The following is a 57,671-nucleotide window of genomic DNA, read 5'->3' on the forward strand; positions in this document are numbered from 1 at the left end:
GGCGACCGGAATCGATTCGCCTGTCAGCGGCAACGTATTTCCGGGCTCGGATATATCGATGGGACGTGCGATCAGCGTGATATTGGGCCGGCTTGGATCGAGCATCAGTTTGGAGGAGCGGAAAAAGTCCACTCGCACGAGACCCGGCGTTTCCGCCAGTGCTTTCATCTCATCCGGGGTGAGGCCCCGCGTATCTCCACTCGCTGCGGTTTCGACATACAGATCGGCAGGCAGGATGTGCCTCAACCAGTCATCGACCGATACGCGAAAACTTGCAACCATGATCGCCATGGCGACCATCAGGGTAAAGCTTGCCAGTATGCCCCCGAGGGCGATCGCGGCCTGATTGGGAGCATTGGCGAGCCGCGCCAATGCCGTGGTCAGCACCGGCCTGGCGTGGCTCGCATGTTGCACCATGCGGAATACGGCAGTGAAAATGAGTGCAGAAAGGGGCGGCATGAGAATAATGCCGCCCGTCAGCAGTTGCGCTACGGCAAGATAACCGAAAATCGGCAAATCGAAAATTGGCGGCAATCGGGTAAACAGGATGCCCGAAGCAAGGAAAAGCAACCCCGGCCACGGATTCTCCAGCTTGGCGAGCGCCGTATCTTCGCTTCCGGATTTCAGTGCGGGCGCTGGAAGAGCCCTGGCTGCTTCCCAGGCAGGAGCGGCACTGCCAAGCAAGGTAATGCCCACCCCCAGAATGAAAAAGACCATTGCAGCCACGGGGTCGAAATGCATGACAGGTTTTATTCCCGGGAAAAAACCACCTCCGAGGTCTCCGCCAAAATAATGCAGTGCGCTGGTGGCTGTGGCATAGCCGAGAGTAAGGCCGAGCAGCGACCCGACGCAGCCAAGAATGGCTCCCTCCCATAAGACCTGTCCCAGCATTTGTTTGCGCGTGAAGCCGAGCACCCGCAACAGGGCGAACTGATGTCTTCGCCGGACAATGGATAGCGCCTGGGTGGAGAATACCAGAAAGGTGCCGGTAAACAGCGCTACCATCGCAAGCACGTTCAGGTTCACCCGATAGGCACGCGACATGTTTGCCACGCGGGTTTCCCGGGTGGTGGGTTCGGCAACGAGGTATTGGTTTTGGGGCTCCAGTTCCTGCTCGAGTTGCGCCTTGAATGCAGCTTTATCAGTGCCGGGAAGCAGTTTCAACTCGACGCGCGATAACTGGCCGAGACGATGAAACCGCCATTGCGCCGTGGCAATATCCATTACGCCAATGCGCTGTCCCGCCCTCGCCCTGCGCAAGCCCCCGGCAACCCGCAGTGCAACTTTCCGGGTGCCTACACTCAGGTTCAGGGTGTCGCCTTGCTTTACCCCTAGCCATTCCATGGCGGCAGGAGAGAGGAAAATGGCGTCATCCGCAAGGACATCGAACAGCTTGTCTTCCGCCGGAATCCCGATCAGGTCGGGTGCCATGACCGAGGCGCGAAAAATATCCAGTCCGAGAATTTTCAGGGTGGCGTCTTTGCGTTCCTTCGAATGGTTGGGGAGGGCGACATCGAGTTCCAGTACGGGATTTGCCAGCTCGACATCCTCTTGCTCCGCCAGCAGTGGATAAATCGATTCGTCGATTGTGGCCTGCGGCCCACGCACTTCAAGGTCCGACTCGCCGGAAAGGCTGCGCGCGGCAGCGGAGAATTCGTTGAAGGCGGCTGTATTGATCAGGTGGATGGCAAACCCGAGTGCCACTCCGAGCGCGATTGCGATCACGGCGACGCCTGACTGAACCCTGTGAGCCTGCCATTCACCCGATAGCAGCCAACGAGCGAGCATGCTCTTATTGCGCCAGCTCATTTATTTTGCTTCGGCAAATCCACATCCCTTTCCGCTACAAAGGGATGCAGCCCATCCTTTGTCAGCACGAGAACGCGGTCTGCCGTTGCCGCGGCGGCATGCGAATGGGTGACAATAATGCCGGAAGCACTATTCGCCTTGATCTCCCGGCGCATGAGCATGAGGATATCATGCGCCGTATCTGGGTCTAGGTTGCCTGTGGGTTCATCAGCGAGAATCAATTTCGGCCGATGTACCAGGGCGCGGGCGATCGCGACGCGCTGTAATTCTCCCCCCGATAGGTGACGGGGAAAATGATGGCCCCGGCCAGTCAGGCCGACCGCATCCAGCATGTGTTCCGTACCTCCGGCAGGAATGTCATTCAGAAGCAGGGGCAGGGCTATGTTCTGGCTCAGGGTCAGGTGCGGCAGGACGTGAAATGCCTGGAAAATGAAGCCGAATTCCCTGCGCCGCAAGCGGGTGGCAGCGTCATCGTCCAGTGATGACAGAGTAATGCCGTCAATCAGTATCTCGCCTGTATCGGGCACATCCAGGCCGGCGATCAGATTCAGCAGCGTCGATTTTCCGACACCGGACTCACCCATGATCGCCACATATTCCCCCACCCTCAAGGTATAGGACAGATCCGTCAAGACCTGTCGTCCATCCCCAGCACTGGAGTAGGCTTTGCCGATATGACGTAACTCCAGTATCGCCGGTTCCAGATTAAGCGCGTCCTGTCGTCGTGTCGAAGATTTTTCCAAGAGCTGCTCCTTCACGCCGTGGGGCGGACGGCGCGTCCATGCTATTCAAGAACTGTTATTGTAATCTTTTGTTTGACCGAAAGAACCTCGGACCGAGAATATGGAGAACATGGACCGACCCGGATCTTTAATGGTGTCCGACCTGTTTGTAGCGGGTAGGGGGAGGGAACGTCTATTCGTAACGGATAAATTCTTCCGCCAGCGCATCAACGCCATGACGCCTGATCAGCGCATCGATCTCCGCAAGCAAGGTGTCGTCTTCATCATCCTCCAGAACACCGTCGCCAACCAGTTTTGCAGTCAGGCCACCGGTGATGGCGTCTCGCACTGTGCCGAGCGTAGGGGGATTTTCACGATTTTCGTCATCGACTACGGCTTCTATTGTCCGTGTAAGCGCCTCGCTCGCATCGCTTCTCACAAAATCAATGGCCAACGCATCTCCGCCATATTCCTCGATCAATACATCGAGTTCGTCAAGGAGTGAGGCATCCATGTCGAAATGGTGCAGTCGCTCAGCTTCATCCAATGCAGAGGGCAGCAGACCGGCGATGAAAGTCCGAACCGTGACAAGCGTAACAGGCTGCTCTGCATCCGGATCGTTGACCCGGCTGTCGATAAGCAGCGAGAGGTTGGGGCTGACCCGGGTGTCAACGTCTACTGGATAACGTATCATGGCCTTGTACTCTGAAAGTTTTGCTGGGGTTACGAATAGCTATAACTCGGTCTTTCCTTTCATTTGCCTTTCCTCTGCTGCCGCAAGCTGCAGGCAGGTGTATACGACAGCGATTCGATTATTGATGATTGTTTTTTCAGTTTAGGTTTCAGTATGAAAAAGTCAATTCGACCTTATTCTGGATTGCCTGTCGCCGTAATGAGGTGCTGCTGATCTTGGGCGGATGAAGCACCTGGCTGTCGGATTTATTGAGAAGGACGCTCTCGCCGGCTAGTTCGCTCGGGCTATTGTTGGTTTGACGGGCTATCCCTTTGCTCGCGTTAGGACAGCCCTTTTCTTCTTGAATGGAAAATATTGTCAAGAAAGAATCAGCAGGTCAAAGACTGGCCTCACGCTTGAGCAATTCTTCGATCTGGACTCCCACCTCCGGCTGGCCGTTAAAAACTGTGCCAAGCTTCTTCTTGTTCAGGTGGTCCAGGTTAGTGGTGTAAGCTTGAGCCGGCAGCGGAAAGTATTTGACTTCCTTTACCAGAGGCGATGCATTTTTCATATAGAATTCAAGAAATTCCCTAACCTCGGGTTTTTCCGTCGCCTTGATGCTGATGTAAATGAAAATCGGGCGAGACAATGGTTGGTAGCTTCCATCCTCCACCGTTTCAACCGATGGGATAATACCGCCTTTGCCTCCATCAACAGCGAGCGCCCTAAGCTTTTTCTGATTTTCGTTGTAGTAGGCGAAGCCAAAATACCCGAGTGCGTTTTTATCGCTCGCTACCCCCTGTACCAGCACGTTGTCGTCTTCGGAAGCGGTGAAATCCCCCCGGCTCGACTTGGCCTTTCCAACAATGGCTTCCGTAAAGTAATCAAAGGTGCCGGAATCTGCTCCCGGGCCGTAAAGTTTTATCGGTTCATCCGGCCATGCCGGGTTTACCTGCTTCCAACTGGTTATTCTCCCTTGGGCGTCGGGTTCCTAAATCTTCTTCAAATCTGCAACAGTAATGACTTTAACCCAATCATTTCTAGGATTTGCCACGACCGTCAATGCATCGTACGCCACTGGCATTTCAACGTATTGCACCCCGGCAGCTTTACATGCGTCCATTTCTTTTTTCAGGATAGGACGCGAAGCATTGGCGATGTCTATCTCACCGCGGCAAAATTTCTTGAAGCCTCCTCCCGTGCCTGAAATACCAACTGTGACTTTAGCGGCACCCTTCTTGGCTATTTGAAAATCTTCCGCCACCGCCTCGGTAATGGGAAAAACAGTGCTGGAACCGTCAATTTTTATAACCGGCTCAGCATACACAGGGCTGACAGCACCAAGCAGTGCGCCCAATACCACTACTACTATCTCAATACGCATCAATTTCAGCATCTTGTTCTCCTAAAGAGGCTTTATTATTTCCTTTTGCAGGCTTGTTATGACATGAATGGCTCGATCAAAACGGGAGGCGGAGCAAGCTTAAGAAGCTCCAAGCTTTCCTGAGTGTCATTTGGCCATTCTTTGCATTCTTTGTTAAGCCGCTGTCTGTATTTCACCCACTTCCTCAAGCGAACCGGAATCAGAAGGCTATTTGACTGCGGAACATGAAAGTGTTCAGGTCATCCGGCTTGCCCCCGCTTGCGGTTACGAGCGGTGAATCCTTGATTTCCAATATCCTGTCGTAATTGAACATGAAGCGAAGATTGTTGTTCACGTACCAGTTCAGGGCAGCAGTAAAGTTTTTCATCTCGCCCGCCCTGAAGGCGCCGTCGTTCAGGTCTACCCCAGCGACACGTGCTGCCAGTTCCCATGCGCCCCATCCGCCCTTGGAAAAGCTGAAGTTCCGGGTCGGTTCCACTCTGTGAAACTTTCCTTCTTTGTACTGGCGCGATTCTCCCGTGAGCGTCCACGCAGCTTCTCCGTACCATCCATGGAAGCTAAGTGAATGCAGGCCGTTTCTACGACCAATCCAGCTATGGGTATACTCACCTCCCGCGCTGAATGGTCCATAGACGCCGCTGGCCTCCAGCCCCAGCATCTTGACGTCCTCGACATTTCCCAAGGCACCCGAATCAATCGGAAAGAGGTTGGTTATATGCGAGGTTTCGTGCCTGAATCTCACGCCATTTGAGGGGCCAAATAGCTGGCCGCTGCCACTCGGTCTGCGATAATTTCCTGCCACACCCAAATGGACAATCCTTGTCTTTTCGTCAAGGGGTGCAAAAGTGATGCGCGAATTGGTTCCCCAACTTTCATCCAGACTGTCGTTATTAGCGTCGATTGACTCCCCAAAAAGACCGACCTGTCCAGTCCAGTTCTTACCTCTACTTGACAGATTTACACCGATAGCGCGGTCTACGAGCGGTGCGTTGAGCACATTCATTAACGATCTTTCCATAAACATGAGATCGTTGGAGCTTTCCTGTAACTCGCGGCTGAAAGCCTGTTTCTGATGGCCGACGTTGACCTTTGCGAAATCCAGCCCTCTATATGAGATAAACATGTCCTTGACGCCGACTTGGTTATCAGCGAAGTCGATCTGGCTCTTGAAATCCCAATCTTTAAAGAAAGTGCCTGCAAACTCCAGTCGCCCCCGGCGCAGCTCTGCGCCATCATTGGCTTGAACCGGGACCCCGCCTCTAAAAAAATGATCATTACTACTGTGCGTGTAATCCGTATGAATCCGGCCACCGATCTTGAACTTGAAGTTCTTGTCTGCTGTTTCAAATTGCAAGCCGTTTTTATCCAGCTTGAGTTGCTTTTCGCTTTCCTTGAAACGTTCCTCAAGGGACTCAACCTTGCCAACGAGCTGCGCACGTTCCGCTTTTTCTTTTATTCTCGCATTTCTGTCGCCGGGCGCTGGCTGATCAGCTCTCTCTACCTCCGGTGCGGGTAATGCGTTTATTGATGGAGTACCATGGACTTTTTCATAGGTACCCAGGGGTTCTCGGTCAGGTCCAGGCTCTGCAAATATATGCTTGGTTTTGGTATCAACATAAAGATCAATCGCAAAAGCCCCGGATGATGTGCCGGCTCCCATGACAGCGACCGCTGCTAACATAAGTTTCAAATATTTCAAAGCTGTGCTCCCAGTTTTAGTCCTTATTGCTCATGTTTACGAAAAACCGGGGCAAGAATAGGGGAGAGAAATGACTGACTTATTACCCTTTTATAACTGTTTTATGACAAAAGGCAGGGTTGAGCCATGATGACCGGTGTGAATGCCTGAATGTTTTCATTCATGATCGTGACGTAGGACGAGCGGCAAACGGGCTTTTACTTTTGCTGCGCGAGCGCAGTGCTACTTATACTTAGGGAGTTTCAAGAAAAGAACTGGAGGAGCAGCTTACTCCAGGGCCCTCCACCTTACTGGAGGCTGTCCGCCTCTTTCTCAAAGCGAGAATGAGGGTTAATGGGTGCTATGCCTAGGGTAGGCCCTATACTGTTTTTCCAGAGCACTACGGATTCAGGGAAACCGACAAGTTCTTCTTCGTGCACCTAGGGGGATAAAGGGCCTTTTTTTCGCGGATCGTAAGGCAAGTTCGAAATGATGTTATTCATGCGCTCGATATAGCCCTCTTTGGTCCTGATATACATGCGTATTCACACAGTTGACTCCACACTAATGAGATTCGGTTCGCACACCATACTGCCGGCCTGTTACAGCCTTTTTAAGGACTCTGACAAAAAACTCGTGGAAAATTAGATGTACACCCTGGCGCCCGGATATAACAAAACCGGCATCACCTTGTAGATGGATCGCAGATGGAGGAACAAGTCAGTGAAAGCGGGCCCGGGGCGCAGAATACTTGCCCGTTTACTTATTCCTGCGGAGGCTGCTGAAACCGCTTTCCCGTTACTGGCAGCTCGCGCATTGCGCGCTTTTGGCGATGGCTATGTTGCTGTGCTTTTGCCCGCTTATCTACTGGCGTTGGGATTTGATCAATTGGACGTAGGCTTTTTAACTACGGCAACGTTAGCCGGGTCAGCTTTGGCGATTCTGGGGATGGGTACAGTTGGCTACAGATGGACAGCTCGTCGACTGCTGCTATCCGCTGCCTTGTTGATGGCAGTTACCGGCCTTGGTCTTGCGAGCATCTCGTCGTTTTGGCCACTGTTTGTTGTCGCATTCGTAGGAACACTTAATCCTGGTTCGGGCGATGTAAGCGTGTTTTTGCCACTGGAGCATGCCCACCTGGCACAAGCAGCTCGCGGCAATGCACGGACCGCGCTGTTCGCCCGCTATTCGCTTATTGGTTCCCTGAGCGCCGCTGTTGGTGCTTTAGCTGCTGGCATCCCCTCCTGGCTTGTGCCATGGTCCGGTCTTTCATTAATTGATGGCCTGCGCATAATGTTCTTGCTGTATGGCCTGCTCGGCGGGGTAGTCTGGCTGCTGTATCGAACTCTGCCGGCGTTCGAGGTCGAGGCGGCTCCACTACCGCAGCCGTTGGGTCCCTCACGCGGCATTGTGTTCAAGCTTGCCATGTTATTCAGCATTGATGCGTTTGCCGGAGGGCTGCTGGGGAATTCACTGCTGACGCTCTGGCTCTTTGAGCGGTTTGGACTGTCGCTCGGACAGGCCGGAACATTCTTCTTCTGCACCGGACTCTTATCGGCCGGATCCCAGCTTGCTGCACCGGCCATCGCACGCAAGATCGGGCTGCTAAACACCATGGTCTTCACTCACATCCCTGCTAGCGTGTGTCTCATTTTTGCTGCAATCGCCCCAGATCTCGAGGCCGCGCTCGCCCTGCTGTTTGTACGCAGCGCATTATCGCAGATGGATGTGCCGACACGTACTGTCTACGTAATGGCTGTGGTCACCCCGGCAGAGCGCGTTGCCGCTGCAAGCTTCACCGCCGTATCCCGAAGCCTTGCTTCGATCGCAAGCCCAACCTTGACCGGTGCCTTGCTGGCCAGCGGACTGCTGAGCGCGCCGCTGATTGCTTGTGGAGCTTTGAAGATGGCCTATGATCTGGCTTTGCTAATATCCTTCAGGCGCTTGAATGTTCCGCTGGATTGAGAATTGAAATAAACGAAAAGTCTGCATTAATTCTTGAAAGTATGAGATACAAACGCACCAACCTTCGATGGGTGGCAAGCATTCGAAGCCGTCAAGGGTATATTGGTATTGATGGCAGCGAGCGCGGCGTTCGAATTTGCCCACATGATGGCCTCCAAGAGATGGAGATAGTCGATGGGCTTCAGCCATTTTCATCTCAATCCCGCTACTCGCTACCCGCGTATTTTCCTGGAAACTGCCAGTACCGGGAGAAGGGTCAGGCAGTTGCAAGGATGGCGATAACCTCTTCATCCGTTATCTGCGGAAAATCCATGTAAAACTGCGCTACTGCATAGAAGTTGATGGGACTGGAAAGACACACTACGCGGTCAGCATTGTTGCGCACTTTTTCCACCGTATCGGGCGGTGCCACAGGTACCGCGCAGATCAATTCCCCCGGTTTCTTCGCCCGGAGCGCATGCAATGCGGCTATCATGGTCGAACCGGTAGCCAGCCCATCATCGACTACGATCACTATTCGTCCGGCGGGATCGATCGGCGGCCGTACCGGGGTATATTGAGCGCGGCGCTGCCGTATCGTTTCCAGTTGTGTGGAAACTTCGTCTTTGATGTATTTCTCATCCGCGCCCACATCGCTGGCGTAACTCGTAAGATAAACCCATCCGGTTTCGTCGACGGAACCAATCGCGAATTCGGGATTGCCTGGCGCCCGTACTTTACGCACCAGCACCACGTCCAGTTCACCTTCCAGTTCATCGGCAATAATTTTGGCCATTGGCACCGCACCTCTGGGAATAGCCAGGACCAGCGGATTTTTACCGCGATATTCTGAAAGCGCTTCCGCAAGCTTCCTGGCTGCTGCCGCGCGATTTTCAAAATACATGTTGCCCCCGATCACGTGTTTATTTCAGTATAGGTGAATTTTTTACCTGACATTTTTACCTGATCGGATTTGACGCTTGGTTTGCCGTTTGTACGGACCATAGGTGTTGGAGCGCTGCATCGTGCGGGCAATGAGTACTCGTAATTCCTCGAGAGGGCGAGTGTTGAGCACATCCTGTTTTTCCAGCCAGCCCCGCCTTGCCTGACCGATACCAAAGCGCAGGTTCGCGAAATCAAAAGTGCTGTGGGCGTCGGAATTGATGCTGACCAGCACCCCTTCCTCCTTGGCCATCTGGCAGTAGATATCGAACAAATCCAACCGCTCGGGCTGGGCATTGAGTTCGAGGAAGCATCCGCGGCGTCCTGCTTCACGGATAATGCGGGGCATATCGATATCGTAAGGCGGGCGTTGCGGGATGAGGCGACCGTTGGGATGCGCAAGAATGGTGAAATGGGGATGTGCCATTGCGCGCAGTATCCGTTCGGTCTGCCTCGCCCGCGGGAGCTCAAATTTGCTGTGGATTGCCCCTACGACCAGATCGAGTTGCGCCAGAACGTGATCCGGCAGATCCAGGGTGCCATCCTCCAAGATGTCCACCTCGATTCCCTTGAGCAGGGTAATTCCTTCCAGTTCTTCATTCAGCGCATCGATCTCATCGCACTGGCGCTTCAGCCGTAGAGGATCGAGGCCGCGTGCGATCCTCAGTTCGCGTGAATGATCCGTGACGGCAATGTATTCCAGGCCATGCGATTTGCCGGCCAGCGCCATTTCGCGCAATGTGTTATGGCCGTCTGTAGCTTTTGTGTGAGTATGCAGATCCCCTCGCAAGTCGCATAGCTCGACCAGGTGCGGCAATTTCCGGGTTCGCGCTACGTCTATTTCACCCCTGTTCTCCCGCAACTCGGGTGGAATAAAGGATAACCCGGCGGCACGATAGACCGATTCCTCGGTCTCGCCCGCGATACGGTTTTTACCCCGGAACACGCCGTATTCGTTGACTTTCAATCCTTTTTTCTGGGCGATATACCGTACCGCAACATTATGGGCTTTTGATCCGGTAAAATAGTGCAGGGCAGCGCCGTAGCTTTCGTCTGGGACCACGCGCAGGTCCACCTGCAAGCCGCATTTCAGGACCACGCTGGCGCGAGTGTTTCCGGCAGCAAGTATTTCGGCGACCTCTTCGTACCCCATGAAGTGCTCCATGACAGTATTGCCCGGTGCGGCGGTGACAACGATGTCGAGATCGCCCACTGTTTCGCGCATGCGCCTGTAGCTGCCGGCGACAGTTGCTTCCTTGACTCGGGGAACGTCTGCCAGAAACGCGCGCAGCGGCTCCGCGTATTGTGCCGCCACCGCCAGCTTGAAACGCCCTTTCTGATCGGTATGCGCCTCGATCGCTTGGAGGATGTTGAGCTCGGTTTTCTCGCCAAAACCGGGTAGAGCACGAATGCGTCCCTCACGCGCCGCGCCGTAGAGCTGCTCGACAGTCTGGACATCCAGGTCGTGATAAAGATGCCGGACCCGCTTCGGCCCAAGGCCGGGTACTTTCAGAAGCTCTGTAACCGCGGGGGGAAGCTCGGTTTGCAGCCGGTCCAGCAAGGCGCAGTGGCCGGTGGCAACAATTTCTTCGATCTTGCCTGCGAGATCGCGCCCTATGCCGGGAAGCTCTGTCAGGTCTTCCTTGTTTTCGAGCAGTACGTACGCTTCGGTGGAAAGGGCGCCTATTGCCTGGGCTGCGTTACGGTAGGCGCGTATTCGAAAAGGGTTTGCGCCTTCGATCTCAAGCAGATTGGCAATCTCTTCGAAGACAGCGGCGATATCGGCATTATGGCTGGGCATGCGCATTCCCGTTTGCTTCCGTCGACAAGCACTTTGCTGATTTTACGGGGAAAGTTGCTGGTCGAGGATTCACAAGGTCAGTTTAGTATATTCATGGGGACGTGCAGGCTCAGCCGGGCAGCAAGGATTCAGGCGCATCCGATTACCCTTGACACCGCAAGGCGGTTCTCCTATAGCTTGTAGTGTGCACTCCGGTTTTTGTGCCGTTTTAGGGCGATAAAAAGCAAGTGGGAGAGCGCAGATAGGAGAGCCAATGGAAAAGCAAAGGGGAAATTCTGGAGAGGCCGCGTGGGTTAGACTGAGTGATGGATCAAAGGATAATTTGTGCGTGCCAGGCCAGACTTCATCCTACTTCGAGCATGATGCAGATATCGGCATTATCGGACGCGGCGATACGCTGGAGCAGGCATTCGAGACAGCCGCTCAAGCAGTGTTCGGCATAGTCACGCCTTTGGATAAGGTGCAGCCGCAGACTTCGGTCAAGATAGAGTTCGAAGAATCAGATCACGAACTGGCGCTGGTGACATGGCTGAATCTGTTGCTGGGGAAGGCGCGTGAACTCGGCATGGTTTTCAGTCGCTTCCATGTGCAGCGCCGGGAAAATCTGTGGTCCACCGAAGCTCTTGGTGAAAAATGGCGCGAAGTAATGGAGCGTGGAGTAGAAGTCAAAGGTGCGACGCTGACCATGCTTTCCGTCAAACAGACTGGAGCAATGTGGGAAGCGCGCTGCATAGTGGATGTGTGAGATCGGCCCCCGGATGAAACGATATAAATTGAACGTCAGCAACGGCAGGAGGTGACATGAATCTGGAGCGCCTACGTCAACTGCAACCTTGCCTGTGGACATTGCCGCGCACACTAGGCGAAGAACGCGGAGAGGTCCTCTTGTATGGCAGCGCGCCCTTGCTTGTCAGCATGGACGACAAGGTGCTCGAGCAGATCGCCAATGTTGCTTCCCTGCCGGGGCTGGTCGGGGCGGCAATGACCATGCCGGATGCGCATTGGGGATATGGTTTTCCCATAGGGGGCATTGCGGCTTTCGATGCTGAGCAGGGGGGCGTGATTTCCGCAGGCGGGGTCGGCTTCGATATTTCGTGCGGCATACGCTGTCTGCGCAGCAATCTGGATCTGGAGGATGCGGTAGAGTATTTTCCCCAACTCGGAAACGCCTTGTTCCGCGCCATCCCTGCCGGAGTGGGCGAGGAGGGCGAGATCAAGCTGAACCCGGAGCAACTCGACCAGGTGATGCACGGCGGTGCACACTGGGCGGTACAGCAAGGCTATGGCACCGCGGCAGATCTGGATTATGTTGAAGAACAGGGGCGGGTTGCAGGAGCGATCCCGGATAACGTATCCGAACTTGCCAAAAAGCGTCAGCGCGGCGAGATGGGCACGCTCGGCTCAGGCAATCATTACCTGGAAGTACAGGTGGTGGATCGCATCTTCGATCCTGCTGTCGCGCTGGCGTTTGGCCTGCATGAAGGACAAATCCTGATTTCGATACATTGCGGTTCGCGTGGGCTGGGGCACCAGATCGGTACCGATTATCTGGTGCTATTGGCAAAAGCAGCCAGCCGCTTGGGCATTCATTTACCCGATCGTGAACTCGCTTGTGCGCCTGTCAATTCCCCCGAAGGCCAGCAATATATGGGCGCGATGAATGCTGCGATCAATTGCGCGCTTGCCAACCGCCAAATCCTGACACATCTCGCGCGCTCCGTATTTACAGAGGTTTATCCCCAGGCCGAGCTTGAAACCTTGTTTGATGTCTCGCACAATACCTGCAAGGCCGAAACCCATCAGATCGACGGTGAATCAAGGTTGCTGTATGTGCACCGCAAGGGTGCCACACGCGCATTCGGGCCGGGCCACCCCATGCTGCCGGAACGCTACCGCCAGGTAGGACAACCCGTCGTTATCGGTGGAAGCATGGGGACAGGTTCCTACATTCTGGTTGGCGACAGCGAAAATCCCGCCTTTGCTTCTTCAAGCCACGGTGCAGGTCGGGCCATGAGCCGGCATCAGGCGCTCGCGCGGTGGAAAGGACGCGCGCTGGTGGACGAGTTGGCGCAACAAGGTATTCTGATCCATACCCGCTCCATGCGGGGTGTGGCGGAAGAAGCTCCGGGCGCCTATAAGGATGTCGATCTGGTGGCGGAAGCCACGGAAGAAGCCGGACTCGCCCGGCGCGTCGCATTTCTCCGGCCGAAAGTCTGCGTCAAGGGTTGAGGGTTAAGGAACGCTGACAAATTCCTCGCCGCCGCGATGGATTTGTCCGGCGATTCCTTGGCAATATAAAAACTTTTTTCAAGGAGTGACATGTATCAACGTATCCTGGTTCCAATAGATGGCAGCGCGACCTCCACTCTTGCACTCCAGGAAGTCTCGAAACTTGCAAAGCAGCACCGCACCCAGGTGGAACTGGTATATGTCATGGCTGATATTCATTTGATGGATGCCAACAGCTACATCAATTACGATGAAATGAAGGAATCCCTGGAGAGAACCGGCAGGAGGATATTGGCAGAGGCGCAAACATTGATGCAACAGGCAGGGGTTGCAGCCGAAGTGAAATTACTGGAAGCGGGTGGCGAGCGCATTGCCGGCGTAATACTCGAAGAAGCAAGGCGCTGGTCAGCCGAGTTGATCGTAATTGGCACGCATGGCCGTTCCGGTTTCAGTCGCGTCCTGTTCGGGAGCGTCGCGGAAGGGATGGTTCGTATGGCGGATATTCCCGTGCTGCTCATCCGCGGCGACAAAAGCCAGTTGCGTGAAATGGAGCGCGCGACATAGTCCTGGTGGTCCTGGCGGAGGCTCCAGTTTTTCAGGCGGCTTATCTTACGCCTGGTGCAATATGATTCTATCATCGAGAGGACATAAGTCATGAAATTGCAACTTCAAATCACTACACGCGATATTCCCCATTCTGAGGCACTGGAAAACCATATTCGGCAAAAAGCGGAAAAGCTCGAGACTTTTTATCCCCAGATCATGGGATGCAGGATAGTCGTCGAGGTTCCTCACAAACACAAACACCAGGGCAACCTGTTCAATGTGCGGCTGGACATTACAGTGCCGGGAAAGGAGCTTGTGGTGACCCGCGAACCGAACGAGGACGTGTATGTTGCGCTGCGCGATGCGTTCGACGCCGCAAAGCGCCAGCTCGAAGACTACGGGCGGCGCCAGCGCGGTGAAGTCAAGGCGCATGCTCCCGTCCTGCATGGAAAGGTGGTACGGCTGATGCCCGAGGAAGGCTATGGTTTCGTCGAAACTTCGGGTGGGCAGGAGTTGTACTTTCATCGCGAAAATCTTGCCAACAATAACTTTGAGCAATTGGAAGAAGGAAGCGAGGTGCAATTCCTCGAAGATATCGGCAGTGAAGGTTTTCAGGCAAAACGCGTCAGCACCGGCAAGCGCCAGATAGAAGAACCCGAAGAAGCAGAGCCACGCTTAACAGGTTCAGCGGATTAGGCTAAGTCCAGCCCACTCGACCGAAGAATGTAAAGTACAGAGAGCAAGCAGCAAAGGGGATAGGAGACTGCCATGAAAATGGACATAGGCACTGGTGATGGCCTTATCATAGTGGATGTGCAAAACGACTTTCTGCCCGGCGGAAGCCTTCCTGTACCGTCGGGAGATGAAGTCATCCCAAATCTTAACCGGTATATCGCAGCTTTTCTTTTTCGCGAATTACCTATTTTCGCTACCCGCGACTGGCATCCGCCTGATCACTGCTCCTTTCATCAGCAAGGAGGGCCTTGGCCTGCGCACTGTATTGCCGGCACGCAGGGCGCGGCATTTCCGGCGAATCTTGAAATCCCCTGTGACACGCATATCGCTTCCAAGGCCACCTCCAGGGAGAAAGATGCTTATTCCGGTTTTTCGGAGACAGAACTGGATGCCATGCTGAAATCTGCAGGAATTTCCCGCGTTTTCATCGGTGGCCTGGCTACGGATCATTGCGTCCTCAGTACCGTACGGGATGCCTTGAACCAAGGGTATGACATCTTTGTTCTCCAGGATGCAGTGCGGGGGATGGATGCCGACGCGAGCAGCGCCGCCCTGGAGGAAATGGCCCATCTGGGCGCAAAACTCATCGATTTCGAAACCATCGTCCCTGAGTGAACTCACTCTCCAGCCCGCTGCTGACCGACCATTACCAGTTGACCATGCTGGAGAGCTACCTTCAGCAGGGAATGCAGGAAACTGCGGTATTCGAGCTGTTTTTTCGCAAGCTTCCCCCGACCCGGAATTTCCTGGTGGCGGCGGGTCTGGAACAGGCGCTGGAATTCCTTGAGAACCTGCATTTTTCAGCCGGAGAGTTGGCATGGCTCAGGGCCCGGTTTGGACCCGCCCTTGTAAATTACCTTGAACAATTCCGCTTTACCGGCGATGTACATGCAATGCCGGAAGGGACTCTTTTTTTTCCGGATGAGCCCATCCTCCGGATCACGGCGCCACTGCCGCAAGCCCAGTTCGTTGAATCGCGCCTCATCAACCTGCTGCATTTCGAAACCCTGATCGCCTCAAAGGCAGCACGCTCAGTGCTGGTTGCGCCCGGCAAACTCCTGGTGGATTTCGGCATGCGCCGGGCACATGGAGCGGAAGCCGCGTTGCTTGCCGCCCGGGCAAGCTATCTTGCCGGTTTTTCCGGCACATCAACAGTACTTGCGGCGGCAATATATGGCATGCCTTCGTTCGGCACCGTTGCTCATTCCTACATTCAGGCCCATACAGACGAGACTGCCGCTTTCGAACATCTTGTACGCTGCCATCCGGAAAACTCGACGCTGCTGATCGATACCTACGACACTGAGGCGGCTGCCATCAAGGTCGTCACCTTGGCCCGCAAACTTGCGCAGGATGGCATCGAGGTGAGTGGCGTCCGGCTGGACAGCGGCGACCTGGGAATGCATGCACGTTGCGTGCGCCGGATACTCGACGAGGGGAGGCTTGAAAAAACCCGCATCTTTGCCAGCGGTAATCTGAACGAAAATCGGGTGCAGGAACTGATTTCGTCCGGCGCTCCCATCGACGGCTTTGGCGTGGGTACCGCATTAGACGTGTCGAGCGACGCGCCGGCGCTGGATTGCGCTTATAAGCTGCAGGAGTACGCCGGCAAGGCTCGCCGCAAACGCTCCGAGGGAAAAGCGACATGGCCGGGTCGCAAGCAGGTGTATCGCAAATATGACCCGGATGGTCGCGCGGTGCGCGATGTTGTTGCACTGGAAAAGGATGATCCGCATGAGGGCGAGCCTCTAATCGTCCCTATGATGCGGAATGGGCGGCGCATTGACGGGATCAACGGGAATAGGAAGCTGGAGGCCATTCGCCGGCAAACAGTGGCGAACTATGCCTGCCTGCCGGAACCCCTCAGATCGCTTGAAACGGCCTGCGCTTACCCGGTCGAAATCTCCCCCTCGCTGCAAGCACTGGCAAAAAAGGTGGATGACGAGTGCGGCCCCATTACCTCTACCCGGAACCTTCGCGTCTGAGCTGGTGTTGGCCTGACCTCCATATCCTGCTGTGCTCGAGGATACCTTCAGAGGAGTATGGGTCGACTCATGCAACTGTCTCGTTGAGTGTGCCAGCCAGCAGGCCGCGTAACGCATGCCATCGCCAGCCACCCTTGAGAATATGTTTCTGGTTGATCTCCAGTTCGATTCCGACGTAAGCGTTGGCAGGAAACCGGCGGCGCAGATAGGTGGGGAAACCATTTACCGCTCCGGTGTAGGGATAGTTGCGGCGTACCCTTAAATCGGGCACGTGCGCGGCAAGGCACGCGCGCCAGCGGGTGCACAGCTCTTGCTCAAGATGGCGTGAGGGATCATAAAGCAGTCCGATATCGGTATTGCGAACCTCCCCATTCAATTCGGGAGTGAAGCTGTGCGAGGAGATATGGATTACCCTCAGGCCGGAGCGAATGGCATCCGTGATGTTCGCTTCCACCCAAGTGCGATAGGGCAAGTAGTAGTTCTTCAGAATCTCCTGGCGGACAGCGGCGGGTGTGTTGCGCGTCGCTTCCGAATAAAGCCGAGGGTGACCGATCGAGCGGTTGAGGTCGATCAGCAGACGGCTTGTTGTGGCGGCAAACAATGGCGAGTGCAGTGCCATGGCAAGTTTTTTAGCCAAGCCCAAAGCGCCGCTGTCATAGCCCCGGTGGCTGTGCAACAAATGCTCGTAGCCTTCGAACAGCGGACGGTAGCGCGGTGGAATGCGGTTACCGCCATGTTCACAACTGATTAAAAAATGAATATTCGTCGGCATTTCGTTGAAGTCACGCGCAACTCATTCCAGAAACATGCGGTCTTCGTCCAGGCAATCGCACAGCTCGCGGTAGACCGTCTCCAGCCGCCTCCTGCTGAAGTTGGAACCGATCGCATTCAGGATGCGGCGCGCAAGCGGACCCTCTCTTAAAATGGTTTGCAGCGCTTCCCGGCAGCTTTTTCCTTGCCTGGGTTCGACCGGCATCTCAGACTCGATGAGATGCCGCCACAGAATGCCAGCCGTGCAATCCGTACCCGGAAAACCCATCAGGCGAAGGTATTCCGCATCATCGATTACGGCTTGTTCTGCGTCATGGATGCAGTCATGCATGATCCTGACCAATGCTTCCGTGGCGATGGATTGCTGCTCGGCCAGCGGCGTGTAAGCTTCGCTGTAGAGCGCATGCACGATATTGATCGCAGCAGCGGCGATGGCAAAGTCAGCACTCGAGCATTCCTGGGTATCGATTACGCGGATCTCGATAGCGTTACGGTCAAAGCGGGGAATTTCCCCATGCGCATTGAGCCACTCATGCTGTAGCATTTCTTCCGGATCGAGTGCTGCAATTTCGCGGTACATCGGTGCCAGAATTTTTGCTTCATAGGCGGCGGCACTGGAGACTGTTTCCGGGATTACCCGGCCGATTGTCGAGGGTACCTTCAGCTGGTGCTCGCAGTAATTAGCCATCCGGAAATCCAGGAAACCAGAGTACCCGCCTTCAGCGATTGGAGAGCTTGCCGCTATTGCCGGAAGAATGGGCAGCAACAGCCGCACCGCGGCGTGAAGCCGTGCAAATTCATCGTCGTTTGCGAAAGGCATGTTGAGGTGCATGCTTTGCAGGTTGGCCCAGCCGTGCCTTCTGCAGTCGAAGATATGGTCATAGGCCAGATAGATTTCCGCCTGCTCGTGCGGCCAGAGGCGGGTCTCCGTGCGGGGATTCATCCAGGGGTGCATGCCGGTCGGCATGAGCCGTGCGTTCATCGATTCGAGCACCTTGCTGATCCGCCGGATTTCGCCCTGAAACGCGACAGACAGGGAGGAGATGTCTGGCTGCGGGTCGATGTTCTTCAGTTCGAGCAGATGCAGCACCAGCTCGTTCGACCATCCCAACTGGCCGTTCCTGGCCTCGGATGCAAACACGCCGGTAAGCTTTCGCAGCAACTCGTCGGCAATGGGAACAACCGCCAGCGTCTTCTGGTCGACAATCATGTACTCCAGTTCGATGCCATAACCTGCAAAGGCCGGCAACGCCGCAGTCATGTTGCCTCACCCGGCCCGCCTCGTGTTCGGATGACGAGCAGATTGGCATCATGTGTCACGATGCCCAGCAGCACGGAGCACAATACGCGGTCGATGTTGCTCCAGTACTCCTGGGCCGGACCGTATGGATCGGCGACAAGAACGGTACGCTTCTCGCGGTCATAACCGGTGAGTACGACAAAATGCCCGGCCGGAAAGCCACGCACATCGTCCGGTATGTCATTTGGCCCGTATTCCCGCGGAGCGCGGTAAAGGAAGGTGGAGCTCAGGCCAGTCAGGATAGGCAGGCCGCGACGTAAAAGGCCGTGGATGAGGGATTGTGAGAGGTCTGTGAGACGTAATCGTCCGCCTAAACGCAGAAACTCCAGATAGCCCTCCGTGGCCCGTCGCAATCTCGAGTCCGACTTGATCTCGCGTTGCCGTTGCAATCGTTCCGCGATGTCCATGCCTGATGTGAACCAGGTTGGATCGAAAACCATCAGGTTGTACGTATAGATGGTGGCATGGAAACCGTTTCGCAACGCGTCGCAACCTAAAAAAACGGCAAAGGTTCCTCCGCCGTTTTCAAGCTTGTGGGTGCGGTCAATGATGGTGTCCAGCCGTTCCGTCTTGCCGAGATAGCTGTAGATGGCATGCAGGCACGTTGGACCACATGTCGTTTCATCGGGCTGCGCCAGTGTTTTGACGGGTAAGCGCAGTGTTGTTCTGAGCATGGCAAAATGGGCGGCAAAGGGCGCATGTCAAGACAGCATCGCTGTAGCGTAAAGAACATGGGGAACATAGAAGCATGGGGATGAGCCATGAGGCTGTTCCCCGGTCGGGCTTGTTCGAAGTCCCCCTATAAAGATTAGGTGATGCGCTGGAAGAAATCCAGTTCGTAGAGCATGCTCATCAGGCGCGCTCTCCGCTGGGGGAGAGGAATGGGGAGAGGGTGGCATTCGAAGAATCGAACGCTTTTCAGCACAGATTTGTCGAAACGTCGGTTTCTAGTTAGGGGACCCGCTCTGGCAGAAGGCACCGAGCTGGCGCCGATCTCGATCTCTCCGCGCCTGGCCTTTTAGGCAAGCCAGACGCCCAGCGAGACAACCCAGAACAGACGGCAGAGCCGATAATAAGAAGATGACCCTCAGTCATTTTGCCTTGCCACTTCTCCAGAGGACCTCATTTGCCTATCAGTTAGGCGGCTGCCGCCTGCTTCTGAACCCAGAACAGATACATGGTATTGAACGTGTCAGGGTTCTCGGTTTCGAATATGTGCCAGTGATCGAGATCAGTTTGAGGGACATCATCCGGAAAGCGTTGCCGATACTGGTTAGCCGTGCTTCGCCCAATCGAAAACCCGAGGAATATCAAACCAAGCTCCCGAAGATCTTCCTTGATGTGGGGAAGAGTATAACGATTCTCCTGGACATGGAATAGCATGTCGCGACACTCGCTCAAAGTATAGAAATCCCTTGCGGATAAAACTTGACGAAATGTGTCTGCATTTTCTAGCGACATCATCTCCTGACGGCACGTCCTGATGTCTTCGGCAGTAGGCTTATATCCTTTTTGAGCAATAAAACGTTGGGCAAAAGCCAGGTTCGACCGTGCGTACTCGCTATACAGACCGATGCGCATGAAGCCGCCGGGCCGGAGTAAGGAAAGCAGCTTACGCCACCCGAGGAGAGGGTCGGAAAGATGGTGTAGTACGCCAACTGCTTCGATCACGTCGAAGAGTTTGCTACCTCTCGCCGCTATGCTTTCAGAATCGAGGTTCAGGATGTCTGCCTGCGCGTATTCGATATTCCGTACGCACAACTCATCAGTCTTCCTTTTAGCATAACAGAGTGATCTTGAACTAAGATCGACAGCAAGAACATTTGCGTTCTTGAATCGCTGTGCGGCGGCAATGGCATGCCGGCCGGTTCCGCATCCCGCGACCAAAACCTTGATGGCGTCTTTGACCCTTTCATTCCGATGCTCAGGACTGGCAGCCGGTTCAAATCGGGCGTAAGGGAAGAGGTCACTCAGGTAGCGGTCCACTGATTCGCTACCGGCCCGTAACGGAAGTTTGATCCACCTCGGGTAAGGATTCTCTTCATACTGATTACGCACGCGGCATGAAGTATCGTCTACGATGGCTGTCAAGGAAGGAAGGTGGGACAGGCTTCGCTCTTCCTTCAGCGGCTCTTGTACCTGTTGCAAGAGCAATGCTGCTATCGAGTCAGGCCAGGAATGGTCGAGAAGTCGTTCAGCAAATGGTAACGAACGGAGCGGAAAATAAGCTGCCGCCCCTGCAAGCGATAGCGGATGGATGGTTCTGTTGGCTTGCCGTGCAGCAGCGACTTGTGCCTTCAACCTCTGCGCCTGCTCATATTCCTCTGCCGAATATGAGAAAACGTATTCATTGATGAAGCATTGCCGCGCCAGTGAGCACCAAAATAAGTCCTCTTCCTCCTGCCACTCCCGACCATCTCCTCGTACCTTGCCGGCCACATTTTCTTCGGCTATGGCTATTTGTAGCAGCCAATAGCGCAGCGACGTCAAAAACTGTTCAAGTTCAATATCGCAAACAGGAGTATTTTCCATCAAAGCCCGCAACAGCTCATTATTGAACACTGCAGCAAAGCCGGCTTTACTCGATTCAAATTTACCAAAAAGCTCCTGACACGACATCCCGACAGCATGCGCTGTCTTCATTCCGTCGAGATGCTCACGTATGGCACAGTCTCTCTTGATCAGCGAAACAGCGGGGTTTCCAAAATCGTCTGGCTGGCCCCATGTTTCAGATATAGCTCGAACAAGGAGAGCATGAAGGCGAGGTATGTCATGATCACAGTAAACATTCGCGATGCAATCTGTAAAACTCCTCTTTATATCGGAGTCATCGCAAAGTTCAAGAGCGTGCCAGTAATCGATTACGGCATCGTCAGCCTTATGTTGTTGCCACAGCACGTATGCACGATTGCTATAGGCCCGCGCATATCCAAGGTTCAGCTCAATAGCCCGGCTATAACCGGCTACTGCTTCATCCAATCTCCCCAGTTCACGCAGCACGTTTCCCAGATTGTTGTATGCCTCCGGAAACCGCGGTTTGTACAGGATGGCTTTTTCAAAACTTGATACTGCCTCTTCAAATTTACTTTGTTCCACGAGGACATTTCCCAGATTGTTGAATGCCTCTGCAGAATCTGGCTTCAACAGGAGTACCTTGCGGAAGCTTGATACGGCATCTTCGAGATTCCCCTGCTCTCTATGTACGATACCGATATTACAGTGAATCTCCGCAAGCTGAGGCTGGATACTGAGAGCCTTTCGATAATTGATCATCGCGTCATCCAGCCTACCCTGCTCCCTAAGAGCGTTTCCAAGATTGCCATAGGCCTCGGCAAAACGAGGCTCAAGTTTCACGGCAGTCCGGTAAGAGGCGATTGCATCATCCAATTTTCCTTGTTGCCGGAGCGTGTTACCGAGATTGTTATGCGCCTCAACATAGTTGGGCTCGAACTTCAAGGCTCTCCTGATGAGTTCGATGCCGATATCGATCCTGCCTGCATCCCGGGCCAGGAGCCCCAGGAAATGCAGTGCATCGGGCTGATTCGGATCAAGCTGAAGTATGGGTTGATAAATTGCTTCCGCTTGAGACAAATTTCCCCTCTTGTGATGCTCGACTGCGGCTTGAAGGTACTGCAGGATGGATTGTCGTGAAGACGTGCGGGCCAGTGAGTCTGCAGGGTCCGCTTCCGCGTTCCTTTCGCAGCAGTGCTTGTATTTCTTTCCACTCCCACACGGGCAGGGCTCATTCCGTCCAATCTTTTTCATGCTTTCAAGTTTTTAGCCAGTCAAGCTTTAGCATCCTGTCCCTGCCCCGAAGCGGGGCGAACAAGAGCAACGAGAGCTGTCTGGTTTGCTGAAACAGCAGTTGGGATCATCTTTCATCCAGCAACCGCTCCAGTTTCTTCCAGGCGTTATCCCCGCTGTCAAAGCCTTCTTTCTCATTGACGAACTCTACGGTGTAAGCCCGCTCCTGCGGCGCCAGCACTTCCTCTTTTTCCTGTAACAGTTTCAATACGCCCAGATCAGCTTCGGAGGCATCGCTTGATTCGCTTTGCCGTTTTACGATACGGCTTTGCATTGTCTCGGAGGACGCTTTCAGCGATGCAATCACAAACGGCACCGATAGTTCATTTGCCAGCATTCGGAAATGCTCGCGCTCTTCCCGTTTCAGAAAGGCGGCATCCACGATTACCGGAAAGCCCGCGGCCAGCAGTTCTCGCGCCAAATCATGCAGTCGCGCATACGTTCGCACCGTAGCCTCCGCATGATAAATGCCCTCTCTCTGCGAGCGGCTGTCTGCCAACGCCGCCAATCCGAATAAACGCTTGCGCTCCACATCCGATCGTATGCGTATGGCTTGCAGCCTTTCCAGTGCTGCCTGTGCAAAAGTCGTTTTGCCCGATCCCGGCAAACCGCGGGTAATCACTAGCGCGGGCTGCTGCCGGGCAAGGCATGCTGTAGCGAGATCAAGAAAACTGCTGCAGGATGCCAGGGCGGCTGCCTTGTCCCGTTTGGGAAGGTTGCCCTGGCCGGCGCGAACGGCGCTGACCATCGCACGCACTGCGGCACGATAGGCGAGATAGAAACGAAGCAAGGGCAGGCCCCCATAATCACCCGTAATTTCCAGATAGGCATTGAGGAAGCGATAGGCAAGTTCAGACTGCTGGCGATGCAGCAGGTCCATGACGGTAAAGGCGACTTCGTTCATTACATCGATCCAGCGTAGCGGGGGACTGAACTCGATACAATCGAAAGGAACAGGTCGTCCACGAATCAGCGCAATATTGCCCAGATGCAGGTCACCATGACATTCGCGCACAAAACCCCCGGCAAGCCGCCGTTCCAGATGCTCCTTGCGTACGCCATACTCAGTCTCGATCGCCCCGCGCAATCCGGCCACACGGGCTTCATTTTCAGTGCCAGCCAACGCTGCTTGTAATTGCTCGAGAGTCTGCAATACTGTCGCATGTGTCGCAGCGGCTGACCCAAGCCCGGCCGCAGGTTCAGCCGAGGGCAGAGCCTCATGAAAATGCGCGATCGTTGCCGCCAGGCTATCCATATGCTCCGGGAGAATCCTGCCGTGCTCGGCCAGCCTGTCCAGTTGTTGGGAAGCAGGGAAGCGGCGCATTTTCACTGCATATTCGATAGCCGGTTCAGCACTGATTTCCGGCATTTCAGCCGTACCGCCGAGGGGAATGACATCCAGATAGAGTTGGGGTGCAAGGCGCCGGTTGAGCCGCAACTCTTCCTCACAATAATGGCGGCGTGATGACAAATCCGTAAAGTCGAGGAAACCCAGATCGACCGATTTCTTTATTTTGTAGGCATAGCGTCCCGCCAGCAGTACCCAGGAAATATGCGTTTCCACTACCCGCACCCGTTTTACCGGGTGGGGATAGCGGCGAGGATCCAGCAAGGCAGTGATTAATCTGCCTTGAACATCTCCATCAGCCTGCGGGATATCGAGCGGCCTCTTCGCTTGGGTGATTGAATCTTTCATGACGATGATCGATAACCTGGCCGGCAGGTTTGAGGGTAATGCCCAATATTAACCAGGCGTATTAGCCAAACTGCTCTGCGAAGCGGGCAAGGAAGGTATCGAGCGCGCTTTCGGGCAAATTGTTGATACCGGCCGCTGCCTTGCGTCCTCCCCCTGTTTCAAACTTCATGCAGAGCATGTCGGCGCCCTGGGGGTTCGCCAATGGCGCTCGCACACTGATTTTATAGCCACCCGCCCGGTCGATCGTAATGACTGCATGTGCGCATGCCGGATTGTCGTTCGCAAGCTTGTTGGCAAAAACACCGCTTACCCGTCTTGCCCATGCCGCATCCGGAAGGAGATAGGCAGCGTGATGCGCATGCTGGAGCAGGGGGCGCAACGATGCGGTCATCCGGGTATCCTCCAGAAACCCCGCTGCAAGCTCCTTGAAGGCAGCCGATTCGGCGATAAAATCGAATGGATCGGGGTAGGGCGCCATTGCCTCATACAATGTAAGAGGATGAAAATGAAGGTCTTCCAGAGTCTCGCCGTAGCTGTTGTAATTAAGGCATTCTCCCAGGTGTGCGAGCTTCTCTATCTGCGGTTGGACGAGTCCATTTTGTAGTGCGAGTCTATTGGCGCCTTCGCTGATGTTATCCCCAAAGGCTGCGGCAATCGCCCAGAAACGGTATTTTCCTTCCAGATGCCGGTCGACCAGCAGGCTTGTGCATACACCGGCAGATGTATCGATGTGCGTGGTCAAATTGGGATGGAGGGGTATCTCCGCGGCATAATGATGGTCGAAATACTCGACAGCCGCACCGTCCTCCAATAGCTGCACGAGGGCAGCACGGTTGCTGTTCAGGGAAATGTCGAGCACCGTCACCCGTTCGCCTGCGTGGGCCTTGACCCGCTCGAGCAGGTGGATATCGCGCTTTAATCCTGTCACCAATTCTGTTCGAACAGGATTGTTCAGCAGAAGCTGATGGACGGCACAAAGACCGTCTGCATCTCCGTTAAAAACATGATAATTCATATTGAATTTTCAGATACCCTCGCCCTATGCTGCGTCAATGAACAGGCCTTCGCGCTGTATCTGTGGGATTCCATCGTTCGTTATTTTTCGATTTGGGTGGCCCGCAGGCCTCGACTATACTCACATCATCAATAAATTTAATCAACCCACCCGCACAATGAGCTCATCATGAAAAAAATCATCCCAGCTGCTGCATTGTTTTTCTTGAGTTCCCTGACCCAGGCTGCCATACAGGGAAAGGAAGTCACCTACACCGCCAATGGCACGACACTCAAAGGTTACCTTGCATATGATGATGCAATAACACATAACCACCCTGCGGTGCTGGTGGTGCATGAATGGTGGGGCCTCGACGATTACGCACGGAAACGCGCAAAGATGCTGGCGGAACTGGGCTACACCGCGCTGGCTATCGATATGTACGGCGAGGGCAGGCAGGCTCACCATCCGGATCAGGCCTCCAAATATTCGGGAGAACTGAAGAAAAATCTACCCTTGGCGAAAAAACGCTTTGAAGCCGCCCTGAGTTTCCTGCAGAAGCAGGAGAATGTCGATCCGAGGAACATCGCGGCGCTGGGTTATTGTTTCGGCGGCAGCGTCGCCCTGGAAATGGCTCGTCAGGGTGAAGATTTGAAAGGTGTAGCCAGCTTTCATGGCGGTTTGGCGACCGAGCACCCCGCTCAAAGGGGCAAGGTGAAGGCGCAGATTATCTCTTTTACCGGCATGGCTGATCCCATGATACCGGCCGAGCAGGTAGCGGCATTCAAGCAGGAAATGGAGAATGCCGGAGTAAACTACAAGGTGGTTACATTTCCGGGCGCCAAGCATAGTTTTACCAACCCCGAGGCCGATGACTACGGACGCAAATTCAATTTGCCGCTCGCTTATGACGCGCAAGCTGACAAGGCTTCGTGGAAGGAGACGGAACGTTTCTTGGCGGAGGTATTCAAGGCAAGATGATGCGCCCCGGAGTATGCTGGTTTTTGTAGTCTCGAATGAGAGAGGGCTGGAAACAGCCTGTACGACGTCTAGGAATTATTCGGCAATCAGGATATTTGCGTACTTCAGGTACAGGCAGGGCGACGCTGGGGCAGTCATTTATAAGTCCAGTCTTAATCGCTTGAAGGCCCAGGCGCTGATGAAGGAGTACAAAGACTTTGACTGCAGAACCTGCCCGGCCTCCTTCCCAGCATCCAGCGGTGAACGCGGGCGCGTTCACCGCTTTCTTTTTATTTTTTCACTTTCCCAGTTCAGCTTGGGAGTTTGACGCCAAGGATATCTACATGCTCGATTTGCGGTGGCTCAGCCAGCAAATCGGCTGCATTTGCCATCAGTGCGGCAGCGATGGGACCGGACAAATGCGCTGATCTTCCAGCCTCGTCCACAAATGCATCAAAAATACCAAAAGTCGATGGGCCGAGCCGCAGGGCAAACCAGATCGGTGTGGTAGTTTCCTGATTTGCCATTGAAAGCCCCTGCTTGAGAAAGCTTTCTACGTCCGCTTCCTTTCCCGGTTTAGCTTGTAACCGCACAAACAGCGCAACTGTTACCATCTTGATTTCCTTTCTCATGTTGAACAATAAGGCTGAGACTTTAAATATCGGGAGGATTTCTGCCAAGTGGCGATATTGACAATTTTGATATAATTTACGCCATGCGTATTCATATTCTTGCGCTCGACCAGGTTTTTGACACTGGATTATCAACGCTCCTGGACACACTGAGTATCGCAAACGATCTCGCGGTTTCTGCCAATGCATTGACGCGATTTGACCTGACTATCGTGGGTGTGCGCCGCAGTATTCATACCAGTCAGGGATTTTCTGTACCGGTAGTGTCAGTGCTGCGATGTGGCCCTCCGGATGTGGTATTGATTCCCGCGCTTGGGGCAAAAATGCCGGAAACGCTGCGATTGGCGCTTGAGCGGCCGGATGTGTGCGAAGCGGGCGATCTTTTGCGACAGTGGTCCAGAGAGGACGTTCTTATCGGCGCCGCCTGCACTGGAACCTTCGTTCTTGCCGATACTTTGCTTCTCAATGACCGAAGTGCTACCACATCATGGTGGCTTACTCCCTTGTTTCGTGAACGTTATCCCCGCGTGCGCCTGGAGGAATCGCGCATGGTGGTAAGCTCGCCCGGATTGGTTACTGCGGGTGCTGCCCTGGCACATATCGATCTGGCGCTTTGGCTCATACGCCAAAGCAGTCCCACGCTCGCAGAAATGACAGCGCGTTATCTGTTGATAGAACCACGAGCGTCACAGGCAGTTTTTGCAATTCCTGATCACCTTGCACATACCGATCCACTGGTTCAGCAATTCGAACGTTGGGCTCGCCACAGGCTGGGTGAACGTTTCTCGCTGAGCGAAGCAGCCAGTGCGACAGGTACAAGCGAGAGAACGCTTTCGCGCCGGCTAAAGGCCGTCCTGGGAAAATCCCCGCTTTCTTATTTTCAGGATCTTCGTATTGAGCGTGCTGTATATCTCCTGAGAACGAGCAACGATAATGTAGACGCGATTGCTGCCCAGGTGGGTTATGCGGATGGTACAACCTTGCGCACCCTTCTTCGCCGCAGGGTCGGTCGAACGGTGAGCGAGCTTCGAACCAGAACCCGGGAGATTTCCAGTTCGTTCAACGACTCTCAAGCACAGGATATCGAGTGACAAAAAGTATCGCGAAAATAAGCTGTGCCACGTTCGCACACCGACTACCTGCGCCCGTCATTTGTAGTTCATCCGGGCGTATTGAAAATTCCTGCTTCGATCATCTTTGGGCTATAAAAGATTTAAATCGCCAAGTTTGCATATATTAGACGCCAGATGGCTTGCTTTCTTCTCGATATCGCTTTATCATCATTTTCATGACTTCTTTTATCTCACCCCTGGCCCGCAAACCGTTTTCCGCCTCGAACATTCTAGGCGGCAAGCAGATACTCCACGCTGATCCACGTTCGGCGGTCGAGTGGATAGAGCTTGTGCGCAGAGGCATTCCCGCCCCGGCGATCGATGCAGTTCTGGGGCTTGTGGACCTGCGGCAAGGCGAACTCTCCCGCGCGCTGGATATCCCGGAGCGCACGCTGGTGCGGCGAAAAAAGGAGGGAGTGCTCAACTGTGAGGAATCCGGCAAATTGCTGCGCCTGGCGCGGGTTGTTGAACGTGCCGGCGAGGTGTTTGAGGACGGATCCCTGGCGTTGGACTGGATCAAGTCACCCAATGCCAGCCTGGGGGGGGCCACACCCCTTTCCATGCTGGATACTGATCTTGGCGCCGATTCAGTGATGACTATTCTTGGCCGGATCGAGCACGGTATTTTCACTTGAAGTTGACGGTGTGGCGTATCGTCACACACCGCTTCGCCGCTTCCGCATTTTCCGGCGAGGGGGCGCGGCTGTTCGGCGGCCGCTGGAATCGCAAGGGCGAGCCGGTAGTGTACACGGCCCAGAGCAGGTCACTCGCCTTTCTCGAAATGCTCGTCCAGGACGAGGCGCTGCGCGCCAATTATCTCCTGATTCCCGCGGAAATTCCTGGCGATATCCCCAGACTGGAAATCGATGCCGAACAGCTCCCTGAGAACTGGCGAACTCTCGAGAGTCGTAGAAACCTCGAGGAAATCGGCAGCCGGTGGCTGCGTGATGCCAGATACTGCGTGATGGACGTTCCCAGTGTTGTAATCCCCGCTGAGCGAAACCTGCTGCTCAATCCGGCACACCCCGATTTTCGCAGAATCCGGATAGGTCAACCGGAAAACCTCAAGAGCGATCTGCGGCTACTGCGAAATCTATCCGCAGCAAAGTGAATAAGGGATATTGCTCGTTGCCTGGTCGATGCAGGAATAGCCGGTTCAGTCGCTGACCGGCACATAAACCAGATTGAGGCTTTCCACCTCAACCGGCCATGGAGCGCGTGGCGGCTTGTCCGGTTCATCCACTTCCAGGCACAACTCTACGTGGCCATCCGAGATCGCGCTGGGGGGAAGAGGAATGGTGTAGGTTGCAGTTGCTGCTTCATGGTGTAGTGTTCCTGGTGCTCCGTACGGCGATATCGTGCCGAACAAGGTTTCATCCGGCGCAGTGACGCGGATTTCCGCCTGTTTGGGAAGCGCGCGCGTACGGACTTCAACCCAGACCTTTTCATTGCCGGAAACCGGGCGCGGAAGGGTGAGTTCGATCACGCCTTGTTGCGTCTCGCCCTGCGCAAAAGCGCCATTTCCCAGTATGGACAAGAATATCAGAACAGCAATTACCGTGGCGAAGCGTAGCTGCCCTCTGCATTTCGCAGCAATCAATGCGCCTCCACAACGACGGAAAGTACCTCCGCTTTCGGTTCCGTGCCAAGGGCATGTCCCGCCATCTGTACTCCCGGTTTTACCATTCGCTCCGAAACAATCCGGATATTCAACGCCCCGCTGGCTGCAAGCTGCGCGTTCTGCCGCATTGCCTCGATCGTGCCCGATAAAGGCACGGTAAAGGTAACCGGAGCCTGTATGGTGTGATGACCGAACATCGAGAGGGTGCCGACGTAGTGAGGACTGGAGGGGTCCGTTCGACTGCTCCCATCATCCACCATCACGGCAAAATCATGGTGGTGCGCCAGCGGCGGCAGCGCCAGGGTGATCTTTGCATACAATCGCGGCGCTTCCGCCTGTGCAGGCAGGCCAAGCAGGGGAGACGGAAGTGTCACGACAGCGCTTGCCGCCTGCTCTCCACTCACCACGGAGCGGCTGATCTGAGCCCGGGTGCTCTCGGCGGGCACGGCTGTACGCATCAGTGAGGCGAACATGGGAGGCGCGACCACTTCCTCGCCGGAGCCGGGCTCGTAATCGTAATTGAAATCCCCGATAGTCGCGTAGTCCCCGGCGGTTCTTTTCTTCACCGGCTTTCCCTTTGCATCGCCAAAGAACAGAAACGGTTCTCTCGACCAGGCGTCGAAATCCGCGCCTTCGGGCAAGGCAGGATATCCCCTCGCCAACTGCTTGCGGGTCCATACGTCCCAAAGCCGATCGATATTCGCATGGTGCAGGAAAAAAAGCGGGTCGACAGGCGATAGATTGGCCTGCATGAAGCCGCCGTTGTTTGTGGTGTTGCCTTTGGGATCGGTAAAGATGCCGCCGACGCAATTGTGCACCCTGTTGTGCGGCTGTCCTTCCAGCACGCCAAATCCGGTGAGGGCACTGTGACCGAGGGTCTTGGGGCTGGCAAAGGTGAGGAAATCGCGAGGGGCCAGCGCATCCAGCAATGTTTGCAGGGAGACGGCCTTCGTTGTTTTTCCATCGAGCTCCGGCTTTTCCCGGGTCGCGCCGCGCGCCTGTTTCAGATCGAAAAAAAAGCGGCCTCTCGGATCGTTGAGCATATCGAACCACAGATCCTCGGGGGAGCGGATTCCACGGGCGAGGAGCTGACCATACTGCGTCTCATCGTCGAATTCACCATTCGGCCCGCAAATGCGCTTCCAGTAATCCGCCCTGGCGATTACCCCGCGAAAGCGGTTCTGAAACTCGCGCGAATTTGCAATATAGGCCGGGTGAGCGGGGGTGAGCACATCCTCGAACATGACGGCAGGCACGCGTGCCTGAAAGGGACTATTGGGGTCCGTATTCTCCGTCCAATCCCAATAGGGAAGAGTAAACCCTGGGTCGCCGCTGAGCTCACGGCAAATCTGCTCGAACCAGCCAATATAGCCGCGGTGCCAGACCAGAAACCACCAGTTGCCGTGCGGGCAGTCCATCGTGTGAGTGAGCGCAATGCGATACCAGTTGCGGGGATCCTCCGGCGGAAGCTTGAGCATCCTGGCGATAGCCCTCTTGTAGCTTTCGATGGAGCGCTTTGCCTCCGGATTCAGGACGTTCAAACGCCGATACTTCGCTTTCCCTTGCGCCTGGGCTCCAAAGGGCAGGGCAGAAGCGCCGATGACGGCAGTCGTCGTCGCCGCAGCTTTCAGGAATGTGCGCCGGGACATGGTGGATGAGAACAATTTTGGCTGCATGGATTAAACCTTGTTTATGGTTATTGATTCTGGATAAAGCTGAACGGATAAAATCAGATGGATAAAGCTTGACGGGATGGCGAGCACGGGCACGCAATTTCCCGGAAATGAGAAGCGACGGGAGGTTAAAAGAATCTTTCCAAAAGAATCTTTCTTTCAGCTATGCCTTTCAGCCTCCTGCCTCGTCCGGCTCAGGCATTTGACATCGCCGCAAAGAATCAGGATTAGATAACCAAATGGAAGCCAGGAGTAGCTGTAAAATCTTACAGGTAGCGGTTCGTGTTGACGCCATGTAGTTAGGGGGACGATATCTGCTCGCGGAATGAAACCTCTGGGAAGCGGGAGCAGCAGATAACGGCGCAGGAATCGGAAGTCAGTCCATATCCAATAACAACTCTTCTTCTGCCACAATCTTGATCAGTGCAGAAAACTCAAGCCCAGACACGAGCTTAGGAAGTTATCAACAGAGCTATCCACGCCAATCGGGGAAAACTTCATTTGGCGTCAAGTTTCAAAGAAAGCCATCTTTGTCTCTTTCCCACTGTCCAATCCAAATAGATGGCGGAGGTGTTAAAGAGCAAGATAATGGAGGGGAAAGAAGGTCGCCCCTGGTGACTATGAATGTTTCGCCTCCCGATCTCATGAAGGAATGGGTGGAGACACAAACGCGCCGCTACGCTAATGGGAGCCACTGTGTACGCGAACTGATCCGCAGAGATCAAGAGTGCGCGGCGAAGATCGCAGCAATGCAACAATGAATCCTGAAATCGCCCCTGAACGCGTCGACTCAGCCGGGGCTGCATTCCCCCCATATTGCTCTCAGAATCTTAGCCTTTTCATCTAGACCGGCTATCGGATCGAGCTACTCGGTCAATTACTTCTCAGCAGTATCGTGAGCGACGAATTGTTGTCGAGGTAATCGAGCAAGGCTGCCCCGAGCGCGTGCGCGACCAAGATAGGTGTGAACTCGAACCGCCCGACTTTGCTCGGCTTTACAAATTTACCGTCAACAATTTCGCTCAGCCCATAGTACAAACGCGCCACCCCCTCCCGCAGAAAAGCGATATGCGTCCCCACCGTCGAACAGCCAGTTTTCCAGACAGGGTTCGAACCCGGCTCGCGCTGATAATAATGCACTGCTGCGGTGCCGTCGGTTCCCTTATCAATCATCCTGATGCCGCCGCCCATGCTTTCGTGTGCAGGCTTTCGCCGATGCTCAATGGGACACCCGGCCCTTCCATAAGCGATTCCTAATAGCCAATAGAAAATAAGTATTGGTAAAGAATATCTTTCCACAAATATCATGCGTGACTTGATGTGATTCGTATCCACGGACGGCGCCGTGGGAGGGGCGAGCAATGCAGATTGCTCCAGAAAAGCCGCCACAAATGCCTGCAATGGCATAACCACATTGAATCTGAAAACAGATAGGAGAATTGAATGAGAACTGGCAAATATTTATTCGGTTTATGGGTTCTAGCTGCGTTGGGAACTTTTTTAATATCTGGTGGCGTTTCTGCTAAAGAATACTTTACTATCAGTAACAAGGTGCTGGAACGCCCGACTGGATTTCGCGAGTGGATTTACGTGGGCACGCCTCTCACCCCGAATGACATGAATTCTGGAAAGGCTAGCTTTCCGGAATTCCACAACGTTTACATCGACCCGGAGAGCTGGGAACACTGGAAAAAAACAGGTAAATTTCGGGAGGGGGCTATTCTTATCAAGGAGATGACCAGTGTTGGCAGTAAGGCCGCAGCAAGCGGAAAAGGTTATTTCATGGGTGACTTCATAGGCCTGGAAGCGACAATAAAAAGCAAGCGCGAATTTCCCGATGAGCCCGGCAACTGGGCTTACTTCAGCTTCACTACCGAAGACCACAGATCAGTGAAAAAGACTGCTAACGCTCAGCCGCAGGCGAATTGCAATGGTTGCCACGAGACATCCGCGGAAGATGACTTTGTTTTTACGCAATATTATCCTGTTCTCCGTGCCGGAAAGGCAAACCCGGAGAATGCCGTGGGAGGTAAATAAAATGAAACGCTCGATAGGGAATGCAACCCGGTATACGTATCTGTTTCGAAATAAATCCGTCGCTGTTTTGTTGACCGCGGTTTTGTTTACGATGGCGTTGCTGCCACACGCGGGAACAGCGATGGCCGACAAGGCGAATTTTTCGTTATATGTCGACAAGTCAGGCAACATCACCTTGCCTGATGACTTTCAGTTATCCATGATCCATTTAGGTTCCTGGTTTGTGCCGGAGGGCGAGGCAAGCGGTTTCCACAATGTCTACACCGAGCCGGAAACCGCGAGAGCCTATCTTAAAACCGGGAAATTTCCAGACGGGGCAACACTAGTCAAAGAATTGCGATCATCGGCTGCGAGCAACTACACTACCGGCAAAAATGTCAGCCATGCAACAAGCGACGTCAAGCAATGGTTCGTAATGATCAAGGATACCAAGGGGCGCTTTGCTAACAATCCTGTCTGGGGCGATGGCTGGGGTTGGGCGTTGATTAAAACTGATAGCTCAAGTCGAAGTGTCACTGCTGATTATCGTACTGAATGTCTTCCCTGTCATATGCCGGCAAAAAACACCGACTGGATATACGTCGAAGGCTATCCCATGCTAAGCAAGCCTGATCGGTAATACAACCGTTTACCGAAAAATGCGACTGGCCCCGTCCGATCCCTGAGCTCCAGCTTATGGATGAAGAGCTAATAAACCAGGGATCAACCTTCAGCCAATCCAGAAAACTAAAGCGGCACACTCATGCAGCTACATCAACTCAAGTATTTCGTCGCTGTGGTGAAAACCGGCAGCATAACCAAAGCTGCCGAGCAGTGCTTTATTTCACAACCTTCGATTAGTCAGCAATTAGCAAAACTGGAAGAGAGTATCGGAAGGAAATTGTTCAGCAGAGTGAAAGGTAAATTGATTCTTACCGATCCCGGCCATATATTTTATGAGCAGGCATGCAATATTTTAAAGAACGTGGAGGATGCAAAACGTCGAGTCAGCGATTTTGACAGCAGCAGCGGTGGTTCCGTGAATATAGGCATTTTGCCAACGCTGGCGCCTTTCATATTGCCGACGACATTGATGGCGCTATCAAAAAACTTCCCTGAAGCCATTGTTACGGTGCGCGAAGAAATCTCCGAGGCTTTGATCGCTGCCGCTATATGCGGCGAAATCGATATTCTTGTCGAAGCTCTGCCATTTGACGAAACCTGCCTGAACGTCGAACCATTATTCTCGGATACATTTTATCTTGCCGTTAACAGGAATAGCCCTCTGGCCGGAATGGAACTTGTTTCTCTCGATACTCTGGGGGATATGCCTTTTATCCTGCTGGAAAATATTCATTGTTTAACGCGGCAGATCGAACAGTACTGTTTCAATGAACGGTTCATGCCGAAGGTGGTGTTCCAGGTTTCACAGTTAAGCACGATTAAGCTGCTAATTGAACTGGACTACGGCGTTTCCATCTTGCCTGCGATCGCGATCGACAAAGATCCCGGCTCTTGCATACGTTATATCAACCTGGATAGTAAAAGCGAGCCACCTGCCAGAGAGGTAGTGCTGGCCATCAGGAAAGATCGATATTTAAGCCCGGCGGCAAAATATTTCATTGCTGTCATGAAAGAGCAATACCAGAAGATTTGTTGAGCAGTCGGGCCAGGAAAATCGCGCCGGAAGCGGCCCCATTTTTTGCATTGAGTATCGCCATTCGCGGGTTCTACTCGCACTACACGTGATTGCATTATTCTGGGTAGACCGAGCATGGACAGAGCAATATCTCCTGCCGTGTTTCGATTGCAGGCAACAAATGAGGACGAGGGACGCGCGAGTTGGGCTGGCTTTCTCATCGACTGGGATTAAGAGTCCCGTCTGTGCGCATTGCAGTTATTTGGCAACGGGAATACCGGCAATGCGGTAATAATAAGGGGTGCAAGGATGGGTAATGAAAGAAAACGTCCTGAAATCATCCATTTACATGGTGTGTGGCGGAGAGAGAGGGATTCGAACCCTCGGTACGGTTGACCCGTACGCACGCTTTCCAGGCGTGTACCTTAAACCACTCGGCCATCTCTCCTGTTGAGGGTTCCAGGAAAGGAACCCGGCAAAGGGCGCAAAGGATACACCAGAACGCTATCCCCGGCAACTTTACGGTAGTATAGCCGAAAGCGACTCATCCGTATCGGCGGCCTCCGAATCCTTTGACCCAAAAAACCAGAAACAGGAAGTAGCATGCAGATCAAATCCCGCATCCGCACTATCGCCCATTATCCCCATGAAGGCATCATGTTTCGGGATATCACTACGCTGCTGAAAGACTCGGTCGGGTTGCGCGCGACGGTTCAGGAAATCGCCAGCCGCTACAAGACCATGAAAATCGACAAAGTGGCCGGGATTGAATCACGCGGCTTCATTATCGGTGCGCCGGTTGCCTACGAGCTTGGCGTGGGGTTTGTGCCAGTGCGCAAGAAGGGCAAGTTGCCTGCCGAAACACGTGGGCGCGATTATCAGCTGGAATATGGCAGCGACCGCATCGAGATTCATGTGGATGCGATTCAGAAGGGCGAGCGGGTACTGCTGGTGGATGATCTGATTGCTACCGGTGGGACGGCGGAGGCTGCCGCTGGCTTGATACAGGAGATGGGCGGCGAGGTGGTGGAGTGTGGTTTTGTCATCGATCTGCCGGATATCGGGGGCAGGGCGCGGCTGGAAGACCAGGGCCTCAAGGTGTTTGCACTGTGCGAGTTTGAGGGGAACTGATCTCTGCCCGGGATGGACCTATAATAATTTATATAAACGCATTATCTATGATCAAGAAGGGTACTCATAGTGTGTGTTGTCCTGCTGCTCATCTTCATACTGGCTCCGGTCGCGTCTTTAGCCGCTCAAGCCCAGGATTATGCGGCGTGGTCAAAAAAGAACCTTGATGGTTCGTGGACGCGGACCACGGAGATTGCTGTTGCCACCTCATCTCTTCCCTCTCTGGAGCCTAAGGATATCGGCAAATTTTGTCCGACCTATAAACACTTGCCACACGAAAAAAGGATTCAGTTCTGGGTGGGTCTGCTTTCGTCCATGGCGGAATTCGAAAGTAACTTTAATCCTAAAGCGGCTGCCAGAGGGCCCTCCAAAGATGTATTCAGAAGGCGGGATACAAATCGAGGGCTGCTGCAAATATCAAAACAAAGCGCAAACCAGCCGGGCTATAGCTGTGGCATCAAGAAAGCAAAACATCTGCACGATCCCGCCATTCATCTCCCATGTGCGGTAAAGATATTGTCTAAATGGGTGGGTGCGGATCATGTAATAGCGTCATATAAGGGGAATAAAAAAAACAGGGGTGGAGGACGCTATTGGGCTGTGCTCCAGGAAAAAAATGGCCGCCTGCCTGCAATATCAAGTTTCACCAGAAACCTGCCAGTCTGTCGGAAGGGCTGAATGAATCCCGGCGGCATTGGTTTGATGCTTTTGGGGATAGGCGGCATCACCCCATCAAGTTCAGGTACCAGGCCACGTTTCTAGAACCGGAAGTTGTACTGGACGTAGAACAGGTCAGGCGAGACGCGTGGCGCCTGCGCTTTCAGAAAATCGCCCGCAAACAGTTTCGAATATCCTATTAGCACGTCTCCATGCCGGTCGACGTGTATGTTGAAACGGAAGTCGATCTCGTCCCCTACGTAACTGCCGGATTGGCCGGTTGCGTCTCTAAGGGTGGGGGCGCCGGCGGCGTTGTACAGGAAATCGCGCTTGTTCGCGAGATAGAAGCGGTGGTACTGGGCGGTGAAATGGGCCCAGGGCAGGGGGTGCAGATTGAGCTGGGCGTTGAAGTCGTGAATGTTCTGCCTGCCGACGCGATCGATCCATCCGAGGTAATAATTGCCGAAGGGAAAAAGCTGGTTGAAGGTTGTGCGGCTGCCATCGGTCAGGTTATTGTCACCGGAGGCAAAGTCGTAGCGCAGCCAGAATTGCGGATTCAGCGGCTCTCCCTTGAAGTGGTAGCCGGCACCGGAGGCGACGGCAAAGGCCGAGATATCCTGGTTGGAATACTGTCCGAACTGGTACATGCCCTCCAGTTCGTACAGGAACTGGTTGTAGTCTCCCGCTAGGCGGCTGCCGAGGGTATGCGTGATCGAATCGCCCCTGACACCGGCTCTGCCGACGGCAAGGTTGCGGTTGTCATCCAGGCTCAGAAAATAGAAATCGGCCAACTGCCCTTTCATGGGCTTGTATGTTCCCCATAAACCGAAGAATTCGCGCTTTTCATCCCAGTTATCGAAGCTGTTTCTTTCGGTCACCATGGGGCGTACCCAGAATGCATCCAGGTCGAACGTGGGTGTGCGCCAGAATCCCTTCACCCCCTGGAAAGTGCGGCGGGTGTTGACCCAATCGAGCGTGGAAATCAGCCGCTGCGAGCCATAAAGCAATTCCTGCCGCCCCACGCGCAGATAAGCCGGACCGTCCTTGATGTTGGCGATCTTGATGTCGGCAAAAACATTCAGCATATCCGTGTGATTGGCATCCGTAGCTAACGGCCCCAATGCCTGGCCGAAGGTACGTGCGTCCAGAAACTCCGCGAACAGCCGGATCCGGTTCTGATACCAGAAATCGGCATGAAAGCGGCTGCGGACCATGTGGTAGTTGTCGCTGGTATTGGTCAGGCGCGCATCGGATTCCCGCGTATACCGGTACCAGAAGCTGCCCCCAAATGATAAAAGGAAGTCGTCGCCAAGATGGATGCGCTTGATGGGATCGAAAATATCCTTCTCATGTTCCGACTTTTCGAGATAGCGGAAATCGATATCGAAAGCCGGCGTGGTCATGAGGGCATAGAGCGCATGGGGGGAGACGGGTGGGCCTTCACGCTTGTTGCCGGTTATATGATCCCAAAGCGAGTAGTATCCCGGTCCTGGGGGAGCGATGATAAACATGCCCGGGCGGGATGGGGCAGTCACGGGCGGCACTTTCGACCAGTCGAACCGGCCGCTGCTCCCGTCACTGCTCGTTGCAGGTGCCGGTGCTTCCGATGTTGTCTGGGCTACGGGGGTGCTACCGGCGGGAGCAGGGTCTGCCGCAGAAACCTGGAGCGTGAGGCCGAGCACGCCTGCCAGGCCGGACTTCACAATCCACTTTAATGCGCGCTGTGGAGAGGCTGAAAAGCAAGTGGTGTTTTTGGCAGGTGTGAATGAAGCAGGCAGGCAATCAGGCAGATGCATAGCGGGATTTCAGGGACTTCGGAAAAAATGCCCGCAACTATAGCAAAGTCAGCGTGGATTTTAAACTGATGAGCAAAGCATGCATTGGTCTGTTGCTATCTGAATTGCATTCACGCTGGCATGACATGATGACATGCCTGGGCTTATTGCCTGCCAGAATCCGGTGTGTCGGGATTTTCGGATGTTCGGATGAACAGGTTCCGAAAGATTCCGACACAGGTTGCGCCTCTACCTGTAAAACTTCCCCTCGCGCTCCGGCTGGTAGATGATCTCCTCTATCCGTACCTTGATAGTACCGCCCCCCGGACGCGGCCACTCTATCTCGTCGCCCGTGGAAAGCCCAAGCAGGGCGCTGCCAACCGGCGCAAGCACGGAAATTTTATCACCGGACCCGTCAACATCTTTTGGATAGACCAGCGTCAGGCGGAAGTCCTGGCCTGAGGAATCGATGCTGAACCGTACTGTGGAGTTCATGGTTACCACCGTGGGTGGTATTTGCTCGGGCTCGACGATTTCGGCGCGTTCGAGCTCGGCTTGCAGTTCCGCGCTGCCAGGAACCGCGTTGGCCGGAAGCGACTCGAGCAAGGTCTCCAGCCTGTCCAGGTCCTGGGATGTCAATATGATGTGCGGTCTGCTATTCATTTCAACCTCGTTTCAAGTTCGGTCATCGCCCCTTATTTCCCCTTACTACGTTGGCGGCGCTTACTACTGCTGTCTTCCTGATTTCCAGTGCCGGTTCTCACCGGAGTTTTGATCGGGCCGATCGGATAGGATGCCACTGATTCTATCATCAAATGTCATGATATTACCGGAGCAGCAGCGGGAGTTCTATGCTGCTTTTATGAGCACTCCCGCTCGTCAGGATTAACGAATCACGTACCGTTCGCCTTTGACCCCTCATCGTATTGAGCGTAGAGTCGAGTAACGAGCATACGACGAGCACATAATTTCTTTTTTTGAGGAGTGGTGGCCATGCAATCTCCAACTATTGTAAATCCCTCCCAATTGGACCCCGTCAATCCGGCAATCGAAAAGTATATGCGCAGCCTGGTGGGCCGAACTGATCATCCAGTGTTGACCGAAATGGAGGCGCTTGCTGCTAAAAACAATTTTCCCATCGTTGGCCGCCTGGTCGGCGTTTTTCTGGAGACACTGGCGAAAACGATCGATGCCAAACGTATTTTCGAGTTCGGCAGCGGCTACGGCTATTCAGCTTACTGGTTCGCAAAAGCAGCCGGGGCGGATGGAAAGGTGATCTGTACCGATGGCGATCCTCAGAACAAGGAGAAAGCGGAACAATATCTCAAGTCTGCCAATCTGCTGGAGAGGATCGATTTTCGTACTGGCATCGCCCAAGAGATATTCGGGCAGACCGAAGGAGTATTCGATATCTGCTACAACGATGCGGACAAGGGGGATTATCCGGAAATCTGGCGTATGGCAAAAGAAAGGATTCGCCCAGGCGGGCTGTATGTTGCGGACAACGTCCTTTGGCACGGAAGGGTGGCGGTGGAACATTATGTCGATATTGTTCCCGGATGGACCGAAGCTATTCTTGAGCACAACAGACTGATCTTCAACGATCCGGAATTTGATGCTTTCATAAATCCGACGCGGGACGGTGTCGTCGTGGCGCGAAGAAAGTCACAATGACACGCTATTTGTAATCCATCTCCAATGCCAAGGCCCTGAATCTCTGGAGAGAGCAGGGCTGCTGAAAAATATCGAAATAAAATATCGAGGGCTCAAACCCGGCGGCGCAAATCGAAAGAAAATTTTTATAATTTTTTGTTGTATTTCTGAATGAGATGTGTAAAACTGGTTTCCAGTAAAGTTGTAGCGCGAAACTAGGGTTCCGGCTTCTTTTCTCGAAGTGTCTGGTCCGAGAGTTTCCGGCTTCGTCACGACGAGGCTCCACGGAGGGATAAAAGCCCGGGAGATCATGTAGTTATTACATTGATTCCTGGGATTTTAACTGCCGAAAAAGGAGACCTGTCGTGTACTCTCCCTCCGTATTTTTCCACATTTCTGCAATTGTCGCGCATGGCTTGGATGCTTTCGGCATTCCCGGGTCTGCGTCCATACTCCTCGATCTTCATGTTTTTCCGGCTGGTACTTCCGGGTACCCCGCTTTTAGCGCTTCCGGGGAGAGGTCGGCGTGTCATTGGCAGAACAAAATCTTCCCGCTTGTTTAGAAAGGGTTATCATGCCTGTAGAGGAAAGCCGCGGCGCCGTTGTCCCTCCCGCTCCTCCTGATACACCTCCTGCTTCTGCCCCTGACGTTGCGCTCGTTACAGGCGACAAGCTTCACCGCAGTATGAGCGTATGGAACAGCTTTACGCTCGGGTTCGCGGTTGTTTCCCCAGTGGTGGGGCTTTACGCCATCATCAGCGTCCAGACCACTGTGACAGGAGGCGGATGGTTTGGCGCACTGGCTACCTGTCTCGTCATGCAGTTGCTCGTAGCCACAGTCTACGCCGAGCTGTCTTCACAATTCCCCATTGCAGGGGGCGCATACAAATGGGCGCGCCAACTTGGGGGGGCGACTACCGGGCAATTTGCCGGTGTCATCTACGTCAGTTCCACTATCGCCATGCTCACCACCACCGCCTATACGGGTGGCGTCTGGCTTGCCCTGTTTTTTGGAGCTGAGAGCGAAACCGGTCCGGCATTCGTGATCTGGGGTGCAGTATTCCTCCTCCTGTGCACCATTATCAACCTGGTTAACGTCAATATCTTCAAGCTGGTCATCACAATGGGAGTTTATGCGGAAGTTGTCGGCTCCCTGGGCGTGGCGCTGCTGCTATTCCTGTTTTTCAGGCAGCATTCTTTTTCCGAACTGTTCCAGCATCTCGGCACAGGCACGGCGCCAGACCAGTTATCCGCGTTTCTTGCAGCGCTGGCGATCGCCGGGTGGGCATTCATCGGTTTTGACGCCTGCTCCACCATTGCGGAGGAAACGCACGAACCCAAGAGGATGGTTCCGCGTGCAGTCTTCTTCTCTTTATGCATGGTGGGATCGGTGGTGCTTTTCAACTCCGCCGCGCTGACACTGGCGTTCGATCGCGAGGCACTGATTACTGCGAGCGCCACTTCTGATCCGATTACGCCTGTGATTACCGGCAGTTTTGGCGAGTGGGTGGAAAAACCATTTTTAGCGATCGTCATGGTCGCATTCCTGGCTTGCGGCGCCTCGGTGGTGAAATATACCTCGCGTATCGTGTATTCCATGGCGCGCGAAGGCAATATGCCCGCTGTTCTCAGCCGGCTGGGGCCCGACAAGACGCCCCGTAACGCTGTTATCTCTACCGTATCGCTGGCAGGATTGGGATTGCTGTTCGGATTGAATGATGGCGCCGTGGCTACCGTGATTGCCTTCGGTACAGGGGGGCTTTACGCCATGTTTTCCATGACGACCGGCGTGGGTTTATTCACCCGGCTTACCGGGCGCTGGAATCCGGCATTGGGTGAGTTGAAGCTTGGCGTCTGGGGGTTGCTGATCAACACAGCCGCTTTTATCTGGTCTGTATTCGAACTTGTCAATATTGCCTGGCCGCGTCCCTATGCAACGGCTCCCGATGCCCCGTGGTGGCAGCTTTGGGCGGTACCCCTGGTGCTGGGCAGCATTCTCGGCATTACGGCGCTCTATATCCTGATAAATAAGATGCGCAAAAAATCCACTTCACACAGCACGCAGAGGGAAGCGAAAACACCGCATCGATCTACAAATTGAGTTGGATACACCTGAAAAACTATCGTGATGAGGAGAAAGAGAGATGAATCAACCGGATGCATATTTGTGGGAACAACATATTCCCGGTGGTTGCCACTGGTCCGGCATTCTGCGGCGCGGTACCACGCTGCGCATGACGGATGTCAACGGTTGCGCCAATGCCTCGGTATTGTTCTTCAATCAGGAAGAAAAACTGGAGCGCTACAACATGGCCGATACGCTTAAATCCCAGCACACTTTCCGCCTGACCAAGGGACATGCCTGTCATTCGGATATGGGAAGGATATTCTGCTGCATTACCGCCGATAGCGTGGGTTGGCACGATACTGTCTGCGGCCTGAGCGACGCCGAACTAATACGCCGGAAATACGGCACTGCACGGTATCAGGAGCACCGCAACCAGATGTTCCGCAATGGACTGGACGGCATGCTGATCGAGCTTGGCAAATGGGGTTTGGGTATGCGGGACGTAGTATCCAATATCAATTTCTTCAGCAAGGTGACCGCCAATTCAGCCGGTGAACTCACCTTCCATTCCGGCAACAGCAAAGCGGGAGATCATGTGGATTTGAGTTTCGAAATGGATACGCTGGTCGTGTTATCTGCTGCGCCGCATCCTCTCGACCCCTCCACGACGTACCAGCCCGGTGCAGTCAATCTCGCTGCTTTTGCAACGCCATCCTCGATGATTGCCGAATGCGCGCATATTTCCGAAAACCAGCGTGCCCGGCAAAACACTGGATGTTTATATGCTTGTCATGGAGGTGCGGCATGAATGCGAATTTCAAGAACAAGAAGAGTTTTGTTGAAAGCATGTTCGATCCTGATGCGGCAGTGGTGGATGAAATCTGCCCCGCGGGAGAACCATGGGTCAAGATCATCAGGGAGGGGCAGGTATTCCGGATTGTGGATCTGGAAGGCAACCAGGCCGTCGATACCTTGTTTTACAACGCTTCGCACGCGGTGGAGCGCTATAGCGCAACCGATACCATACGCAGGCAGAAGAAGGTCTATCTGACTACCGGCAGCAAGCTGTACTCGAATTATGGCAACGTAATGCTCACCATCGTTGCGGATACATGCGGACGACATGACACCTTGGGGGGGGCATGCGCGGCGGAGAGCAATACGGTGCGGTATGCGCTGGAAAAATTTCCCATGCACAGTTGTCGCGATAACTTTCTGCACGCGCTGGCGCATGAACCGGAGTGCCAGCAGCTGGGTATCAGCAAGCGCGATATTCCGAGCAATATCAATTTCTTCATGAACGTGCCAGTGACGGAAGAGGGTGGCCTGGAATTCGTGGATGGCGTCTCCGCACCTGGCAAATACGTGGAAATGAAGGCCGAAATGGATGTGGTGGTACTGATTTCGAACTGCCCGCAACTGAACAATCCATGCAACGCCTACAATCCCACACCCATTCGATTGCTGGTTTGGGACGATCCCAGTGAGATGAGCTTTACATAGTCCAGTTTCTATCCCGGCCGTTTTTCACTCAACCGAGAATAAATCATGTTTGAAAAAGTATTGATAGCCAATCGCGGCGCCATTGCCTGTCGGATTATCCGCACCCTGCGGCGTATGGGGGTAAGGAGCGTTGCAGTCTATACCGAGGCAGATGCGCTATCGCGGCATGTGATCGAAGCCGATGAAGCCTACTGCATAGGCAGCGGAGTCGCCGCGGAAAGCTATCTGCGCGCCGAAAAGATCCTGGAGGTTGCGAGCCATGCGGGGGCAAATGCAATTCATCCAGGATATGGCTTCCTCAGTGAGAAAGCTGAATTTGCCGAGCAATGCGCTGACCATGGTATTTCCTTCATTGGCCCCACCCCCCACCAGATGCGCGCATTCGGCTTGAAGCATACGGCGCGCGAACTGGCGCTGCAGAACCAGGTACCGCTGCTGCCAGGCACAGGCTTGCTCGAAGACCTGGATGATGCCTTGCGCCAGGCAGCCCATATCGGTTACCCGGTCATGCTGAAAAGCACGGCGGGAGGTGGCGGGATCGGCATACGTTTGTGCTGGAACAAGGAAGAGTTGAGTGCAAACTACGACTCGGTGAAATACCTGGCGCAGAACAATTTCAAGGACGCCGGGCTGTTTCTCGAAAAATATGTCGAGAAGGCACGCCATATCGAGGTGCAGATATTCGGTGATGGCAAGGGTGGAGTGATCGCACTGGGTGAGCGTGACTGCTCGATGCAGCGGCGTAACCAGAAGGTGATCGAAGAAACGCCGGCGCCTGACCTGCCGTCGCGCGTGCGCCAGGCGTTGCTGGATGCGGCGGTACGTTTGGGCAAGTCAGTCAGTTACCAGTCCGCGGGTACGGTGGAGTACATTTTCGATGCCTCCGCCGCAGAATTTTATTTCCTGGAGGTGAATACGCGGCTGCAGGTCGAGCATGGGGTAACTGAGGAAGTGACCGGCATTGACCTGGTGGAATGGATGGTTCGGCAAGCCGCTGGAGATTTGCCGCCTCTGGATTCATTCGATATCCAGCCGCAGGGAGCCTCCCTCCAGGTACGCGTGTACGCGGAAAATGCGGTCAAAGATTTTCAACCTTCCTGCGGTATTCTCACTGCCGCAGAGTTTCCGTCTCCGTCTGCGGCGCGCGTGGAAACCTGGGTGGAACGCGGTGTCGATGTCACGCCATTTTATGATCCCATGCTGGCAAAAATCATCGTGCACGCGCCGGACCGGGAGCAGGCCATTGCGCGGCTGCTGGAAGCCCTGGACGTGACGGCATTGCACGGGGTAGAAACCAACGTCGGTTATCTCAGGCAGACTCTGCGCAGTGATGCGTTTCGGAGCGCGCAACACACGACGAGCTTTCTGAACAGTTTTCGTTATACCGCCCATACGATCGATGTCCTCAGTCCGGGCGTGCAGACTACAGTGCAGGATTATCCCGGGCGGACAGGATACTGGAGCATCGGCGTGCCGCCATCGGGACCGATGGATGGTCTGGCGTTCCGTCTGGCCAATCGTCTCGCCAATAACAGCGAGGATAAGGCCGGGTTGGAGATTACGCTTTCTGGCCCAGTATTGCGCTTCAACTGTGACAGCGTTATCGCTGTTTGTGGCGCGCCGATGGAGGTGCGCCTGGATGGTGAACCGCTTGCCTATTGGCAGGCGCATCGCATCAAGGCCGGTTCGTTGTTGCAGTTCGGTAAACTCGTAAATCATGGGTGTCGCGCTTATCTGGCGGTGCAGGGAGGAATTCGGGTTCCCGATTATCTGGGCAGCAAATCCACGTTCACCCTCGGTCACTTCGGTGGGCACGCAGGTCGCACGCTCCTCACCGGTGACGTGCTGCATATCTTTGAAACCAGAAAAGACGGTGATGGCGGATTTGAGCAGGGGCTGCCGGAGGAATTGGTGCCGTGCTACACCGACAGCTGGAAAATGGGGGTGTTGTATGGGCCCCACGGTGCGCCGGATTTTTTCACTGAGGAGGATATCGAAACCTTCTTCGCCACTGATTGGGAAGTGCATTACAACTCCAATCGCACCGGCGTGCGGCTGATCGGCCCTAAGCCCCATTGGGCGCGCAGTGACGGCGGTGAAGCAGGATTGCATCCCTCCAATATCCACGACAACGCCTATGCCGTAGGTACCGTAGATTTTACCGGGGATATGCCCGTGATACTCGGTCCCGATGGTCCCAGCCTTGGCGGCTTCGTGTGCCCGGTTACCATCATCCAGGCCGAATTGTGGAAGATGGGACAGCTCAAGCCGGGCGATCGCGTGCGCTTCCACAGGATGTCGATGGAGCAGGCGTTGGGGCTGGAGCTGCAACAGGATGCAAGGATAAAAGACTTCGGGGTTCCGCAAAACGTTTCATCCGAGGCGGAGCAGGGCGCAACCACCGAATCCACGCCTGTGCTCCACTTCATCCCGCAAAGCGACGGCCAGGTGCAGGTCGTATATCGCCAGGCAGGCGACAAGAATCTGCTGGTCGAGTATGGTCCGCTCGAGCTCGATCTCAATTTGCGCTTCCGCGCGCACGCCCTGATGGATTGGGTGCAGAAAACGTGCAATGACGGGGAACTGGAAGGCATTCTGGATCTGACGCCCGGCATCCGTTCGCTGCAAGTGCATTTCGATTCCCGCGTACTCCCAGGCGATAAGCTGCTGGAAATGCTGGTCAGCGCGGAAAAGAAATTGCCCGATATCGATGATATGGAGGTTCCGGCACGCATCGTCCATCTTCCACTGTCGTGGGATGATGCTGCCACCCGGCTGGCGATAGAAAAATACATGCAGTCGGTGCGCAGTGATGCCCCCTGGTGCCCGAGCAATATCGAGTTCATCCGCCGGATCAACGGCCTCGACAGCATCGAGGAAGTGCAGCACATCGTATTTTCCGCGAATTATCTTGTCATGGGGCTGGGTGACGTCTATCTGGGTGCGCCGGTTGCCACACCTGTGGACCCGCGTCATCGGCTGGTGACCACGAAGTACAATCCTGCGCGTACCTGGACGCCCGAGAATGCGGTTGGCATAGGCGGTGCCTACTTGTGCATATACGGGATGGAAGGTCCCGGAGGCTACCAGTTTGTGGGCCGCACGGTGCAGATGTGGAACCGCTACCGCCAGACAGCCGACTTCAAGGAAGGAAAACCCTGGTTGCTGCGTTTCTTTGACCAGATCCGTTTCTATCCGGTTAGCGAAAGTGAACTGCTCAAGCTGCGCAAGGATTTCATTACCGGACACTTCAAGCTGAAGATCGAGGAAACAACATTCAGTTTGAAACAGTACAACGCTTTCCTGAAAGAAAATGCGGCATCCATCAGCGCTTTCAAAGCAAAACAGCAGGCTGCGTTTGAAGCCGAGCGTGAACGCTGGAAGGCCGAAGGCAAGGCTGAGTACGTGAGCGAGGTTACACTCGAGGAAGCAGATGCGCAGGGCGAACTGGATTTGCCCTCCGGTTCCCAGGTTGTGAGTGCGCATGTAACCGGCACGGTATGGAAACTGCTCGTCAAGGAAGGGCAGCGTGTCGAAATGGGAAATCCGGTGGTAGTGGTGGAGTCCATGAAAATGGAATTTTCTGTGGAAACGCCGGTCAGCGGTACGGTACGACAGCTGTTCTGCAAGGAGGGGAGCCATATATCCGCCGGACAGATGTTGCTTATCGTTCAGGAGGAGTGAATATGAACAAGCTTGATCTCCTGGGCGATATCCCGTCCCTGCTGCAACGTTATGCCGCTGGGGAACTGACTCCTACCGGAATGGTAGAGGCGGTGCATGCGCTGATCCACGACGATCCCGACAATGTGTGGATACACAAGCTGCCCTTGGAATCACTGCGGCAATATTCCCGGAAAGTGGAAGAAAAAGGGATGGCTGCACTGCCTTTATATGGCATCCCCTTCGCTATCAAGGATAATATCGATCTCGCGGGCGTTCCAACTACTGCGGCTTGCCCGGCGTTTGCCTACACGCCGCGACGCAGCGCAACGGTGGTGCAGAGACTGATCGACGCGGGCGCGATTCCCATCGGCAAGACCAATCTCGATCAGTTTGCCACCGGGTTGAATGGCACCCGCTCTCCCTATGGTGTCTGCCGCAACGCCTTCAACCCCGAATACATCTCCGGTGGATCAAGCTCGGGTTCAGCAGTGGCTGTAGCGAAGGGCTGGGTATGCTTCAGCCTGGGAACCGATACCGCGGGCTCCGGCAGAGTACCCGCTGCCTTCAATAATCTCATCGGGCATAAACCCACCAAGGGCTGGCTTTCCACGCGCGGTGTCGTATCCGCCTGCCGCTCGCTGGATTGCGTCTCCATCTTTGCCTTTACTGCTGCCGATGCGGAGCGAGTTCTCGAAGCCGCCGCGAGCTATGATGATGAAGACATTTATTCCCGCCAGAGAGAGAACAGCGATGATCCTGCCTCGCAAAACCTTCGACAGCGTTTCCGTTTTGGCATACCGCGCCGGCAGCAATTGCAATTCTTTGGCAATTCGGAAAGTGCCAGGTTATTCGAGGAGGCGATAACGCAACTGCAAGCATTGGGTGAGGAGGTCATCGAGATCGATTTTTCGCCCTTTCTGGAAGCAGCGCACCTGCTTTATGGGGGGCCATGGGTAGCCGAGCGTTATGCCGCCATTCAGAAATTTTTTGATCTGCATAGCGATGAGGTAATTTCGCCGGTACGAGAGATCATTGCCGGCGCACACCGATTCTCGGCTGCAGATGCCTACAACGGCTTGTATCGCTTGCGTACGCTTAAACGTCAGGCTGACCGTACCTGGTCTGAAGTGGATTGTCTGTTGACGCCTACTGCTGGGACCATTTATCGCATAGAGGAAATGTTGGCAGATCCGATTCGCTTGAACACGAATCTGGGTTACTACACCAACTACATGAATCTGCTAGATTATTCAGCAGTAGCGGTGCCCGCGGGGTTTCAGAAGGATGGATTGCCGTTTGGCGTAACCCTGGTGGCCCCAGCCCATCGGGACGTCTCGCTGTTGCATCTTGCCGCACGTCTGCAACAGGCTTACGCACTGCCCGTGGGGGCTACCGATATTCCGCTGGAAAAAGAGGTTTTGCCAGAAAAGGTATCTTTTCAACGCCTGGCACAACCGGAGCAACCAGCTCTCGTGCGTGTAGCGGTCTGCGGTGCGCATTTGTCCGGTCTGCCATTGAATCCTCAACTGACCGGCCGCGACGGGCGCCTGATAGCAAGTACCACAACCTCCCCCGACTATAAATTCTACGCGCTTCCGGGAACACCACCGCTTCGCCCCGGACTGGTGCGAGTGGATAAGAACGAGCGAGGGTTCGCGATTGAAGTCGAGGTATGGGAACTGCCAGCAAGCGAATTTGGCAGCTTTGTGGCAGGCATACCTGCTCCGCTGGGAATCGGCACCATTACCCTTGCGGGCGGCGAATCCGTGCAGGGTTTCTTATGCGAGGGCTACGCGGTAGCGGATGCAAAGGATATCAGTCAGTTCGGGGGATGGCGCCGCTATATGCAATCAACGGCTCATCCCATTGAATGTTTCGCCGGGAGCAGGAGAAAAGCTGCTCCCGGCGAAAGATAAGCTACCAGGTGAACCTATACCCCAACTAAAAGAGTTGGTTTCAATCCCGCTGCAGGTTGCCGGAGGGCACAATGGGATTGGATCAAGGAAGGTACCAGTAGAAGTACCTGCATCGGCTGCTTGTGTATAGCCTGGTGCCAATGCTGCCAGGAAGGTCACACCTACCCAAAGCGGATGACGTTGCAACTTGGTAAATTTGTTATTCATTTTTCACCTCTTATTTGTCTTTGTTGTTGATAAACACAGCATCAATTACTTGTCATACTCCGCCATCGCAAATGGTAGTCGCCAGGTACGCTAGGGCTTCCAGATTAAATATAGGTCAGTTATAAAAGAATTTTTTTCCTTTTCTGCTTCCCTTTTTACCCCTTGAAAAGTTTTTAGCTTGGCCCAATTGGAAGTGCCGTTGCATAAAGCCTCTCCGCTGCATAAAGCTCCCTTTTGCAGCATCCAGACAGGTAACCTGTCATGCTAGCCTTCATCAAGGCCAAGAGCTTTCTTTCCTGACAAAGGCTCAATGTACTGCACGCGTATCACATGAACCTCTCCTGATACCGGAGATCGGCGATGAGGTTTCTGCTCAGATCCCCCTTCCTCCGCAAGTCTGTTTGTTGCCGTCCACAATATGGCGGGCTGTGCGTTTGAAACACGTGTGGTTGAGGAGACTCCATAAACATTAACGCTAATCACGCCGAGCGGGCGGACTCGTGCGGATTGACGTACCGAGACTGGAGCGGCGAGGTTTTCTACAGAATAGTCTTGTCAGACTATTGCAGATTGGGGGAGATGTTCCATACTTAATTTAAGCATGAATAAAAGGGCCATCACTTTATATTCTGGGGAAGGAAGATGAAATGAAGATCAAGCAAATAATTCAACTTACTGCCTTAGCATTTTTTACATCGAGTTTCTTCCATGCGCAAGCAGCTCCCACACCAGTCGCGGAGTATCGCTTTAATAACTCATTTGCTTCCGCAGTGCTTGGAGCCCCTGCTATTGTTCCTGTCGATCCAATGGGACAGAGCAATTTTCAGACGGATTCAGTTTTTGGGAGAAGTCAACCGGTATATAGCTTTAATGGGGACGCCAACCCACCTGGCAACCAGGCGGGGTTATATCTGAGCACCGATGGTCTTTTAACGACAAATAACGTTTACTCTGTCGATTTGATATTCAAGTTCAACGAGGGCGAGAATCATTGGCGACGGATTATCGATGTACAAAACCGTCAATCTGATACCGGATTCTATGTAAGTCCTGAAAACCGGCTGCAGATTTATCCGGTTAGCAACGGTTCGACCCCATTTACTAATAATGAGTATCACGAGGTTCTTCTAACTAACGATAATGGCGCGGTTAGATATTATTTGGATGGAGTGTTGCAGAACACCAGTAATACCCATTTAATGGATATTGACTCGAACAACCGGATGAACTTTTTCTTGGACAATGTAGCGGGAGCAGCGCAAACCGAGTACTCGGATGGAAGTGTTGCTCTAATAAGGATTTATAATGAGGCCTTAACTGCACCTCCGCTCCCTATTCCTGAACCCGAAACCTATGCCATGATGCTGGCTGGACTGGGTTTACTTGGTTTCATCGCGTGGCGAAAGGATAGTACTAAGTAAGGTAACGCGAAGCGAGTTCTGCGAATTTAGGCATTAATAATTTTCGGATTAGGCACTGAGGAAAAGTGCAAACGCTCAATTCACTTTGTTATTAGCGGACTGATGATTCTTCAACGCTCATTCTCCGTAGTACGGAGAATGAGCGGGTAACATGGAAAAACAGAGGTCAGATGCGGTTCAGGATAGCCTTGCTCTGATTATTCCAGACCACGTCAGTCAGATTGGAAAAACGGGTGATCATCTGCGCTGCTATGCCGCCGGCGAACAGACCCGACCAGCTCAGGATCACAAAACCCCAGTGCAGCGGGGCGCTGAAAAGCTCTTCCATGAACCAGAATGCATGCCCCCATTCGTTAAAACCGACGTTGGGAAGGATCATCAGAGGGCCTGCAATCGCCATTACCAGGGGAAACGAGACGCCTCTGGCGTACAGCGGCAAGCGGGTTTTAGCGTACAGGAAGGTTGCCACTCCACAGGTGATGTACATCGGGAAGGAGCCATAAAAAACAACGATATGGCTTGGCGTGAAGCTGGTATCGCGAATGATCACCTGGTGCCAGGAGGCATCCTGCTCGGTGAAGAAGCTGCCACCCCAATAAACCCCGAAGAGGTATATGCCAGCCCACATCAGCAAGTAGAAGTTACGCTTGATCTCCAGTTTGGGATCGAGGTTGTCCAACTGCTCCCTGGTATCCCGGGTTCTCCAGATCCAGCTCCAGGTAATCAGGGCAAAGATCGGCATCACGATCATGTGCACCCGCCACAAGCCCATCCAGACTTTTTCAAATTCGGGCTCCATCGAATCCATGCCGTGTGAATAAGCAAAGGTTCGCTGATACCAGATCCAGAATATTGCCACTGTCAGCATTGCTAACAACCCCATCTTGTAATACTTCGAGTCGTACCACCGTGACATGTCGTAATCGCGGTCCGACTCGACACCTGCCATCCTGGCGGTTTTTAATGCCGTTGACATTTTGATGTCTCCTATTCCGTTAGATAAGAACGATTACTGCTGGACGGATGTTCAGAGTCCTGTGTATGAATGTTCAGAGTGATGCTTCTGAACCGGGCTTGCGCCGTGGACAGGTGGGCAGAGTCCTGCTGCTGGACGGATGGTCAGAGTCCCACTACTGGACGAGTACTCAGAGTCCGATTGGAAGGATGGATGAAGTTCAGCATTCTGCTGCTGAACAGATACTGCTGGTGGTCCGGTGGACGGGAATTCAGAGTCCTGCTACTGGACGGATGGTCAGAGTCCCACTGCTGGACGGGTGCTCAGAGTCCGATTGATGGATAGTTCGAGTCCTGCATCGGGCAGGCACTTACAGTCCTTTTTACAGAACTTATCTGTTGGAGTCAACCCCCTTTCAGAAAGTTCCAGTAGCAGATCACGGATCACTCCTCGCAAACGGTGAGCTTCAGAAGTGCCTTCGGATCCCGCAAGCGATCACCCAAATATTCTCTTCCAGTTCGAGAGGACGATCACGATAAAAAGGAACATCAGTGCCTGTGGCCAGTACTTGGCCGCATAGTCTTTCCAGTCGGTCCCGACTTTGATCGGTATCTGTAACCTGAATTCGGTACCAGCGGGACGTTTACCATCGAGGTAGAGCGCGTATTGCCCAACCGAATCAAACTTGAATGCCTGAGTGAGAGTACCGGATGCGTACGCCTGCGGTGGTATTGACAGCAATTCCTGCTCCCCATTTTTGTCCGACAGTTTGACCAACCGAAGCGCCAAGGGAACATGACGGGCAGATTCAGGATAAAGCAAATCCAGCGTCACATTGAGTGTGCCCGGGCTTGGCACTTTGCCGCAGAGCACGGGAACCGCCTTGGCGCTGGTTGGATCATCCGGTATTTCGTAGTCACTGGGGATGAAGTAGGCAGAATAGCCTACGAGCAGGGCCTCGGTTTCGATGGTGCAGGTGCCGCCGCGATAGCCTTTTGGATATGTTGAAGACCGATCTCCCTGAGAACTCACATGAAACTGTGCTCCCACCGCCACCATCAGCGCCACAAATCCTGTTACAACCAGAAGCCGCATACGCGGCGGCAATCTACGCCAAAAATCCATGCCGTTCTTTCCTGTTCGATGCTCTGGATGTTCCAGTGTACGTTGCAGTTGTTTAAGTCACAATTAGTATTCTGCTTTGATCAGGTTCAACAATAGACAATTGACAGTCGTAACAGAGATGGATCACAAGCGCAGGTCTCTTCCAGCTCTCTTTCAGTTATTGCCTACTGCAAGTCTGAATAATATTGCATCTTGATCCGGTCGATATAGTCTCTGAGATTTTCCTTCGATAAGCCATATTCCTTGAGCGGGGATTCGATGGGGCAAGCGATGGTATTGATCAGGAAGCCGAAGGCGCTGGCGTCCAGCGTGGTGGGTTTATCCCCGAGAAAATATTTGTTGTCGCCGAGGCATGCGGAGAGTGCATCTATATCCTGCATCCCGAGCTCAAAAATCTCTTCGGGTTTATGGCGGCCCATGCCATGCCCATAAATTTGACGCCGAATCTTGTAGCGGTAGATAACTGCTGCGACATCCCGGATTGCTGGGGGCAAGACGTCAAAGATGGCTTTCTTATTGACCTGCCAGTTCACATCCGTATACTGCCAGCGGGTATACATGGTTGCCCAGAAAAGATGCTCTTCGACCAGGCGCTGCATTGCCAGGGACAGTGCAGTCTCTGCGGGATTCAACCCTTCGTCGAGGTCTTTATACTTGTCTTTGAGATGCCGAATGATGAAGCGGGAATCCGCTAATTTGATGTTTCCATCTTTTATATACGGCAATTTACCCTTTGGCGCGAATAGTGGAAGCGTTGTTTTGATTGCATATTCGATCCCTGCCATACGCAAATATGTCTCTGTTTTGCAACAGAAATGACTTAAATTCGGATTACCCCAGGTACGCTCAAACTGGTACAGTATCAACATGGCTGTTCTCCATCTTGTTAGTCAGCATTCTTCTCATCAGCTTGCCTTGGCATGGGACAGCAGCCTAGCCTACTATGTTGCGAACTGCAAGTGACTATATTAAAGTTCACCTGCAAATGTTATAACCCGTAAGTGTTACAAGTTATGGATGGGTGAAGGAGGAAGCTGTGACAGGTGGTGCGGAAGCGCGTAATGGCACAACATTCAAGCGCTCCTCATGTCCCATTACCAATGGATTGAATATCTTTGGCGACAAATGGACGCTTCTGGTCATTCGCGACCTGGTGCTCGGTAAGCGTCGTTATGCCGATTTTATCTCGTCGCCGGAAAATATCGCCTCGAACATCCTTTCCGATCGCCTGAAGAGATTGGAGACGGCGGGCCTTGTCTCCCGGCGGGTATATCAACAGAAACCTGTTCGCTACGAATACGTTCTTACAGAGAAGGGCAACGATCTCAAGCCCATTCTGGAAGCAATAAGCAGATGGGGCAAGAAGCACTGTCCTGGCACCGACGTGTTTCGCCCTGTCGATCAGCCCGCATTACGAGTTTCAAAAACAGGAAGTGCAAACAGCGATTTTAAGGGTTGAATGAACATTCTAAAGCTATCTCTTCGCATGCTTGCGCGCGACTGGCGCGCGGGCGAGTTGCGCGTGCTGGTATTTGCGCTGGTCATTGCAGTGGGTGGGATGACCACTGTCGGTTTTTTTGCCGATCGCGTGCAGGTGGCGCTTTCGCGCCAGGGCAACCAGTTGCTGGGGGCGGATCTGATCATTTTTTCGGATCACCCTCTGGCGCCGCATTACGCCGAGGAAGCAAAACGCCGTGGTCTGTCGATTTCCACTGCCATCAAGTTCCCCAGCATGACTGCGAAAGGGGAGGAAAGCCTGCTGACGGAAATCAAGGCCGTGACGGAAGGCTATCCGCTGCGTGGCGAATTGCGCATCAGCGAGGATTTCAGCAACGGAACTCCGCCTGCTGAGCGTGTGACCCATATTGCCAATAGGATTCCGTCCCCAGGCACGGCGTGGGTGGACGAGAAGCTCATGATCGGCTTTTCTCTCAAACGGGGAGACAGGATCGAGGTGGGATCATCCCGGTTTGCTGTGGATGCGCTGATAACGCAGGAACCGGATTATTCGATCGGTTTTCTCAACCTGAGGCCGCGTGTGCTGATCAATGAGGCTGATCTGGCTGCGACGGGGTTGATTCAGCAGGGCAGCCGTATTGGCTACCGCCTGCTTGTTTCCGGCGACTCGGGCGACGTGGAGGAGTTCCGCAAGTGGGCCGAGCAACGCCTGATGCTGGGGGAGAAAATCGAGGGCATCCGTGACGCGCGGCCCGAAATCAGGTCGGCTCTGGAACGGGCGGAAAAATTCCTGAGCCTGACTGCGCTGGCGAGCGTGGTGCTGGCGGCCGCCGCTGCGGCACTGGCAGTGCGCCGCTTCACTCAACGCCACCTGGACGGCTGTGCAGTGATGCGCTGCCTCGGCGCAAGCCAGGACGCCATGCTGCGTCTCTATCTGTATCATTTTCTCACCCTGGGGTTCGTTGCCAGCAGTCTGGGTTGTCTTCTCGGTTTTGTCGCCCAGCAGGTTCTTACCTATTGGCTTTCGGGATTGGTTGAAGCCGAACTACCATGGCCCACGGTATGGCCGGGCGTGCATGGAGTGCTGACTGGAACGGTGCTGTTGCTTGGCTTTGCGCTGCCTCCGCTGCTCGGCCTGCGCAGCGTCCCGGCGCTGCGTGTCATGCGCCGGGACATCGGAATGCCGCCGCAGGGACTCGCCGGCTATGGGCTGGGACTGGGCGTGCTGGCGCTGCTGTTCCTGTGGAAAGCGGGTGATTTGCGGCTCGGTGCCTCCGTCATTGGCGGTTTCATCGTGGCAATAGCGGTTTTTGGCGTACTCGGATTCCTGTTGATGAGAATGCTGGCCCATATCCGCAACCAGGCGGGTGGCGCGTGGCGCTATGGCCTGGCAAGTATCCGTCGTCGCGCCGCCGCGAGTGTGCTGCAGGCTGTGGCCCTCGGATTGGGATTGATGGCGCTATTGGCGCTGACACTGATCCGGGACGATCTGCTGAGAAACTGGCAGACCAGCCTGCCTCCCGATGCTCCCAACCATTTTCTGGTAAATATCCAGGAGGACCAGCTGGAGTCGTTGACGGCGTTTTTCAAAGAGCGCGGGATGCAACTGCCGAAGGTTTTTCCCATGGTTCGAGGCCGTCTTACCGAGATCAATGGCAAGGCCATCGCTTCCGAGAATTATGCCGATATTCGCGCAAAGCGGCTGGTAGAGCGGGAATTCAACCTCTCGTGGGCGAGCGAGATGCAAAGCGACAACCAGATCGTCAAAGGCCGCTGGTGGAAACCTGAGGACCCGGGAGAAGAGGAAATCTCGCTCGAAGAGGATATTGCCAAGACCATCGGGATCCACGTGGGCGACACACTGACTTATGATATAGCGGGTAGCGTGTTTTCCGCCAAGGTTACAAGTTTGCGGAAAGTGAACTGGGATTCATTCCGGGTAAACTTTTTCGTTGTGACGCCGCCCGGCGTGCTGGAGCAATATCCGGCAAGCTATGTGACGAGTTTTTATCTTCCATCCACGCATGTGGAATTGACGAACCAGCTGGTCAAGGAATTTCCCAATCTGCTCGTGCTGGATGTGGCTGCCATCCTTACTCAGGTTCAAAGAATGATCGAACAGGTGACCAAGGCCGTCGAATTCGTGTTCCTGTTTACGCTGTTGGCAGGGGTGGCGGTACTCTATGCCGCCATCGTCTCCACCCAGGATGAACGCATTCAGGAGGCGGCCATATTCCGCACGCTGGGTGCAAGGCGCAAGCAGCTGGCGCGGGCTTGGGCGGCCGAATTTGCCATATTGGGAGGCCTTGCCGGCTTTTTCGCGGCGGCGGGAGCAAGCGCACTCGGTTATGTCGTTGCGGAATATGCGTTGAATCTCACTTATACCTTCAATTCGTGGATTTGGCTCATCGGTATAGGCGCGGGAGCCGCAGGCGTGACCCTGGCGGGACTGCTCGGTACGCGCGCCGCGCTTTCAACGCCACCGCTCATGACCTTGCGCAGGATCTGATCGAATGTTTCCGTCTTGCCGCTTTGCCTCAAACGGATAGACGGAATGAGCCGCTGCGTTGCCCATCTCGATATGGATGCTTTTTACGCCTCGGTCGAGTTGAAGCGATACCCGCAATTGCGCGGGTTACCGGTGGTAATCGGCGGAAGCGCGGAGCAGCAGCCAGAACTTTTCAACGGTAAGCCGCGTTTTGCAAAACTGAAAGGTTATGCGGGACGGGGTGTGGTAACCACCGCCACTTATGAGGCTCGCGCTTTCGGCGTTTCCTCCGGCATGGGCTTGATGAAAGCGGCACAGTTGGCCCCGGAGGCTATCCTGCTGCCTGCCGACTTCAGCGCTTACCGCCGTTATTCGAATCTGTTCAAAACAGCCGTTGCCTTGGTTGTGCCTCATATAGAGGATCGCGGTATCGATGAGATTTACATCGATCTCAGTGGCTCGACCGAGGACATCGTGACTCTTGCCCGACGCATCAAGCAGGCTGTGCGGAAAAGCACCGGGTTGTCCTGTTCTATTGGCGTGGCGCCAAACAAGCTTCTGGCAAAAATCTGTTCAGACCTTGAAAAGCCGGATGGTCTCACTCTCCTGGACATGGCGGATGTTCCAGTCAGAATCTGGCCTCTTCCCGTCCGTAAAATTAATGGCATCGGTCCGAAAGCAAACCAGAAACTGGCAGCGTCAGGTATTTTCACCATCGGCGATCTGGCACAGGTCGACATTGCTTTCCTGCACGCGCGGTTCGGGCGCAGTAACGGCTCCTGGCTGTACGAGGCTTCCCGCGGTATTGACGAGCGTCCTGTCGTGACTCATGCGGAGCCCAGATCAATCAGCCGCGAGACGACTTTCGAGCGGGATCTGCATGCGCGTCGCGATCGTCCCATCCTTTCGGAAATTTTCACCGGCCTATGCACGGGTGTTGCCGAGGATCTCCAACGCAAGGGCTATGCTGCCCGTACCATTG

Annotated in this window: 47 protein-coding genes, 1 tRNA gene, 1 pseudogene and 1 riboswitch (2 of these 50 cut by a window edge); of the genes and pseudogenes, 26 read left to right on the top strand and 23 right to left on the bottom strand. The window is 54.1% G+C overall.

Going from position 1 to position 57,671, the window contains the following annotated elements; all coding sequences use genetic code 11:
• The 5 genes and pseudogenes from BMW46_RS09055 to BMW46_RS09075 all read right to left on the bottom strand — a co-directional run.
• On the bottom strand, window positions 1-1,809 hold the 5' portion of the coding sequence (locus BMW46_RS09055; RefSeq protein ID WP_074707544.1) for an FtsX-like permease family protein. The gene continues 759 nt to the left of window position 1, outside the view; the window shows 1,809 of its 2,568 coding nt (coding positions 1-1,809); it begins with the start codon at window positions 1,807-1,809; its stop codon lies off the left edge, out of view.
• Window positions 1,806-2,552: an ABC transporter ATP-binding protein gene (locus BMW46_RS09060; RefSeq protein WP_256377019.1), complete on the bottom strand. Its 747-nt coding sequence runs from the start codon at window positions 2,550-2,552 to the stop codon at window positions 1,806-1,808. Before BMW46_RS09060 ends, BMW46_RS09055 begins: the two co-directional genes overlap by 4 nt.
• Before the next feature lie 172 nt (window positions 2,553-2,724).
• Complete coding sequence (locus tag BMW46_RS09065) at window positions 2,725-3,225, bottom strand: hypothetical protein (RefSeq protein WP_074707547.1); 501 nt, start codon at window positions 3,223-3,225, stop codon at window positions 2,725-2,727.
• Window positions 3,226-3,601: 376 nt separating this feature from the next.
• Window positions 3,602-4,600, bottom strand: a pseudogene (locus BMW46_RS09070) (PstS family phosphate ABC transporter substrate-binding protein).
• Between the two features lie 187 nt (window positions 4,601-4,787).
• The gene (locus BMW46_RS09075; RefSeq protein WP_256377020.1) at window positions 4,788-6,269 is read right to left on the bottom strand and encodes an OprO/OprP family phosphate-selective porin; all 1,482 of its coding nucleotides are present in this window, start codon (window positions 6,267-6,269) and stop codon (window positions 4,788-4,790) included.
• 720 nt (window positions 6,270-6,989) lie between these two features.
• Between BMW46_RS09075 and BMW46_RS09080 the strand changes: the two genes are divergently transcribed.
• On the top strand, window positions 6,990-8,231 hold the full coding sequence (locus tag BMW46_RS09080) for an MFS transporter (protein WP_256377021.1): 1,242 nt from the start codon (window positions 6,990-6,992) through the stop codon (window positions 8,229-8,231).
• 256 nt (window positions 8,232-8,487) lie between these two features.
• Here the strand turns inward: BMW46_RS09080 and BMW46_RS09085 are convergent, their stop codons facing one another.
• Together BMW46_RS09085 and polX are read right to left on the bottom strand one after the other, a co-directional pair.
• Complete coding sequence (locus BMW46_RS09085; RefSeq protein WP_074707968.1) at window positions 8,488-9,114, bottom strand: phosphoribosyltransferase; 627 nt, start codon at window positions 9,112-9,114, stop codon at window positions 8,488-8,490.
• Between the two features lie 42 nt (window positions 9,115-9,156).
• Window positions 9,157-10,959 (bottom strand): DNA polymerase/3'-5' exonuclease PolX, encoded by a 1,803-nt coding sequence (gene polX / locus BMW46_RS09090; protein WP_256377022.1) that lies wholly within the window; start codon window positions 10,957-10,959, stop codon window positions 9,157-9,159.
• A gap of 247 nt (window positions 10,960-11,206) precedes the next feature.
• Between polX and BMW46_RS09095 the strand changes: the two genes are divergently transcribed.
• The 6 genes from BMW46_RS09095 to BMW46_RS09120 all read left to right on the top strand — a co-directional run bounded on the left by BMW46_RS09095 (window position 11,207) and on the right by BMW46_RS09120 (window position 16,448).
• Complete coding sequence (locus BMW46_RS09095; RefSeq protein ID WP_081355752.1) at window positions 11,207-11,698, top strand: archease; 492 nt, start codon at window positions 11,207-11,209, stop codon at window positions 11,696-11,698.
• Window positions 11,699-11,754: 56 nt separating this feature from the next.
• Window positions 11,755-13,182, top strand: a complete 1,428-nt coding sequence (locus tag BMW46_RS09100; protein ID WP_074707554.1) for an RtcB family protein — start codon at window positions 11,755-11,757, stop codon at window positions 13,180-13,182.
• A gap of 90 nt (window positions 13,183-13,272) precedes the next feature.
• Window positions 13,273-13,746, top strand: coding sequence for a universal stress protein (locus BMW46_RS09105; protein ID WP_074707557.1), 474 nt, complete (start codon window positions 13,273-13,275; stop codon window positions 13,744-13,746).
• A 90-nt stretch (window positions 13,747-13,836) separates the two neighbouring features.
• Window positions 13,837-14,424 (top strand): ribosome hibernation-promoting factor, HPF/YfiA family, encoded by a 588-nt coding sequence (hpf, locus tag BMW46_RS09110; protein WP_074707559.1) that lies wholly within the window; start codon window positions 13,837-13,839, stop codon window positions 14,422-14,424.
• Window positions 14,425-14,496: 72 nt separating this feature from the next.
• Entirely contained in the window at window positions 14,497-15,078 is a 582-nt protein-coding gene (locus tag BMW46_RS09115; protein WP_074707562.1) for a nicotinamidase, read from the top strand.
• Window positions 15,075-16,448, top strand: coding sequence for a nicotinate phosphoribosyltransferase (locus tag BMW46_RS09120; RefSeq protein ID WP_074707565.1), 1,374 nt, complete (start codon window positions 15,075-15,077; stop codon window positions 16,446-16,448). The genes BMW46_RS09115 and BMW46_RS09120 overlap by 4 nt, the downstream gene beginning before the upstream one ends.
• A gap of 67 nt (window positions 16,449-16,515) precedes the next feature.
• On the opposite strand, the gene BMW46_RS09125 is transcribed toward BMW46_RS09120, so the two are convergent.
• From BMW46_RS09125 to BMW46_RS09150, 6 genes are all read right to left on the bottom strand, one after another.
• Window positions 16,516-17,220: an N-formylglutamate amidohydrolase gene (locus BMW46_RS09125; protein WP_074707567.1), complete on the bottom strand. Its 705-nt coding sequence runs from the start codon at window positions 17,218-17,220 to the stop codon at window positions 16,516-16,518.
• A 21-nt stretch (window positions 17,221-17,241) separates the two neighbouring features.
• Window positions 17,242-18,480, bottom strand: coding sequence for a carboxylate-amine ligase (locus BMW46_RS09130; RefSeq protein WP_074707570.1), 1,239 nt, complete (start codon window positions 18,478-18,480; stop codon window positions 17,242-17,244).
• On the bottom strand, window positions 18,477-19,193 hold the full coding sequence (locus BMW46_RS09135) for a C39 family peptidase (RefSeq protein ID WP_074707573.1): 717 nt from the start codon (window positions 19,191-19,193) through the stop codon (window positions 18,477-18,479). Before BMW46_RS09135 ends, BMW46_RS09130 begins: the two co-directional genes overlap by 4 nt.
• A 463-nt stretch (window positions 19,194-19,656) precedes the next feature.
• Window positions 19,657-22,284 carry a tetratricopeptide repeat protein gene (locus BMW46_RS09140; protein WP_074707575.1) on the bottom strand — a complete coding sequence of 876 codons (2,628 nt, stop codon included), beginning with the start codon at window positions 22,282-22,284 and terminating at the stop codon, window positions 19,657-19,659.
• 106 nt (window positions 22,285-22,390) lie between these two features.
• On the bottom strand, window positions 22,391-24,019 hold the full coding sequence (locus BMW46_RS09145; RefSeq protein WP_256377023.1) for a bifunctional aminoglycoside phosphotransferase/ATP-binding protein: 1,629 nt from the start codon (window positions 24,017-24,019) through the stop codon (window positions 22,391-22,393).
• 61 nt (window positions 24,020-24,080) lie between these two features.
• Window positions 24,081-25,034, bottom strand: coding sequence for an acetyltransferase (locus BMW46_RS09150; protein WP_074707580.1), 954 nt, complete (start codon window positions 25,032-25,034; stop codon window positions 24,081-24,083).
• Window positions 25,035-25,202: 168 nt separating this feature from the next.
• On the opposite strand from BMW46_RS09150, the gene BMW46_RS09155 reads away from it, so the two are divergent.
• Window positions 25,203-25,994: a dienelactone hydrolase family protein gene (locus BMW46_RS09155; protein ID WP_074707583.1), complete on the top strand. Its 792-nt coding sequence runs from the start codon at window positions 25,203-25,205 to the stop codon at window positions 25,992-25,994.
• 290 nt (window positions 25,995-26,284) lie between these two features.
• Here BMW46_RS09155 and BMW46_RS09165 read toward each other — a convergent pair whose 3' ends face one another.
• The gene (locus tag BMW46_RS09165; RefSeq protein WP_074707588.1) at window positions 26,285-26,587 is read right to left on the bottom strand and encodes a putative quinol monooxygenase; all 303 of its coding nucleotides are present in this window, start codon (window positions 26,585-26,587) and stop codon (window positions 26,285-26,287) included.
• A gap of 101 nt (window positions 26,588-26,688) precedes the next feature.
• On the opposite strand from BMW46_RS09165, the gene BMW46_RS09170 reads away from it, so the two are divergent.
• The 3 genes from BMW46_RS09170 to BMW46_RS09180 all read left to right on the top strand — a co-directional run bounded on the left by BMW46_RS09170 (window position 26,689) and on the right by BMW46_RS09180 (window position 28,828).
• Window positions 26,689-27,696 carry a GlxA family transcriptional regulator gene (locus BMW46_RS09170; RefSeq protein WP_074707591.1) on the top strand — a complete coding sequence of 336 codons (1,008 nt, stop codon included), beginning with the start codon at window positions 26,689-26,691 and terminating at the stop codon, window positions 27,694-27,696.
• A 197-nt stretch (window positions 27,697-27,893) separates the two neighbouring features.
• Complete coding sequence (parS, locus tag BMW46_RS09175; RefSeq protein ID WP_074707593.1) at window positions 27,894-28,352, top strand: type II RES/Xre toxin-antitoxin system antitoxin; 459 nt, start codon at window positions 27,894-27,896, stop codon at window positions 28,350-28,352.
• A complete protein-coding gene (locus BMW46_RS09180) occupies window positions 28,349-28,828 on the top strand; it encodes an RES family NAD+ phosphorylase (RefSeq protein ID WP_256377024.1) in 480 nt (159 codons plus the stop codon). The genes parS and BMW46_RS09180 overlap by 4 nt, the downstream gene beginning before the upstream one ends.
• Window positions 28,829-28,873: 45 nt before the next feature.
• Here the strand turns inward: BMW46_RS09180 and BMW46_RS09185 are convergent, their stop codons facing one another.
• The 3 genes from BMW46_RS09185 to BMW46_RS09195 form a co-directional block, all read right to left on the bottom strand.
• On the bottom strand, window positions 28,874-29,317 hold the full coding sequence (locus BMW46_RS09185; protein WP_074707599.1) for a hypothetical protein: 444 nt from the start codon (window positions 29,315-29,317) through the stop codon (window positions 28,874-28,876).
• Window positions 29,314-31,014, bottom strand: a complete 1,701-nt coding sequence (locus BMW46_RS09190; protein WP_074707601.1) for a tyrosinase family protein — start codon at window positions 31,012-31,014, stop codon at window positions 29,314-29,316. The genes BMW46_RS09185 and BMW46_RS09190 overlap by 4 nt, the downstream gene beginning before the upstream one ends.
• 870 nt (window positions 31,015-31,884) lie before the next feature.
• Window positions 31,885-32,424 carry a hypothetical protein gene (locus BMW46_RS09195; protein ID WP_143121444.1) on the bottom strand — a complete coding sequence of 180 codons (540 nt, stop codon included), beginning with the start codon at window positions 32,422-32,424 and terminating at the stop codon, window positions 31,885-31,887.
• Window positions 32,425-32,454: 30 nt separating this feature from the next.
• Here BMW46_RS09195 and BMW46_RS09200 point away from each other — a divergent pair, with 30 nt between their 5' ends.
• The 3 genes from BMW46_RS09200 (at window position 32,455) to BMW46_RS09210 (ending at window position 34,687) form a co-directional block, all read left to right on the top strand.
• Window positions 32,455-33,048 carry a cytochrome P460 family protein gene (locus tag BMW46_RS09200; protein ID WP_074707607.1) on the top strand — a complete coding sequence of 198 codons (594 nt, stop codon included), beginning with the start codon at window positions 32,455-32,457 and terminating at the stop codon, window positions 33,046-33,048.
• Between the two features lies 1 nt (window position 33,049).
• The gene (locus BMW46_RS09205) at window positions 33,050-33,667 is read left to right on the top strand and encodes a cytochrome P460 family protein (RefSeq protein ID WP_256377025.1); all 618 of its coding nucleotides are present in this window, start codon (window positions 33,050-33,052) and stop codon (window positions 33,665-33,667) included.
• 123 nt (window positions 33,668-33,790) lie between these two features.
• Complete coding sequence (locus tag BMW46_RS09210; protein ID WP_074707609.1) at window positions 33,791-34,687, top strand: LysR family transcriptional regulator; 897 nt, start codon at window positions 33,791-33,793, stop codon at window positions 34,685-34,687.
• Between the two features lie 336 nt (window positions 34,688-35,023).
• Here BMW46_RS09210 and BMW46_RS09215 read toward each other — a convergent pair.
• A tRNA-Ser gene (locus BMW46_RS09215) sits at window positions 35,024-35,114 on the bottom strand.
• A 155-nt stretch (window positions 35,115-35,269) separates the two neighbouring features.
• On the opposite strand from BMW46_RS09215, the gene BMW46_RS09220 reads away from it, so the two are divergent.
• Window positions 35,270-35,797, top strand: coding sequence for an adenine phosphoribosyltransferase (locus BMW46_RS09220; RefSeq protein WP_074707612.1), 528 nt, complete (start codon window positions 35,270-35,272; stop codon window positions 35,795-35,797).
• 297 nt (window positions 35,798-36,094) lie between these two features.
• On the top strand, window positions 36,095-36,475 hold the full coding sequence (locus tag BMW46_RS15960; RefSeq protein ID WP_371113504.1) for a transglycosylase SLT domain-containing protein: 381 nt from the start codon (window positions 36,095-36,097) through the stop codon (window positions 36,473-36,475).
• An 80-nt stretch (window positions 36,476-36,555) separates the two neighbouring features.
• On the opposite strand, the gene BMW46_RS09230 is transcribed toward BMW46_RS15960, so the two are convergent.
• The gene (locus BMW46_RS09230) at window positions 36,556-38,250 is read right to left on the bottom strand and encodes an alginate export family protein (protein ID WP_074707618.1); all 1,695 of its coding nucleotides are present in this window, start codon (window positions 38,248-38,250) and stop codon (window positions 36,556-36,558) included.
• A 228-nt stretch (window positions 38,251-38,478) separates the two neighbouring features.
• Window positions 38,479-38,892, bottom strand: coding sequence for a nucleoside diphosphate kinase regulator (rnk, locus tag BMW46_RS09235; RefSeq protein WP_074707620.1), 414 nt, complete (start codon window positions 38,890-38,892; stop codon window positions 38,479-38,481).
• A 330-nt stretch (window positions 38,893-39,222) separates the two neighbouring features.
• Here rnk and BMW46_RS09240 point away from each other — a divergent pair, with 330 nt between their 5' ends.
• From BMW46_RS09240 to BMW46_RS15810, 7 genes are all read left to right on the top strand, one after another.
• Entirely contained in the window at window positions 39,223-39,903 is a 681-nt protein-coding gene (locus tag BMW46_RS09240; protein WP_074707623.1) for an O-methyltransferase, read from the top strand.
• Between the two features lie 183 nt (window positions 39,904-40,086).
• A riboswitch (guanidine-I (ykkC/yxkD leader) is annotated at window positions 40,087-40,191 on the top strand.
• A 265-nt stretch (window positions 40,192-40,456) separates the two neighbouring features.
• Entirely contained in the window at window positions 40,457-41,983 is a 1,527-nt protein-coding gene (locus BMW46_RS09245) for an APC family permease (RefSeq protein WP_074707625.1), read from the top strand.
• Window positions 41,984-42,026: 43 nt separating this feature from the next.
• Window positions 42,027-42,758: an urea amidolyase associated protein UAAP1 gene (locus BMW46_RS09250; protein WP_074707628.1), complete on the top strand. Its 732-nt coding sequence runs from the start codon at window positions 42,027-42,029 to the stop codon at window positions 42,756-42,758.
• Window positions 42,755-43,453, top strand: a complete 699-nt coding sequence (locus BMW46_RS09255) for an urea amidolyase associated protein UAAP2 (RefSeq protein ID WP_074707630.1) — start codon at window positions 42,755-42,757, stop codon at window positions 43,451-43,453. The genes BMW46_RS09250 and BMW46_RS09255 overlap by 4 nt, the downstream gene beginning before the upstream one ends.
• A gap of 45 nt (window positions 43,454-43,498) precedes the next feature.
• Window positions 43,499-47,137 (top strand): urea carboxylase, encoded by a 3,639-nt coding sequence (gene uca / locus BMW46_RS09260; protein ID WP_074707633.1) that lies wholly within the window; start codon window positions 43,499-43,501, stop codon window positions 47,135-47,137.
• Window positions 47,138-47,139: 2 nt separating this feature from the next.
• On the top strand, window positions 47,140-49,035 hold the full coding sequence (gene atzF, locus BMW46_RS09265) for an allophanate hydrolase (protein ID WP_074707636.1): 1,896 nt from the start codon (window positions 47,140-47,142) through the stop codon (window positions 49,033-49,035).
• A gap of 854 nt (window positions 49,036-49,889) precedes the next feature.
• Window positions 49,890-50,663 carry a LamG-like jellyroll fold domain-containing protein gene (locus BMW46_RS15810; protein ID WP_074707638.1) on the top strand — a complete coding sequence of 258 codons (774 nt, stop codon included), beginning with the start codon at window positions 49,890-49,892 and terminating at the stop codon, window positions 50,661-50,663.
• Between the two features lie 166 nt (window positions 50,664-50,829).
• Here BMW46_RS15810 and BMW46_RS09275 read toward each other — a convergent pair whose 3' ends face one another.
• The 3 genes from BMW46_RS09275 to BMW46_RS09285 all read right to left on the bottom strand — a co-directional run bounded on the left by BMW46_RS09275 (window position 50,830) and on the right by BMW46_RS09285 (window position 53,612).
• Window positions 50,830-51,639, bottom strand: coding sequence for a methane monooxygenase/ammonia monooxygenase subunit C (locus BMW46_RS09275; protein WP_074707641.1), 810 nt, complete (start codon window positions 51,637-51,639; stop codon window positions 50,830-50,832).
• 474 nt (window positions 51,640-52,113) lie between these two features.
• Window positions 52,114-52,743 carry a hypothetical protein gene (locus BMW46_RS09280; protein WP_074707643.1) on the bottom strand — a complete coding sequence of 210 codons (630 nt, stop codon included), beginning with the start codon at window positions 52,741-52,743 and terminating at the stop codon, window positions 52,114-52,116.
• Between the two features lie 164 nt (window positions 52,744-52,907).
• On the bottom strand, window positions 52,908-53,612 hold the full coding sequence (locus BMW46_RS09285; RefSeq protein WP_074707646.1) for a glutathione S-transferase family protein: 705 nt from the start codon (window positions 53,610-53,612) through the stop codon (window positions 52,908-52,910).
• Between the two features lie 167 nt (window positions 53,613-53,779).
• On the opposite strand from BMW46_RS09285, the gene BMW46_RS09290 reads away from it, so the two are divergent.
• The 3 genes in view from BMW46_RS09290 to dinB are tightly spaced (at most 45 nt apart) and all read left to right on the top strand, a layout consistent with a single transcriptional unit that may run on beyond the window.
• Window positions 53,780-54,202 (top strand): winged helix-turn-helix transcriptional regulator, encoded by a 423-nt coding sequence (locus BMW46_RS09290; protein WP_074707649.1) that lies wholly within the window; start codon window positions 53,780-53,782, stop codon window positions 54,200-54,202.
• Window positions 54,203-56,710 (top strand): ABC transporter permease, encoded by a 2,508-nt coding sequence (locus BMW46_RS09295; RefSeq protein WP_074707651.1) that lies wholly within the window; start codon window positions 54,203-54,205, stop codon window positions 56,708-56,710. It abuts the gene before it with no gap.
• A gap of 45 nt (window positions 56,711-56,755) precedes the next feature.
• Window positions 56,756-57,671: the 5' portion of a DNA polymerase IV gene (dinB, locus tag BMW46_RS09300; protein WP_074707654.1), read on the top strand. 242 nt of this gene lie beyond the right edge of the window; the window shows 916 of its 1,158 coding nt (coding positions 1-916); it begins with the start codon at window positions 56,756-56,758; its stop codon lies beyond the right edge, outside the window.

The sequence above is a fragment of the Nitrosospira multiformis genome (assembly GCF_900111585.1).
GTDB lineage: Bacteria > Pseudomonadota > Gammaproteobacteria > Burkholderiales > Nitrosomonadaceae > Nitrosospira > Nitrosospira multiformis_B.

Excerpts from the sequence above, each read along its gene's own strand:
- BMW46_RS09065 (WP_074707547.1), bottom strand. The coding sequence starts at position 3,225 with ATGATACGTTATCCAGTAGACGTTGACACCCGGGTCAGCCCCAACCTC.
- BMW46_RS09075 (WP_256377020.1), bottom strand. The coding sequence starts at position 6,269 with ATGTTAGCAGCGGTCGCTGTCATGGGAGCCGGCACATCATCCGGGGCT.
- BMW46_RS09085 (WP_074707968.1), bottom strand. The coding sequence starts at position 9,114 with ATGTATTTTGAAAATCGCGCGGCAGCAGCCAGGAAGCTTGCGGAAGCG.
- polX (WP_256377022.1), bottom strand. The coding sequence starts at position 10,959 with ATGCGCATGCCCAGCCATAATGCCGATATCGCCGCTGTCTTCGAAGAG.
- BMW46_RS09095 (WP_081355752.1), top strand. The coding sequence starts at position 11,207 with ATGGAAAAGCAAAGGGGAAATTCTGGAGAGGCCGCGTGGGTTAGACTG.
- BMW46_RS09100 (WP_074707554.1), top strand. The coding sequence starts at position 11,755 with ATGAATCTGGAGCGCCTACGTCAACTGCAACCTTGCCTGTGGACATTG.
- BMW46_RS09105 (WP_074707557.1), top strand. The coding sequence starts at position 13,273 with ATGTATCAACGTATCCTGGTTCCAATAGATGGCAGCGCGACCTCCACT.
- hpf (WP_074707559.1), top strand. The coding sequence starts at position 13,837 with ATGAAATTGCAACTTCAAATCACTACACGCGATATTCCCCATTCTGAG.
- BMW46_RS09115 (WP_074707562.1), top strand. The coding sequence starts at position 14,497 with ATGAAAATGGACATAGGCACTGGTGATGGCCTTATCATAGTGGATGTG.
- BMW46_RS09125 (WP_074707567.1), bottom strand. The coding sequence starts at position 17,220 with ATGCCGACGAATATTCATTTTTTAATCAGTTGTGAACATGGCGGTAAC.
- BMW46_RS09130 (WP_074707570.1), bottom strand. The coding sequence starts at position 18,480 with ATGACTGCGGCGTTGCCGGCCTTTGCAGGTTATGGCATCGAACTGGAG.
- BMW46_RS09135 (WP_074707573.1), bottom strand. The coding sequence starts at position 19,193 with ATGCTCAGAACAACACTGCGCTTACCCGTCAAAACACTGGCGCAGCCC.
- BMW46_RS09140 (WP_074707575.1), bottom strand. The coding sequence starts at position 22,284 with ATGAAAAAGATTGGACGGAATGAGCCCTGCCCGTGTGGGAGTGGAAAG.
- BMW46_RS09145 (WP_256377023.1), bottom strand. The coding sequence starts at position 24,019 with ATGAAAGATTCAATCACCCAAGCGAAGAGGCCGCTCGATATCCCGCAG.
- BMW46_RS09150 (WP_074707580.1), bottom strand. The coding sequence starts at position 25,034 with ATGAATTATCATGTTTTTAACGGAGATGCAGACGGTCTTTGTGCCGTC.
- BMW46_RS09155 (WP_074707583.1), top strand. The coding sequence starts at position 25,203 with ATGAAAAAAATCATCCCAGCTGCTGCATTGTTTTTCTTGAGTTCCCTG.
- BMW46_RS09165 (WP_074707588.1), bottom strand. The coding sequence starts at position 26,587 with ATGGTAACAGTTGCGCTGTTTGTGCGGTTACAAGCTAAACCGGGAAAG.
- BMW46_RS09170 (WP_074707591.1), top strand. The coding sequence starts at position 26,689 with ATGCGTATTCATATTCTTGCGCTCGACCAGGTTTTTGACACTGGATTA.
- parS (WP_074707593.1), top strand. The coding sequence starts at position 27,894 with ATGACTTCTTTTATCTCACCCCTGGCCCGCAAACCGTTTTCCGCCTCG.
- BMW46_RS09190 (WP_074707601.1), bottom strand. The coding sequence starts at position 31,014 with ATGCAGCCAAAATTGTTCTCATCCACCATGTCCCGGCGCACATTCCTG.
- BMW46_RS09200 (WP_074707607.1), top strand. The coding sequence starts at position 32,455 with ATGAGAACTGGCAAATATTTATTCGGTTTATGGGTTCTAGCTGCGTTG.
- BMW46_RS09205 (WP_256377025.1), top strand. The coding sequence starts at position 33,050 with ATGAAACGCTCGATAGGGAATGCAACCCGGTATACGTATCTGTTTCGA.
- BMW46_RS09210 (WP_074707609.1), top strand. The coding sequence starts at position 33,791 with ATGCAGCTACATCAACTCAAGTATTTCGTCGCTGTGGTGAAAACCGGC.
- BMW46_RS09220 (WP_074707612.1), top strand. The coding sequence starts at position 35,270 with ATGCAGATCAAATCCCGCATCCGCACTATCGCCCATTATCCCCATGAA.
- BMW46_RS09230 (WP_074707618.1), bottom strand. The coding sequence starts at position 38,250 with ATGCATCTGCCTGATTGCCTGCCTGCTTCATTCACACCTGCCAAAAAC.
- rnk (WP_074707620.1), bottom strand. The coding sequence starts at position 38,892 with ATGAATAGCAGACCGCACATCATATTGACATCCCAGGACCTGGACAGG.
- BMW46_RS09240 (WP_074707623.1), top strand. The coding sequence starts at position 39,223 with ATGCAATCTCCAACTATTGTAAATCCCTCCCAATTGGACCCCGTCAAT.
- BMW46_RS09245 (WP_074707625.1), top strand. The coding sequence starts at position 40,457 with ATGCCTGTAGAGGAAAGCCGCGGCGCCGTTGTCCCTCCCGCTCCTCCT.
- BMW46_RS09250 (WP_074707628.1), top strand. The coding sequence starts at position 42,027 with ATGAATCAACCGGATGCATATTTGTGGGAACAACATATTCCCGGTGGT.
- BMW46_RS09255 (WP_074707630.1), top strand. The coding sequence starts at position 42,755 with ATGAATGCGAATTTCAAGAACAAGAAGAGTTTTGTTGAAAGCATGTTC.
- uca (WP_074707633.1), top strand. The coding sequence starts at position 43,499 with ATGTTTGAAAAAGTATTGATAGCCAATCGCGGCGCCATTGCCTGTCGG.
- atzF (WP_074707636.1), top strand. The coding sequence starts at position 47,140 with ATGAACAAGCTTGATCTCCTGGGCGATATCCCGTCCCTGCTGCAACGT.
- BMW46_RS15810 (WP_074707638.1), top strand. The coding sequence starts at position 49,890 with ATGAAGATCAAGCAAATAATTCAACTTACTGCCTTAGCATTTTTTACA.
- BMW46_RS09275 (WP_074707641.1), bottom strand. The coding sequence starts at position 51,639 with ATGTCAACGGCATTAAAAACCGCCAGGATGGCAGGTGTCGAGTCGGAC.
- BMW46_RS09280 (WP_074707643.1), bottom strand. The coding sequence starts at position 52,743 with ATGGATTTTTGGCGTAGATTGCCGCCGCGTATGCGGCTTCTGGTTGTA.
- BMW46_RS09285 (WP_074707646.1), bottom strand. The coding sequence starts at position 53,612 with ATGTTGATACTGTACCAGTTTGAGCGTACCTGGGGTAATCCGAATTTA.
- BMW46_RS09295 (WP_074707651.1), top strand. The coding sequence starts at position 54,203 with ATGAACATTCTAAAGCTATCTCTTCGCATGCTTGCGCGCGACTGGCGC.